The following is a 55,611-nucleotide window of genomic DNA, read 5'->3' as shown; positions in this document are numbered from 1 at the left end:
CCAGCCGGGCTGGCATGGAGCGAACCCGCATCGATATCATCGATGTTGCGGCCTTCGATGCAGCATCTTTGGTCGCGGCCCTTGAAGATGCTGCGGCACGCCAGCCCGCTGGCGTGGCCGTGGTGGCGGTGGATGCGCCTGACGTGGCTGCGGCTGTCGCGCGGTTGCGTAGCGCGGGCGTGCCGGTGGTGACGCTGGTCTCCGATCTCAGCGGTGCCGAGCGCGACCATTTTGTAGGCATAGACAACCGTGCCGCCGGGCGCACGGCAGCCAGCCTGCTTGGCCGGTTTACCGGCGGACGGCACGGGACCATTGCAATCGTCGCCGGATCGATGCTGGTGCGCGACCACCGCGACCGCTTCGAGGGATTTCGCGCTGTCATGGCTGCTGAATTTCCGCAATTGACCTTGCTGCCGGTGCTGGAAGGCCGTGACGATCCGTATCATGTCGAAACCCTGCTGCAGGATCTGTTTTCGCAATCGCCGGATATAACAGGCCTCTACAGTTTGGGTGCAGGCAATCGCGGTCTCATTGCCGCGCTGGAGCGGCTGGATGCCGACCGTCGCCCCCTGGTGGTCGCCCATGAATTGACGCCGGTGACGAGAGCGGCACTGGTATCCGGGCTGATCGATGCTGTGCTGAACCAGGACGCCGGCCATGAAGTGCGCAGCGTCATCCGAGTGCTGAAGGCCAAGGCCGATGGCGCGGCTGTGTTGGCTGCGCAGGAGCGTATTCGTCTCGACATATTTCTCAAAGACAATCTGCCAGAGCAAGAACAGCGATAACAGGCAGAATAGGGAGGCTTCTCATGTATCTCGGATTGGATCTCGGCACGTCGGGCGTCAAGGCGATGTTGATCGACGCGGACCAGACGGTGATTGGCTCAGCCAATGGCGCACTGACTGTCTCTCGCCCGCATTCCGGCTGGTCGGAACAGGCGCCGGCGGATTGGATCAGGGCAACCCAGGAGGCGATTGCCGGGCTGAAAGCGCAGTTTTCCCGCGAGCTTGCGGCCGTCAAAGGCATCGGTCTTTCCGGCCATATGCATGGGGCAACGCTGATCGATGCGCAAGGCGACGTCTTGCGGCCCTGCATTCTGTGGAACGATACCCGTTCCTATAAACAGGCGGCGGCGCTGGATGCCGATCCGCGTTTTCGCGCCCTGACCGGCAATATTGTCTTTCCCGGCTTTACGGCGCCGAAACTGGCCTGGGTGAAGGAGAATGAACCGGAGATTTTTAGCCGGGTGGCGAAGGTGCTATTGCCCAAGGACTATCTGCGGCTCTGGCTGACGGGTGAATATCTATCCGAGATGTCGGATTCGGCTGGCACCTCCTGGCTCGATACCGGCAAGCGCGCCTGGTCGAGCGAGCTGCTCGCCACCACCGATCTCGGCGAGCAGCACATGCCCGGCCTGGTCGAAGGCACGGCTGAGGCGGGCCGGTTGCGAGCCGAGCTGGCGGCGGATTGGGGCATGGCTGCCGGTGTCATCGTTGCCGGCGGGGCAGGCGACAATGCGGCCTCTGCCTGCGGCATGGGGACGGTGGCGGAAGGCCACGCCTTCGTGTCGCTTGGCACATCCGGGGTGTTGTTTGCTGCCAATGCTTCCTATCTGCCAAAGCCCGAAAGCGCCGTGCATGCCTTTTGCCACGCGCTTCCCAATACCTGGCACCAGATGGGCGTGATCCTGTCGGCGACCGACGCATTGAACTGGTATTCCGGTATCAGCGGCAAGCCTGCCGGAGACCTGACCAATGAGCTTGGCGAAGACCTCAAAGCCCCGACCGGCGTGACCTTCCTGCCTTATCTCTCGGGTGAGCGCACGCCCCATAACGATGCCGAAATTCGGGGTGCGTTCATTGGTCTCGGTCATGAATCCAGCCGCGCTGTTCTGACCCAATCCGTGCTGGAAGGGGTATCCTTTGCCATCCGTGACAGTCTTGAAGCGCTGAAATCGGCGGGAACGTCACTGTCACGGGTCACCGCGATTGGTGGCGGTTCGCGTTCGCGCTACTGGCTGGCGTCTATTGCCACCACGCTTGGCATCCCCGTCGATATTCCAGCCGATGGCGATTTTGGAGCTGCCTTTGGTGCGGCCCGTCTGGGGTTGATTGCTGCAACCGGTGCCGATCCGCTCGCCGTTTGCTCAGCTCCGCCGACGGAAGCAACCATTGAGCCGGTGATGGTTCTGCGCGACGGCTACGAGGACGCTTATCAGCGCTACCGCGCTCTATACCCGGCCATCAAGCAATTGGGTCCCACCAAGCTGGCCCAGTGAGAACAATAGCCAACACGAACACTTTTAACATCAGGAGGAAAACCCATGAGCACAGGCTTTTTCGGCGACATCACCAAGATCAAGTACGAGGGTGAAGGCAGCACCAATCCGCTGGCCTTCCGCCACTACAACCCCGATGAAGTGGTGATGGGCAAGCGGATGGAAGACCATCTGCGTTTTGCCGTTGCCTATTGGCACACATTTGTCTGGCCGGGCACGGACCCGTTCGGTGGCAATACGTTTGAACGTCCCTGGTTCAAGGATTCGATGGAGGCTGCCAAGCTGAAGGCCGATGTGGCCTTTGAATTCTTCCAGCTGCTCGGCACGCCTTATTATTGCTTCCACGATGCCGATGCGCGTCCTGAAGGCGCGTCCTTTGCGGAAAACACCAAAAACCTCAATGAGATTGTCGATTACTTTGCCCAGAAGCAGGCCGATACTGGCGTCAAGCTGCTGTGGGGCACGGCCAACATGTTCTCGCATCGCCGCTATATGTCGGGTGCAGCCACCAATCCCGACCCTGACGTCTTTGCCTTTGCCGCCGCAACCGTAAAAACCTGCCTGGATGCCACGCAAAAGCTGGGTGGCGAAAACTACGTGCTGTGGGGTGGTCGTGAAGGCTATGAAACCCTGCTCAACACCGACCTGAAGCAGGAACTCGACCATATGGGACGTTTCCTCAACATGGTGGTGGAATACAAGCACAAGATCGGCTTCAAGGGCGCGATCCTGATCGAGCCGAAGCCGCAGGAGCCTTCCAAGCATCAGTATGATTATGATGTCGCGACGGTCTACGGCTTCCTCAAGACATACGGTCTTGAGAAGGAGGTGAAGGTCAATATCGAGCAGGGCCATGCTATTCTGGCTGGTCATACGTTCGAGCATGAACTGGCACTGGCCAACGCGCTGGGCATTTTCGGTTCCATCGACATGAACCGCAACGACTATCAATCCGGCTGGGATACTGACCAGTTCCCCAACAACGTGCCGGAAATGGCGCTGGCCTATTATCAGGTTCTGCAGGCGGGTGGCTTTACCTCCGGCGGCACCAATTTCGATAGCAAGCTGCGCCGCCAGTCCATCGACCCAGCGGATCTGTTGATCGGCCATATCGGCGGTATGGATTGCTGCGCCCGTGGCCTTAAGGCAGCGGTTAAAATGGTGGAAGACAAGGCGTTGTCGGCACCGCTCGCCAACCGCTACGCAGGCTGGAACAGCGACGGCGCCAAGGCCATGCTGGCCAGCGGCACACTGGAAAGCATTGCTGCCCGGGTCGAAGCCGAAAACATCAATCCTCAGCCGGTGTCCGGTCAACAGGAACTGCTGGAAAATATTGTCAATCGTTACGTTTGATAACGTCAAGCACTGACCTTGCCGTGTGGACGGGGAAAAGGAGGTTTTTCCCGTCCACGTTGTTTGACGGCCACTTGAACGTGGTCGGTTTTCTTTTTCCCGCATTTCCGAACACAAAGCGCTTCACACTTTTGTTGGAAATGCTTAAACCTACTGCAACGTTTCAGTATCATTTTGGAGGAGATGCATATGAAGACGATCAAGGGCCCTGGTCTGTTTTTGGGCCAATTTGCCGGCGATGCTGCCCCTTTTAATTCCTGGGATGCGATTACCAAATGGGCCGCTGACAAAGGCTATATCGGCGTGCAGGTTCCCACCTGGGCAGGCCAGTTGATCGACCTGAAAAAAGCCGCCGAATCCAAGGATTATTGTGACGAACTGGCCGGTATCGCCCGCCAGAATGGCGTCGAGATCACCGAGCTGTCCACCCATTTGCAGGGTCAGCTGGTGGCGGTGCATCCAGCCTATGATGAAGCGTTTGATGGCTTCGCTGCCCCCGAAGTGCGCGGCAACCCGAAGGCCCGGCAGGAATGGGCCGTACAACAGGTGAAATACGCGCTGAAAGCCTCGCGTCACCTGGGGATCAAGGCGCATGCTACCTTTTCCGGCGCGCTGGCCTGGCCGTTTATCTACCCATGGCCGCAGCGTCCCGCAGGTCTGGTGGAAACCGCGTTTGACGAACTGGCCAAGCGCTGGCTGCCCATTCTCGACTATGCCGACGAGCAGGGCGTGGATATCGCTTACGAAATCCACCCCGGTGAAGACCTGCATGATGGCGTGACCTTTGAGATGTTTTTGGAGCGGGTGAAAAACCACCCCCGCGCCAACATGCTCTACGATCCCTCGCATTACGTGCTGCAATGCCTCGATTATCTTGACCATATCGACATCTACAAGGACCGGATCAAGATGTTTCACGTCAAAGATGCCGAGTTCAATCCGAATGGCCGTCAGGGCGTTTACGGCGGCTACCAATCCTGGGTCAACCGCGCCGGGCGCTTCCGCTCACCGGGCGACGGACAGGTGGATTTTGGCGCGATCTTCTCGAAAATGGCTGCCAATGATTTCGATGGCTGGGCCGTGGTGGAATGGGAATGTGCGCTGAAACACCCCGAAGATGGAGCCCGTGAAGGGGCAGAATTTGTCAAGGCGCATATTATCAGGGTGACGGAGCACGCCTTTGACGATTTCGCCGCCAGCGGCACCGATGATGCGGCTAATCGTCGGATGTTGGGGCTGTAAATATCATTTCTATTCGCGGCGATACCCCCCTCTGCCCTGCCGGGCATCTCCCCCTCAAGGGGGGAGATCGAGTGGTGAGATGTCGGCGACTTGATGATCAAAATAGCAAGGTTTGCGGCTAATCTCCCCCCTTGAGGGGGAGATGTCACGGGAGTGACAGAGGGGGGTGCCCCGCGTTCTACGAATCTTGAGGAGGAAATTCCAATGACCATCGAAGCAAGCAAATCCGAGCAACGCGCGTCCAAAATCCGCCTCGGCATGGTTGGCGGCGGGCAGGGCGCGTTTATCGGCGCTGTCCACCGCATGGCGGCAAGGTTGGACGACCATTATGATCTGGTGGCAGGGGCTTTATCCTCGACGCCGGAAAAATCCCTGGCCTCTGGCCGGGATCTGGGGCTCGATCCTACCCGCTGCTATGGATCGTTTGAAGAAATGGCAGAGAAAGAGGCCGCGCGCCCTGATGGGATTGAGGCGGTGTCTATCGTCACGCCCAATCACATGCATTACCCGGCGGCGAAAGCCTTTCTGGAACGCGGAATTCATGTGATCTGCGACAAGCCGCTGACCTCTAATCTGGAGGATGCGAAAAAGCTGAAAGAGGTCGCCGACAAGGCCAAGGCCCTGTTTATCCTCACCCACAATTATACCGGCTATCCCATGGTGCGTCATGCCCGTGAACTGGTGCAAAATGGCGAATTGGGAGAGATCCGGCTGGTACAGATGGAATATCCGCAGGATTGGCTGGCGGAACCCGTCGAGCAGACCGGCGCCAAACAAGCCGTCTGGCGCACCGATCCGGCCCAATCGGGCGTCGGCGGTTCGACCGGCGACATCGGCACCCACGCCTACAACCTCGGCAGCTTCATTTCCGGGCTGGAACTGGAGGAACTCGCCGCCGATGTGCATACCTTTGTCGAAGGCCGCAGGCTGGATGACAATGCCCATGTGATGCTGCGTTTCCAAGGCGGCGCCAAAGGCTTGCTGTGGTGCAGCCAGGTGGCAACCGGCAATGAAAACGGTCTGAAAGTGCGCATCTACGGCACCAAGGCCGGGATCGAGTGGACGCAAGCAGATCCCAACTATCTGTGGTACACCAAGCTTGGCGAGCCAAAACAGCTGATCACTCGCGGCGGTGCTGGGGCCGGTGGGGCAGCTGCCCGCGTCACCCGCATTCCCGGCGGCCATCCCGAAGGCTATCTCGAAGCTTTTGCGACCATCTATTCCGAAGCCGCCCAGGCTATTCTTGCCGCGCGAACGGGTGCGGCGGTTGATCCGGCGGTCGTTTATCCAACTGTTGATGATGGTGTAAAGGGCGTGGCCTTTGTGACGGCGTGTATTCAGTCGTCGAAGCAGAACGGGGCTTGGGTGAGGGTATGAATCGAATGCCAAGGGCCGTGGAAGCGGCCCCTGGCATTCTTCAATCCGTTGAAGTGCGGCGCAGCCGGGTCAACCTATTGGCATTTGTATTTGGACGTCCAAATCCATTTCACTTCGGAGGTTGAGCTTGGAATGGTTTGCTGGGTCATGCCTGTGCTGGCCGGTTTACTGTCGACGCAGAGCAACCAATAGGGTGTGCCCAGCTTGCCATCGGTGGTTGATGGCGTGGCCGGAAACGTGCCGGTGGCGAGAACCATCAGCAGGGAGTTGCCGCTATATTGATGCGACCATCCTGTGACGTAGTCAGGACCAGCCGTTTGCATGGCTTGTTCAACGGTCATGCCTGATGTCCAGTTAACGCTATAACTTATCGTGGTTTGGTTCTCGGTGTAGACGAGAGTGGCGCTGTTGGCGGTGACGGGTAGCGCCATGCTGATTGTCGCCGCGCAGAGAAAATGAATAAGAGCTGTTTTCATAAATGTATCCCCCAGTATCAATACACCCTTAAGTAGCATTTTTCATTTTATGGTACAACATAATTAGTTGGTATGATGTGTTATATTTCGTCCGTGGCGTTCCAGGCGCAACTGCGTTAAGACCTGAATACGTCTTGTTTATTCACGCTTAAGTGCCGAAAGGTTTCCAATGACAGACCCGAAAGCCCTTGCCGCCCGCTTCCTCGGCGATTTCCTGTTTGGTGTGGCTACTGCCGCCTACCAGATTGAAGGGGCCACCAAGGCGGATGGGCGCAAGCCCTGCATCTGGGATGCGTTTGCCAATATGCCGGGGCGGGTGTTCGAGCGGCATAACGGCGATATGGCCTGTGATCATTACAATCGCTGGGAACAGGATCTCGACCTGATCCAGGAGATGGGCGTTTCCGCCTATCGCTTTTCCATTGCCTGGCCGCGCATTATTCCTGAAGGCACGGGCCGGGTGAATGAGGCGGGGCTGGATTTTTACGACAAGCTGGTCGATGGGTTGAAGGATCGCGGCATCAAGGCCTACGCGACGCTCTATCATTGGGATCTGCCGCTGGCCCTGATGGGCGATGGCGGCTGGACGGCGCGCTCTACGGCCTATGCCTTCCAGCGCTATGCCAAGCTGGTGATGGCGCGGCTGGGCGACAGGCTGGATGCCGTGGCGACCTTCAATGAGCCGTGGTGCTCGGTCTGGCTTAGTCATCTTTACGGTGTGCATGCGCCGGGCGAGCGGAATATGGATGCGGCCCTGCATGCTCTGCACTATACCAATCTCGCCCATGGGCTTGGCATTGATGCCATCCGGCAGGTCGCACCCCAGGTGCCTGCGGGTCTGGTACTGAACGCCCATTCGGTCATCCCCGGCTCAGACAGTGCGGCTGATCAGGCCGCCGCTGAACGCGCCCATCAGTTTCACAATGGCGCTTTCTTCGATCCGGTCTTCAAGGGCGAATATCCGGCAGAATTCATGGCCTCGCTTGGCGACCGCATGCCTGTCATCGAGAACGGCGATCTGGAGATCATCTCCCAGAAACTCGACTGGTGGGGCCTGAATTATTACACGCCGATGCGGGTTGCCGACAATCCGGCTGAGGGGGCCGAGTTCCCCGCCACGATGGACGCGCCGCCAGTCTCGACCGTCAAGACCGATATCGGCTGGGAAGTCTATGCTCCTGCGTTGAAGTCCCTGGTGGAAGGGCTTTACGACCGTTACACGCTGCCGGTCTGCTACATCACTGAAAACGGTGCCTGCTATAATATGGAGTCGGTTGATGGTGAGGTGGATGACCAGCCCCGGCTGGATTATTACGCCGAACATCTGGGCGTGGTGGCCGACCTGATTGCCGAGGGCATCCCCATGAAGGGCTATTTCGCTTGGAGCCTGATGGACAATTTTGAATGGGCCGAAGGCTACCGTATGCGGTTTGGCCTCGTGCATGTCGATTACGACACGCAGGTTCGCACGCTGAAGAACAGCGGCAAGTGGTATAGCGCGCTGGCAGCCGAATTGCCGAAGGGTAACCACAGCGCCGAATGAGGCCATTCTGCCCCCTCGTTTCTGGCCCCGCGTTGTTGCGTGGCCGTGCTCTTGCTTATTGCGCCGCAACACGTCAAGCTTCCCTCTCAGGTTGCGGTTATCAAAAGGGGGAATGCATATGGGACGGGTACAGCTGCCGCTTTCAGGCAATGTCACGCAGGCGATCAATCCATGGACCTGGGTCTATAGTCCGACCCAGGTCGGGCAGGCCAGTCTGGTCACGTTCAATATTGATGTCGGCCCCTCGACCAATCCAGAGGCCGAGAAGGATATATTGATGAATGTGGCCAGCTACGGCAAGCAGCTTGGTCGCATTGAAGACGCGCTCCGCGTGGTGATCGAACAGCTTGAACCCCTGGTCTTGGATGAAAAACTTGCCGACAACGAGGCGATTATCGCCTTCCGGGCGTTAATGTACGAAATCGACACGATCAAGAAACAGCATCGGAAATAGCGTTTGGTGTCGCCGCGCCCTCATCCCTGCCGTATTTTCCGAGTTTTTTAGCTGAAGTGAATTTTTAAAAATTTCAGGATAGAACTGGGTCGAATTTTAAACGGGAGATTTGGATGACGTCATGTGCGGGTTGCCGAGACGGGGCGGCTTTCAGTGTTCCGTTTTCCATGGCATTTCAGCCAATTGTTGATGTCCGCACTAGCGCTGTGTTTGGGTATGAGGCGCTGGTGCGTGGCACGGACGGCGCTGGTGCGGCCACGGTTATGGCTGGTGTCAACACGGACAATCGCTATGCTTTTGATCAGAGCTGCCGGGTTAAGGCCATTGAACTGGCGGCGGCCTTGCTACCGGAGACCTCGACGGCAAAGCTGTCCATTAATTTTATGCCCGATGCCGTTTACGAGCCGCGCGCCTGTATTCGCCTGACGCTGAACACAGCGGAACGGGTCGGCTTTCCCCTGGATCGAATCCTGTTTGAATTTACCGAAAATGAGCGGATCGATACCGATCATTTGCTCAACATTCTGAAAACCTATCGCAGCATTGGCTTCAAGACAGCAATTGATGACTTTGGGGCTGGCCATGCCGGGCTGACGCTTCTGGCGAAATTTCAGCCCGATATCGTCAAGCTGGACATGGAGTTGGTGCGCGGTATCGATCAGGATCGGGCCAAGCGGATCGTGTTGCGCCATACGCTGGCGATGTTGACGGAGTTCGGCATTCTTCCTTTGTGTGAGGGGGTGGAAACCCAACAAGAGCTGGATGTGCTGAAGGATATGGGCGTACCCTATGTTCAGGGCTATCTTCTTGCCCGCCCCGCGTTTGAGCGGTTTGACCCACCGGATCTTGCCGTCTTGTCGTGACAGTCCTGAGACCCGGCTGGGGCCTGAGACCCGGGTGAGTGGGGGCGAGCGCCGCCTCACAGATCCCGGATCAGCCGCCGATATGCCGTTCGCCGCGTTGCTTGGCCAGCGCAATCTGCTTCTGGCGTTGTCGGTAGCGATCCCGGTCTTCTTCAGTGCGGGTCTCATAGCAATGGCTGCAGGACACGCCAGCCTCGTAATAGGGCGAGGTCAGTTCTTCCGGCGTGATCGGGTTGCGGCAGGCGTGGCAGAGCTGGTGGTCGCCCTCCTTCAATCCGTGGGTCACCGAAACGCGCTCGTCGAACACGAAACAGGCGCCGTCCCACAGGCTTTGTTCTTCCGGAACGTTTTCCAGATATTTCAGGATGCCGCCCTTCAGGTGGTAGACCTCTTCGAAGCCTTGTTGCTTCATGAAGGCCGTGGCCTTTTCGCAGCGAATGCCGCCGGTGCAATACATGGCGATTTTCGGCTTGTTGTGCAGGCCGGGATTGTTCTTCACCCAATCGGGAAATTCGCGGAACGTCTTGGTATTGGGATCGACCGCACCCCGGAAAATGCCGATCGCGGTCTCGTAATCGTTGCGGGTGTCGATGACGATGGTATCAGGATCGGAAATCAGCGCGTTCCAGTCCTTGGGATCGACATAGGTGCCGACGATCTTGTTGGGGTCGATATCCTCGACCCCCATGGTGACGATCTCTTTTTTCAGCTTCACCTTCATGCGCACGAACGGCATTTTCGACGCCCGGCTTTCCTTGTGCTCGAGGCTGGCAAATTCCGGCTGGGCGCGCAAATAGGCCAGCACCGTGGCAATGCCCGCATCCGTGCCGGCAATCGTGCCATTGATGCCCTCATGGGCCAGCAGCAAGGTGCCCTTGACGCCTTGCGCCTTGCAGAGCGCATCGAGCGGCTCGCGAAAGCTTTCGAACCGCGCGAAGGACGCAAAATGATAGAGCGCGGCCACACAGAATGCGCCGCCCTCTTCATGGCGAGGATTTTGAAGATCGTCTGTCATGGCCTGCGAAATACTGCCAATGCCGCCGGGAATCAACGAATTTCAGCAGGCGTATCGCGCTTTGAGTTTCGTCAAGTCATGCTGGTGGGTTGAAGACGCGGTCAAACTCGACATCTGCAAGCACTCGTGATGGAGAACGTCGCGAAGAAGCGGGAGGCGCGCGGAAAGGATCAACGAATGCAGCCTCATTGACAATGTCATTCGAATTTTGTACCTAACGGTACACATAAAACTCATAAGTACAGGAAGAGCGGCGTGCGGCATTATTTTCACAGGCATCAGCCGTTTTCCAGTTTCACCAAAGCGCTGTTGGCAGGCTTTGGTGGTTGCTTGGCGATTGGCATTCTCAGTTTTTTAACAACGCACACGGGTTATGCGCTTATGATGGCCCCGTTTGGCGCTAGTTGTGTGTTGCTGTTTTCTCTGCCAAACAGTCCATTGTCCCAGCCAATGAATGTATTTTTTGGCCATCTGGCTTCGGCCTTGGTTGGGTTGCTTTGCGCCACCTTGCTGCCCGATATCTGGTGGGCAGTGGCGTTAGCGGTGGGCGGCGCAATTTCCGTGATGGCGCTTTTACGGATTACCCATCCGCCGGCGGGGGCTGATCCGATAGTGGTCTTTGCAGCTCATGCGAGCTGGCAATTTCTGTTCATGCCGGTTGCGCTGGGATCGCTGTTGTTGATCGCTTGCGCCGTGCTGTTTCATCGCAGTCACGGGCAAGCTTATCCGATGCGCAAATCCGATTGAGGAAATCTTTATGAAAATCCAGCTAGAACGGGCCGATGTGGTGCCGATGATTGCGGAAGTGTTTCGTGACCACGGTTACGCCGGAACCAGTTTGTCCATCATCACAGCCTGCACTGGCGTCGGCAAAGGAAGTCTTTATCACTTCTTTCCTGGCGGAAAGGTGGAAATGGCCGAGGCGGTGCTCGCGCACATTTCCTGCTGGTTTGAAGAAAGAGTGTTTGCGCCGCTGGAGATGGCAGATGTTTCGTTTGTTGCCATTGAAGCGATGCTGGACACTGTCAATGCCTATTTCCAGTCTGGCCGTCGGGTGTGTCTTATCGGATTGATGGCACTTGATTCCAGTCGGGATGAATTTTCGGCGGCCATCAGCGGTTATTTTCGTCGCTGGAACAGCGTGTTGAGGGATGCCTTTGTCAAGACGGGCTTTACTGAGACAGAGGCGGGCCAACGCAGTCACGAAATCCTTGCCGGCATACAGGGCGGACTTGTCTTGGCGCGGGCGCTGAATGACCCTACTGTTTTTTCCATGAGGATTGAGAAACTACGATCAGATCTCGGTGTTCCGGCCCGATCTTATAACGAGGGTCATACTTGATTCTGGATGCTAGCCCGAAGCAACCACAGCGCCTCGATAACGGCTGGTTCCAGGTCGGGGCCGTCGGCAAACAGCGCATCTGCGGCCTCAAGTGCTTGCCGACGCAGGGCTTGCTGCTGGCGGATGATGATGGCGAGTAGATGAGAAAATGTCTCGCCGCCAGCAAACAGACGTGAGTCTTCATCCAGAACGGATGTCAGCACCGAGAGATCGTTTTCATGGCCCAGCAGATCGGCCAATTGTTTGGCGGCGGCGCGTTTCATCTCCATGGCGCTTGGCCAGAGATCGCGCAGCAAGGACAGATGCATCCAATAGGTTTGGGTGGCCTTGCGCAGTTCATGGTAGCTTTCCGCCTCGCTGGCATCGTGGCAGGCGGCCATGGCGGATTCAGCGCGTTTGAAAGTCCTGCTCCAGGCCCTGGCAAATATCCGGGCGACCTTGGCGGGCCGGTCATTGAACTCAATCCCCATGGCGACCTCTGCCGCCTCACGACAACCATCTGCCGCGTCGCGCATCAATGCGCTCTGGCTCGCCTCCAGATTGGCTGCCAGCCGTTCATGGCGGTCGGACAGGACGGACCACGCCTGTTGCAGGGCATGAGCTTCTTCATCGCTCAGGGTTGCTTCCTGAAGCGCCTCGACACTTTCAAGCAATGCGGCAGCATCGCGAAGCGGAGACAGACTGCGGGCAATGTCGCCCAACCGGCGGTTCTCCCGGAGACGCAGGTCGGAAATGGCCGGTGCGATCAACCGATAGAGGGCTCTGGCACGTTTCAGTTTGCGGCGCGCCACATGGACAGCGCGATCCCGTTCGGCGGGTGGGGCATCAGCGCCGCCGTCGAGATCGGTTGCGGCAGCCTGCAAAAGCGCGCCCAGCATCTCGGCAATGGCGGTGCCTGTCTTCAGGTCAGGCCTTAAGCGATAGGCCATTGCGCCTTTCCGTCGATGGTGTCGAACTCGCCAGCCATTGATTGGAATAGCGTCCGTCGCCGGTCACTTCCCGACCGACCCAAGGCGGCAGCGGCGGGTCCTCGCAGTCGTTTTCCAGCTCGACCTCGGCCACCACAAGCCCGTCATGGGCACCGGCGAAGACGTCGACTTCCCAGAGATAACCGCCATATTCGACGTTATAACGGGTTTTTTCGATGACGTTGCCCTGGGCTTTGTCGATCATTTCCAACCCGTCGGCGAGCGGGATTTCATATTCGAATTCATCGCGGCTGAGGCCAACATGACCAATCTTGATGGTCAGCAGCGCATCGGCCCCGTCGCGGATGCGGATACGCACGGAACGATCTGCTCCCGAGAGAATATAACCCTGCTGAAAACGGCTGGATTTGCTGACATGCTGACGCCAGGTGTCTGTGCGGACCAGGAATTTTCTTTCGATTTCCTTTGCCATGGCTGCTTTCCGTCACGTTAAAATCGATTTCACTCTATAGTATGGCGACGGTTTGACAATAGTTCCATCAATCCTTCCATTCCTGCTGCGCGCATTTGCCTCGACAGGGCGGTTTTCACGCGCTAATCAGGAATATCTAATCGTTTGAAAGGTATGTTCATGACTGCGAAGACGGACAGATTGTTGGCGGTGCTCAAGCTTCAGCCAGTTGTTCCCGTGCTGATCATCGACGATGTCGAAACCGCCGTGTCGCTGGCACGGGCGCTTGTCGCGGGCGGGCTGAAAGCCATCGAAATCACCATGCGCACGCCAGCCGCACTGGAAGCGATTTCCCGGGTGGCCGCCGAAGTCGAGGGTGCCGTGGCCGGTGCTGGCACCATTCTCAATCCCGCTCATTTCGAAGCTGCGCTGAAAGCCGGGTCGCAGTTTATCGTCAGCCCCGGCACCACGCCGGAATTGCTGGCGGCTGCCGCTGGTTCCGATGTGCCGCTGCTGCCGGGCGCGGCCACGGCCAGCGAAGTGATGACCCTGCGCGAAAAGGGCTATGAGGTTCTGAAATTCTTCCCCGCCGAACAGGCGGGTGGGGCGGCCTATCTGAAGTCGCTGTCTTCGCCGCTGGCCGGCACACTGTTTTGCCCGACAGGCGGCATTTCGCTGAAAAATGCCAGGGATTATCTGTCGCTGCCAAACGTGGTCTGCGTTGGCGGCTCCTGGGTAGCGCCGAAAGAACTGGTTGCTGCGGGCGATTGGGCAGGCATTACCAAGCTTGCCGTTGAGGCCTGCGCGCTGAAGGGTTAAGCTGCGAATAGCGGTATATGTCGTAATTTGACGCCTGCGCCTTGGGAAAGGGCGCGGGCGTTCCTATCTCTTGCTTACCTGAAATATTAGGGAGAAGAGAATGATCGACGCCAAAAAGCTCCTCACGCAGTTTCTGGGATCGCAGATCCCAGGTATCGGCGGCTCTGTTCGCAAGAGGGGTGATGACGCCGCAAGTTATGCTAAGTCCAATCCCTGGAAAACCGGTGCGCTTGTGTCCGTGCTGCTCGGCACCAAGACCGGACGGTCGCTGGCCGGAGGCGCGCTGAAAGTCGGCGGCCTGGCGCTGGTGGCCGGTCTCGGCTACCGCGCCTATCGCAATTACCAATCCGGCAAGGCCCCGGAAGAGCTGCGCGCCCTGCCGGAACTGCCCGCTCCACCGGAAAATTCCGGCTTTGATCCGGCAACCTCGCTCAGCAATGATTTCGCGCTCACCCTGATCAAGGCAATGATCGCAGCAGCGAAGGCCGATGGCCATATCGACGCAGGCGAGCGCGCCAATATCATGGAAAAACTGCATGTCGAGGATCTCGGCGATGAGGCGGAGGCCTTTATTCGCGCAGAGCTGGACAATCCGACCGATCTCGATGCGCTGGTGGCTGCCGCTCGCACCGAAGAACAGAAGGTCGAACTCTATACGGCCTCGCGGTTGACCATCGATCCCGATACCCGCGCCGAGCGTGGCTATCTCGACCTGCTGGCCGGACGCCTCGGCCTTGCTGATGGGTTGATCGACCATATCGAGGCGACGGTGGCTGCGGCCAAGGTCGAGACGTCGGCTGGCTGAGACCGGCGCTCAACAAAAGCAACGGCGGAAATCGCCGTTGCCTTCACGGGCCTGCTGGCATAATCCTGACGTGAGACGAACAGGGGGCATCATGCAGGATCTGAAGACCTATCGCGTTGCAGCACCAGCGCCAGTGCGGCTTGAAGGCCGGTATTTACTGGTCGAACCCTTTGTCCGTGACCAGCATCTGTCTGACCTGTGGACCGGACTTGGCGGCGGCGATGCCGTCAATCAGGCGCTGCGCTATTTTCCCAATGATGATTTTTCCGGTGTCGAGGTCTTCGGCGACTGGCTGGAGGACGCCAATGCCAGCGGCAGCCTGATCACCCATATTTTCCGCTCCAAGGCCGATGACATGATTGTCGGCATGGCCAGCCTGATGCGGCCCGATCCGAAAAACGGCGTGGTCGAGGTTGGCTCGGTTGCGCATGGCCCGGCAATGAAACGCTCTGCCCTATCGACCGAGGCGCATTATCTGCTGGCCAGACATGTGTTCGAGGATCTCGGCTACCGGCGCTACGAGTGGAAATGCCATAATGACAACGAGCCGAGCAAGATCACGGCGCGCCGCTACGGTTTCACCTTCGAGGGCGTGTTTCGCCAGCATATGATTTCCAAGGGTAAGAACCGCGATACCGCCTGGTTCTCGATCATCGATGCCGATTGGCCCCTCGTCAAAGCCGGGTTCGAGGCCTGGCTTGATCCTGACAATTTCGATGCTGACGGCCATCAGAAACAGCGGCTTGAGGATATTCGCGCCGCTCTGAGGAATGCGATATGAGCCCGCATGATAAAAATTCGGCTGTTGCCGCTGGTCTGATCATTCTCGGCTTCGGATTGGCCATGGTGTTCCTGCCCAATCTGGTCCTGTGGATCGGGCAGTTTTCGCCGCTTCTGGCGGCTGCCGTTGGCTCTTTGGTGCTACTGTCGTTCTTCCTGATCTTCTGGCTCCGGGCCCGCTATCAGCGGCGTCACCCGGATGACAGGTGATAGCCTTGCAAGGAGGCGGCCAGCAGCAGGCTTCCGACCAGGATGATGAACAAGGCGCCGCCGATCTCGATGGCAAGGCCGACGCGGTAAGCGGTATGGGAGCCCTGGCCTGCCAGCCGCACCGCGAGGCCCTTCGCGCCGACGGCAGCGATGGCAAGCGCCGAAACGGTGATTGCGGTTCCCGCCGCCATGGCAAAGACCGATAGAATGCCACCGAGATAGAGTTGGTTCAGCATCGCGAAGGTCATGACCAGCAGCGCGCCGGAACAGGGACGAAGGCCAACGGCGACAATCGCTGACCAGGCTTCCTTGACGCTGAAATGTTCGGCGCCGACCATGGCTGGCGACGGAAGATGGCTGCGGCCGCAATCCACGCAGATTTCACCCTCACGGGGTACATGACGGTCGCTATCGGCTGCATCGGCCTGGAAGCGCAGGCCAGTTGCTTTAAGAGGTGCGGATTTTGTGCCAGCTGGCTGCGGCGTATCGAACAGGCCCGCTGTCACGCCGTCCGATGGGATCTCGCCCGTACTCCCTCCAGAAAATGCCAGGACCGGCATAGGCTGGCGATGCCGGAAAATCTCGCTTAGCTTGCGCACCAGCAGCCAGACGCCGAAGGCGACGACCAGCGCGAAACTGGCGGCTTCCATGGCGTCGGTTGCCCGCGTCAGCGTGATGCCGCTGCCGCGCAGGGCGAGAAACATGACGCCGACCGTGACGATGGCGACGATGGCCTGCAAAATCGATGAGGCGATGGAAATGGCGATGCCGCGCTTCAGCTCCAGCTCGTTGGCGACCATATAGGACGAGATCACTGCCTTGCCGTGGCCGGGGCCTGCGGCATGAAACACGCCGTAAGCGAAGGACAGGCCGATCAATACCCAGAGCTGGTGGGGATCATCGCGCATGCCGCGCAGCGCCTCGGTCAGCGCTCGGTAGAAAGCCTGCTGATGGGTATTGATCCACAGCATCACCCCGGCCAGCGGCCCGTCCATCTGAAAGGACGGTTCGGCGGTGCCGATGCCAAGCGGCGAGCCTGCATGGGCCAGTGTGGCGGAGAATGTGGCGGGAAGCGCCACGGCAAGGGCGACGGCGATAAGGAGAGCGGTCCTTGAAACTCGTCGATGCGTCAGCATGCCAGATCGAGCCTTGTTGCAAACAGCTTGCCCATGTCGGTGCCGGTCGGATCGTTGAAAAAGGCTTCGGTCAGGCTAGCTTGATTCTGCTTGATCACGTCATCGGGATTGGGCCGGACTACGGTGCGCTTGCATTTCTTCAGCGCGTCGCCGGTCTCAACGATGTCGCTGTCCTGCTTGAAGTCGATGGCGGTATAAAGGGTCGGGTCGTGAACGCCGAAGCTGAGATTGCCTTTGATCGGCATGGGCTTTTCCGGCTTGACGATAAAGAACACCAGCAATTGATTGTCTTTATAGTCGGCGTTGAACACCTGCGGCTTGGCGACGTTGATGGTTGCGCCGCTGGCGCTGATGAAGGTGAAATAGCCATAGTCGCCCAGCGAACTGCGGATGGTGTTGGCGATATCCTGCAACTCGCTATGGTCGAGTTTCAGGTCGCCGTTCTTGTCGAAATCCAGCATGACGCTGGAGGAAAACACCTCGTCGAAGCGCCAGGTATTGCGCAATTCCTTGATGGTATTGTCCGCTCCCGCCACCACTTCCAGCCGGGCCTGGACGAAGACATGCGGATGGGCAAAGGCCGAGGGCGCCGAAAGGCCCAGAAACCCTGCGACAAGAAAACCGGCGAGAAGAAGAGGCCTTGCTATGTTCATCTGCGCCCTAACCGCTGCATATATTGAGTGCGACAGCGGGCCATGATGAAACCGATAGCGCACGCTGCATTGTCGGCGTCGCATGGACGCATGACGTCTATATTCATGGTCTGTGGTGGCCAAGCAATAGGACAGAAATAGGGCCGCTGACTTTTGCCTCGCAAAAGTGAAGAGGGCGGCGCTTTATGAAACTGGCGCCTGCCTGCCGTCACTCCGAAGGCGGCGTCCCTTGTTTGGGCTGGCATGTGCCGTTGCGTTTGAACCAATTGTGCATGAAGTCCACGAGCGCTCGGACCTTGGCGGGCAGGTAGCGGCGATGCGGGTAGACCGCATAGATCCCGCTGCCGGAGGGCATGTAATCCTCAAAGATCGAAATCAGTGCGCCGCTTTCGATATGTCTGCGGGCGACGAAATCCGGCAGGAGGGCGATGCCGAGACCCGAAAGCGCGCCGCGCAGCGTGGTCTGGGGACTATTGACCTCCAGCGGCCCGGAAATATTGACGGTAAAGGCCTCGCCATCCGGCTGGCGCAGGCGCAGGCTGTTGTGTCCCCGGGTATTGGTATCGATCAACACCGGCACCTTGGACAGATCCTGCGGATGGGTGAGGGGACCATATTTCTCCAGAAAAACCGGGCTGGCGCAGGCATAACTCCTGAAATCCGCCAGCTTGCGGGCAATCATCCCTGAATCCTCCAGTTTGGTGACGCGGATGGCTAAGTCGAAGCCTTCCTCGATCAGGTCAACGAACCGGTCTTCGGCAACGATCTCGATGGAAAGATCGGGATGTTGCAGGGCAAAATCGATCAGCGATTGGCCGACTTCGGCATCGGTGAAGCTGCGTGGCACGGTGATGCGAATCTTGCCGCTGATGCCGACATTGTTCTCGCGCACCAGATCGGCCAGATTGTCGATCTCTTTCAGAATGTCGGCGGCGCTGCGATAATAGGTGTGACCGGCCTCAGTCATGGAAAACTGCCGTGTGGTGCGATTGAGAAGCAGTGCCCCCAATTCGTCCTCCAGCTCGCGGACATATTTAGACAGCAGCGCCTTGGAGCGCCCGGTCTTGCGGGCGGCAGCAGAAAAGCCTTCCGCTTCAACGACATCGATGAAGGCGCGGATGCGGGTTAAGGTGTCCAAGAGAGCCTCTCAGGATTGTTTGTATGTGGGGTGAACAATAGTCCCACTTCGTTCAATAATAAAACACATAAAAAATGAAGCGGGCTTGCAAAAACCGCTTGATTATGACGGCGAGTTTTCTTATCTCCGTCTTGCCCAAAGTCGCACGTGCCTGTGGGTGTCCGCCGATCCTCGATGTGGTGAGGAAATCGGTAAGGTACCTGGAATTAACCCCTCCAGTCGTTATCCCGGCCAACCGGGAAATGCGAGGACACCTTGAAGCAACGACGGTGCGGGCCTTTCTAGTCTCTGCCGGCTTTCCATCAGCCGGGGTCACTGAAGAGGCACACCATCATTGCCGGAAGTGCGGTCGGGTTCCCCAACCAATCCATGGCAGACAAAGCGGATTGATGCTCTCAGGCAAGAGGGCGTTGATCCATCGCCCGCGTTAGAGTGTTTGTACGGTACCAGTGTCTCCACCGACTGGTTTCGAGCGAGGTCTCGGCGCACTTTGTCCATCCGGAACTCTTTGGGTTCCGGTAACCTTTGTACTATGGAAGGGATCGCCATGACCACCGCTCGCATCCTCGACTTCATCAACACCCAGCGTCCTGAAGGCCCTTGCCTCGTCGTGGATCTTGATGTCGTGCGCGATAATTATGGCGCATTCCGCCACGCCCTGCCAGACAGCGCCATCTACTATGCCGTCAAGGCAAACCCGGAGCCGGCAATCCTGTCGCTGCTCGCATCGCTCGGCTCCAACTTCGATTGCGCCTCCGTGGCCGAAATCGAAATGGCGCTTGCTGCCGGTGCGACCGCCCAGCGGATTTCGTTTGGCAATACCATCAAGAAGGAACGGGATATTGCCAAGGCGCACGCGCTCGGCATCAACCTGTTTGCCGTCGATAGCCATGAGGAAGTCGAAAAGATCGCCCGCGCCGCTCCCGGCGCTCGCGTATTCTGCCGCGTCCTGACCGATGGCGAAGGCGCCGAATGGCCTTTGTCGCGCAAGTTCGGCTGCGTGCCGCAGATGGCCGTCGACGTTCTGGTCTATGCCCACCAGCATGGCCTGGAAAGCTTCGGCGTGTCCTTCCATGTCGGCTCGCAGATGACCAAGGTCGATGCCTGGGATGCAGCGCTGGGCGATGCCAAGCGGGTGTTCGCACAGCTGGCCAAGCAGGGCATCTACCTGCAAATGGTCAACATGGGCGGTGGTTTTCCGACCAAGTACCTGCGCGACATTCCGTCTGCCGAAGCCTATGGCCAGGCCATCAACGCCTCGCTGAAGAAGCATTTCGGCAACAACATTCCGCAGACCATCATTGAGCCCGGTCGCGGCATGGTTGGTAATGCCGGTGTGATCAAGGCGGAAGTGGTGCTGATCTCGAAGAAGTCCGACAATGACGCCCATCGCTGGGTGTTCCTTGACATCGGCAAGTTCGGCGGTCTGGCGGAAACCATGGACGAAGCGATCCGTTACCCGATCCGCACGGCCCATGACGGCGACGAAATGGAGCCTTGCGTGTTGGCTGGCCCGACCTGCGATAGCGCTGATGTCATGTATGAAAAGAACATGTATCCGCTGCCGCTGTCGCTGACCATCGGCGATGATGTGCTGATTGAAGGTACCGGCGCCTATACCACCACCTATTCGGCGGTGGCCTTCAACGGTTTCGAACCGCTGAAAGCCTATGTGATCTGATCGTGCGCCTGCCGGCTGAATAGCCCGGCAGGATTGCTCTCTCACCATTTACGCTCTTTTGCACAGGAGGTCGCCATGACCGCTGTTATCAACACCGTGCGCGCTTTTTTTGCGCAGCCCGCTTTCAAGATCGATGCTGAAACCCCCGCCGATGTCGTGGCGCGCGAGGCGTTGCTGGACCGTGCCATGGGGCCGGATCGCCGCACGAAGTCGTCTGAAAAGATCCGCCGTGGCCGTGTGCCTGCCGAAGGGCTGGCGCTGGTGGCGCGTGACCGCAAGGGCCATGTAATCGGCACCGTGCGCTTGTGGAATATCGAGGCTGGCGTCAACGCTGAAGGCCAGGTTATCGATGCCCTGCTGCTCGGGCCGTTGGCCGTCGATGCCGCGCATGAAGGCAAGGGCGTTGGCTCGCAGCTGATGCGCGCCGCCCTGATGGAAGCCAAGACCCGTGGTCATGGTGCCGTGCTGCTGGTCGGCGATGCCGCTTATTACGAGCGCTTCGGCTTCTTTGCCGCGAAAACCATGCATCTTGTCATGCCGGGCCCCTTTGCCCGCGATCGTTTCCTCGGGCTGGAACTGATCCACGGCTGGCTGGACGGCGCTGTCGGCATGATCTCAGCTTCCGGACGCAAGCTGACCGCACCGGCCCGTCGCAAGGCGGCATAAGCAGTTTTTGAAATACGTCCTCGGTCCCAGTCAGACCGAGGATGGTGCGCAGCAATATAGAGCGGCGGCCTAGCGTTGCTGCGCACCCCATCCATCCGTCAGTGTTTTCAGAAAAGCCACGACATCGCCAATTTCGGTCTCGTTCAATGCGGGCGGTTGGCCGGGCTTGCGGTCCATGGGCGCATCGATCACATCGATATTGCCTCTATAGGCTTCCGGCATGTCGTTGAATTTGTCGATGCTGCCATCCGGATTTTTCGGATAGATGCTGGCCGGATCGGTGTCCCGGGCCACATAAAAGCGAGTGGCCTCCTCCAGTGTGCGATAAACGCCATTGTGGAAATAGACGCCGCGCTCAGCGACATTGCGCAGGGTGGGAGTCTTGAACAACCCGCAATTTTGCGGCTGGGCGGAAAATTCGTCATGGCGCATTGGCCCGCAAATGCCGAGATCGAAATAGAGCCGGTCGGCATTGGCGGGAATATCAGGATTGCGCGGCACGCCGAGCGCCTCGAATTCATAATCGGTAAAGGCTGGCATCTGCCCATCGCCGCCGCTCTTATCCAGGTGGCAGGAGGCGCAATTGCCCTTTTTCGGATCATCGAACAAGGCGAGCCCACGCTGTTCAGCCGGGGTGAGCTGCGCCTGTCCGCGCAGATAGGCATCGTATTTGCTGGAATAGGAATGGAAGGACGGCTCTTCCACCTGATAGCGGGCCAATGCAAAGCCGATTTCCGACAAGGCCATGGATTGGTCCTCGGTGATCTGTCTTCCGAACAGGGCCGTGAGCTTGGCGCCATATTCGGCTTTGATTTTGTCATAGAGTGCCTCCGCATCGCTATTGGCCATTTCAAACGGCGACAAAAGCGGCCCCAACGCCTGGTCTTCCAGACTGTCGGCGCGCCCATCCCAGAACATGCCACCCTGGGGAACGGCATTGTCGGCGGCGGCCACGGCTTTGACGAGAGGTTGGCCAGCGACCGGCCCGGCGATCATCGCAGTTTGCGCGGCAAGTGCCGTGCCGGAAGCTTCGGCCATCGGCGAGGCTTCCTGCGCTTCCTCGGCGGCATTTTCAGCTCCAACCGAGAAAGCAGGCGTGGCGATCTTGTAGGCAAGGCTCGGCACGGGGCGGATGCCCGGAAGGTTGAGATCGGGTCCGCCCATCTGCACCGCCTGCGTGTTGGCCGGAGCGTAATGATGGGCCGGATCATGGCACGTCGCACAGGACATTTTGCCGCTGCCTGACAGGCTCTGGTCGAAAAACAACGCCCTGCCCAATTGTGCCACGGCGCTGAGCTGGACGGGTGCGCCGGTTTGGCCCCGTGTGGGGTTTTCCGACAATGTCTGGGCCGCCCTGCCTAAGCCTGCAAAGCTCAGGCTCAACAGGGCGAGCGCCAGCAGCGGCAGGCGGGATTTTTCGTCAAACAATGCCATGAACTGCCGCTCTCGGTTTCCCACTTTTCGGCCCGATTCACTAGCTTTTCAGGCCGGTCTTCGGATCGACGATAAGCGTATCGCTGCGGGCATGGGACCAATCGAACATGCCATTCAGCGACCCGGCGATGGCATCGAAGGAGCCGCCGCCCAGCCTTTGCCCAGCCATCCAGTTATCCTCGATAAACCGCATGACCGAGGTCTGGTCAGTCAGGGTGTGGTCGACATAGTTTTGCTTGGCATAAGGCGAGATCACCAGCAATGGCTGGCGCGTGCCATAGCCGCAACGGCCCTGGACGGGCTGGCCATTGATGCCGGGTAAGGGCGTTCCGGTGCCGCAGGCCGTGCCGTTCAGCACGTCATAGCCTTTGACCGGAATGCTGGACGGATTGACGACGTTATGGGCGTGGTCGTACCAGCCGTCGGAATCGTCATAAAGCAATACGATAGCGGTATCTTTCCACTCCGGCGATTGCTGAAGTTTGTTGACGACATTGGCAACGAATTCCTGCTCGTCGAGCGGGTCGGAATAGCCGGCATGACCGTCCTGATAGGCGGGCGCCTTCAGGAAACTGACGGCGGGCAGAGTGCCGTTGCTCAACACCGCATAGAAATCATTGATGTCATACTGGTGGTTGGCGCCGCCGTCCTGGCTGGTGCCGATGGCGGCAACCGAACTCGGGCGGATATGCTGGGGATTGGCGGTCGAGGGATAATATTGGAAGGGTTGGTGGTGGGGAATGTAATCGACTTCATCGACCTTGGTGATTGCCGATGTCGTCGTGCGCTTGCATCCGGTCGTGCCATTGGGATTGTTGAGTGTCAGATCGAAGCCGCCCTCGAAAAAGCCCCAGGTCAGGCCCTTGTCGTTCAGGAGGTCGCCGATATTGCGTCCGGTCATCAGGGCTGTCTGGCCTTTCGAGCAGACATCACCGGTGGGGTCGAGATCGGAAATCATCGTCCAGCCGCCATTGCCATCAGGCACGACTTCGCCCTTGGCATAGGTGCCGTCCTTTTCCAGCGTGTAGCCGGGCGGCAGGGTCACGCCATTGGTCTGGCCGGACACGAGGTTGATGGCGCCGGGGGTGGAGGGGCCGAAATTGGTGGAGAATGACCGGTCGTTCAAGGCAAAATTCTGTGCGTAGTTCCACAGCGCCGTAACGGTATTGCCGTCATAATAGCCCATGACCTGGCCTTTGGTGCCAAAGGCGCCAGCCGCGCCCTTGGTGCCGCGCCCGGTATTGGCGGGAAACAGGTCCATGGCGAAATTGTCATAGGCGGCCTGTTCGGCGGTATAACCATGGTTCTGCGAATTGGTGGCGGCCTGGGTGCGATCGAGACGGAACGGGGCGGTGGCATCGGGGCCATTGCCCGGATTGGTCTTGTTGGGATTGTCCTCCAGCAGACCGGCATGGGCCAGCGTATCGATATCCGCAGGCGTCTGCGGCGCGGCGGTAAAGGCAGGCTCACCCTCGACATTGGCAGCTTGCGGATAGGTCGCGAAATAATGGTCGAAGGCGACGTTTTCCTGGAAGATCACCACCAGATGCTTGATCGGCGTTGCGGTGTTGACCTCAGCCGCCGCCGAGGCGGTGGGGGTGAGACAGAGAGACGCAGACATGAGAATTGAACCGGCACACATGTTTAGATGCCGAGGGTGAAGGGGCATGACCATATCCTTTACGAGGATCCGCGGAGGGGAAGCTAACATCGGCGGAGTGGCAAGACGATAGGAAGCGTTTTTAACAGTTCCGTGACGGAAAATGACGTGTCTCGCTCCAATTGCCGCCCGGCCACTCACAAGTGGGTGATAGGAGGCATCGATGAGAAATACCCCTTCCTATTCCGGTTGTGCGCGAGCACGTGAGCAACCTCTTTCGGCTTGGTCGAAGGATGGTCTTGCTCCAAAGGAAATTGATAGGAATCAAAAACATGATGCATGGAAGCCACACTCCATACTTGAATATCGGCGGTGTTTCGCAAGGTTGTGTTTTCTTGATTTGTCTCAAGGACGGTGATGCCCGGTCACCGATAATCGATTGCAATGCGGCAGGGGGACCTGCTGACCAATTGATAAAGGAGAGACGACATGTCAACGAACCGCACCCTTGGCTTGATAGCGCTTGCGCCCCTTGCTGTCGCATCGCTGTCTTTGGCAACGCCGATGGCCTCAGCGGCGGATTTGACGGCGGCGGCAAGCGCTCCGCAAGCCGAATCGCTGCTGACGCCCTACAGCCCCTGGCAGGTTCGTGCCCGTGCGCTGGCCGTAGTGCCCAATGATGGCGGCTCGGTGGATGGTATTGGCGGTTCCGACCTGTCCTATAGCAACAGCGTCACGCCGGAAGTGGATTTCAGTTATTTCTTCAATCGCAACATCGCTGCCGAACTCATTCTCGGCACGACTTCAGCGAACGTCAATGCCGGGGGCTCGATCGGTAGCTTGGGCAAGCTCGGCAAGGTCTGGATCCTGCCGCCAACGGTGACGCTGCAATATCACTTCACCGATTTCGGCAAGTTCCAGCCCTATATCGGCGCGGGCGTCAACTATACGATGTTCTACAATCAGTCGGCGACCGGCTCCGCCACCAAGCTCGATGTCAAGAACACCTTCGGTGCCGCAGTACAGGTCGGTTTCGACTACATGATCAACGACAAGTGGGGCGTTAACTTCGACGTCAAGAAATACTATCTGCGTCCGGATTTCGAAGCGACCGTTGGCGGCTCCAAGGTCAAGGGCACGGCCAAGCTTGATCCATGGCTGATCGGCGCCGGTGTGACGTACCGTTTCTGAACGACGGGCGAAGAGACTGGACAATGGCGACTCTCGTGGTCGCCATTGTCCGTTTCGATCTCTCATTTGGCTGCACTCACGCAAGAATGCGCGTTTTGCCCTCACGCTGCCCGAGCCACGGGCGTGGCCGGTAGCTGGAAGCGGTTGACGAGGGTTACAAGAGAGATGGCACCGTCGGCCAGTGTCTGGCTGATGGCATTGGTTTCTTCGACCATGGCGGCATTCTGCTGGGTCATATGGTCGAGGCTGTTAACCGAACTGCTGATCTGCTGGAGGCCGATTGCCTGTTCTTCGGCGGCCTTGGCGATCGCATCGATATTATCATCGATTTTGGTGACAAAGCCGCCAATCTGGGTCAGGGCATCGCCCGCAGTTCCCACCAGTTTCACGCCGCTTGCCACTTCCGTGCTGGAACGATCCACCAGCGATTTGATCTGCTTGGCAGCGCCCGCCGAGCGCTGGGCCAGTTCGCGCACTTCCTGGGCAACCACCGCAAAGCCCTTACCAGCTTCCCCGGCGCGAGCGGCTTCCACACCGGCGTTCAGCGCCAGGAGATTGGTCTGGAAGGCGATCTCATCGATCACCCCGATGATCGTGCCGATTTCACCGGAGACGGTTTCAATCCGCTGCATGGCGGTAATGGCATTGTTCACCACCACATTGGAGGCCGTCGTGCAGTCACGAGCATCTCTCACCAGGCTGCGGGTTTCGCGGGTTCTTGTGGTCGAGGCCTTCACGGTCGAGGCGACCTCTTCGAGAGCCGCGGCGGTTTCTTCAAGGGCGGCGGCCTGTTGCTCGGTGCGCTTGGCCAGGCTGTCGGCGGCGTCCCGCATCTCGCGGCTATTGGTTTGCAGATAACCGGTCTCGTCGAGAACCTGCTTCAGAGTGGTCTGAAGCGTCAGGATGGAGTCGTTGAAATCGCTGCGAAGCACGTCGAAACGGGCATCGAACGGTGTGTCGAGCGTGGTGCGCATGTTGCATTCGGCCAACCGATGCAGACCGTCGCCAAGTTCTTCGACCACGCGGCGCAGGGCTTGCGCCTCGGCGGCACGCTCGGCCTCGCGCTGCCGGCGCTGCTCTTCCGTGCTGGCGCGGCTGGCATCGGCCTCTTGCTCCAGGCGGCGTTTTTCCAGCCCGGCATCGCGAAAGATCGACAGGGCATGGGCGATCTCGCCGATTTCATCGGTGCGGGTGCCGTAGGGAGGAGGTGTATCGAGGTTGCCATGGGCCATGGCGGTCATGGCCGTGGTCATATGGCGCAGCGGTGACAGGGCGCGGCGTTGAACAATGACAATCGAGGCGAGGCTGAGGAGGATCAGCGCGCTTCCGAGCGCATAGCTGACGGTTTCGCGCGATGCGGTCTCCGTGGCGGCTTCGGTTTCCCGTAGCTTACCATAGGTATTTCCCATATCGACCAACTGATTAACGGCGGCCTCATGGATGTGAAACCGCTCCTTCAATTCATTGAGGGCGGCCGTCAGCTTGGCCGGATCAGTGCCGCTCAGGGCCGGAATGACCGCTTGATCCATTTGCGCCCAAAAGGCATCGCCCTTCACCAGAACATCCTGCTGCAACTTGCTGCGCAGAGCATCAGGCAGGGTTGTGCCTTTCCAATAGTCCCGGCGTTCCTGATACTGGCTTTTCAGCAGTTTCAGGCGCTCGACATTGATAGCGGCCATATCCGGCTGAAGGGCTGCCTCATTGGTCAGGGAATAAGCCTCGACCAGATACAGCGGCGGCGGCAGGATATCGGCGATCAGGTCCTTGCTGTCGACGATCTGCTGATAGATCGGTCCGTTGACCTTCAGCCGCTGGAGGGTCTGCATGGCGGTCGCGAGTGTGATGACGACTCCGACGGCAAGGATCACGCCGGAAATGATCACCGTGGAGGATATGCTGAGCTTCATAGTTGTCGTCCGCAGAAAGTGATATCGGGAGGAGCAGATCACGCGGACGAAAGCGTCGAGGTGATGTGGCCAGGTTATGGTCTAAAGTTGAACACATCGCTTATTTTTCAAGAGCGCTTTAAAAAGCATATTTATTTTAGTTTCCGGTTGGTTATGTTTTCCTTAAAATTTGAATCTATTGCATAATTCTTTAAATCGGCATCAGATAACGAGAAAATTATGCATTAAATATAATGATCTACAGGAACCTTTGCGCGTCATATATGGCGTGCGGCGCTGTAGTTGATTTCAATACTAAAAAACCAGGGCATTACCCCTGGTTTGCTCGTCGTAATTGTTTTTTACTTGAGATCAGCCGGCGATATCTATCACGCCGCAATCGCCAGCGTCAGATCCGAAGGCCAGCAGCTTGCCACTGGCGCTCCAGCCCAGGCTTGTGATCGCACCCTTGCCCGGACGGCGCAACAGCGCCTCCTTGCCATCGGCCAGGCGCACCGCCAGCACCATGCCGTCGATATAGCCAATGGCCAGCACCTCTTCCGCGGGATGGAAGGCGACCTGGGTGACCATGATATTGGCGCGTGTTCCGAGCTCCTGCGGGGCCTTGCCCATCGGGCCGTCCTTGGAGGCAAAGGGCCAGACGATCGCAGCAGGGGCACCTGACGAGGCGAGCCATTTGCCCTTGGCCGACCAGGAGATCGACTTCACCTTGGCGGGATAGCCGGTCATGCGCATATGGCGGGTATCGCTGCCGGCACCATCCAGCTTCCAGCCATGCAAGGCATTTTCCTGCATAGTGGTGACGACGAAACGGTTGTCGGGCGAAAAACTGACGCCGGTATGGGCGCCCTTCCATTCCAGATCGACCGGCTTGCCCTCGGCTGCGGCAAAGCGCAACGTCACGCCATTGTAGCGGGAAATGGCGATGCGCAAGCCCTTGGGGGCAAAAGCGAGACCCTCGACCGAGCGCTCCTCCTCATAGGTGTGCACAGCGCCGCTTGCCAACCGCACGAAGGCGGATTTGCCATAACCATAGGCGACCGCGCCTTGCGGTCCGGCAGCGACCACGGAAATCCACTTGCGCGGCGCGTGCGCCAGTTCCGTGACCGTGCCATCATGAGCGATGCGCAGCACTTTGCCGTCCTCGCCGCCGGTCAAAAGCGTCTGGTTATGGTCGTCCTTGATGGCGGTCAGCAGGCCCGACCCGGTTTCGGTGACCTGCTCGCCGCCATCCAGACGGTGAACGGCGCCAGCCGCCGTGACGAAAACCGGAATGTCTCCAAGGAAGGCCGCGGTCAGTACGTGGCCTTCCAGATCGAGCGGGGCAACAGTCGGCATCAGGCAGTCTTTCCGGTATGGTTGTCAGGGTTTGGCAGCAGGGAAGGGATAAGCTTCATGCCGCAGCCTCGCAGGCCTTGAAGCTGTTCTCCAGCTTCTCGCGGTCCAGTTCCCGGCCGATGAACACCAGACGGCTTTCATGCTTTTCGCCATCTTTCCATGGCCGCTGGTGGTCGCCCTCGATAATCATGTGAACGCCCTGCACCACATAGCGCTCGGCATCGCCCTTGAAAGCGATAATACCCTTTAGGCGCAGGATATTCGGACCATCGGTCTGGGTGATCTTCTGAATCCAGGGGAAGAAGCGGTCCGGGTTCATTTCGCCACCGCGCAGCGATATCGAGGTGACGGTCACATCATGAATAGGCGAGGGACCGTGGTCATGGTGGTGATGTCCATGGTCATGTCCATGATCGTGATGATGGTGGTCATGCCCGTGGTCGTGATGATGATGATCGTGTCCATGGTCATGGTCGCAATCGGGGCCGCAGACATGATCGTCGTCTTCATGGCTCAGGAAGTGCGGATCGTTTTCCAGCGCCCGTTCCAGGTTAAAGGCGCCCTGGTTCAGCACTTTCGTCAGGTCCACGCCAGAGCGGGTGGTGGTGTAGATCCGGGCCGAAGGATTGATGGCGCGAACGATATCCTCGATCCGGTGCAATTCCTCATGGGTGACGAGATCGGCCTTGTTGATGACAACGACATCGGCAAAGGCAATCTGGTCTTCGGCTTCGCGGCTGTCTTTCAGGCGCAATGGCAGGTGCTTGGCATCGACAAGGGCGACGACGGCATCCAGCTCGGTCTTGGCGCGCACATCGTCATCCATGAAGAAGGTCTGGGCGACCGGCACCGGATCGGCAAGGCCGGTGGTTTCGACAATGATACCGTCGAAACGGTCGGGACGGCGCATCAGGCCTTCAACGACCCGGATCAGATCGCCGCGCACCGTGCAGCAGACGCAGCCATTGTTCATCTCATAGATTTCTTCGTCCGATTCGACGATCAGATCATTGTCGATGCCGATTTCGCCGAATTCATTGACGATGACAGCGTATTTCTTGCCGTGGTTTTCCGACAGAATCCGGTTGAGAAGCGTGGTCTTGCCTGCGCCGAGATAGCCGGTCAGCACGGTAACGGGTGTGGGTTTTACGGCTGCTTCACTCATGGGAACCTCGATGATTGGAAGGCAGCATCGCGCCGCCCTGTAACTATATTACCCCATATAGGACGAGTGGGGTGGCAGTTCAAAGGCTTTCTCGATATCAAAGTCATGGATATCAGACAGGAGCTCCACAAGTCCGTGAACGGCATGGGAAAGCAGGTTTTCGCCTTTTTCTGCCGTTGCCACACTGGCATTTCCGGCCACGCCCAGCGGATTGAGGTCCGACATTTTCCAGCCAAAGGCATGAGGACCATAGGCGCGCAGATGGGTGAAGCGGGCGGCAAACTCGCTTTGCCGGGACGAGAAATTCTCAGCCTTGTCCATCGCCACCAGGTCTGGACGCAGTGCCAGCATGACCGAGGTTTCGATATCGCCGCCATGAATGTCGATGGCCTTATCTTGCGGCGCGATCAGGCCTTCCGGCTGGCCGAAGCGGGTCCAGCTGGTGGCAACCGCCAGCATGGAAAAGCGGATGCGCGCTTCGGTGGCGACAACGGTCATCAAGGGCGAATTGCCGCCATGGGCGTTGAGCATCATCAGCTTGCGAATGCCTTGGCGGCTGAGGCTTTCGGCGATGCCAAGCCAGCGCTCCACGGCTTCGCTGAAGGTCAGCGTGCGCGTACCGGCCACATCCATGTGCTCGACGGAATAGCCGACCGGCTCAACCGGCAGGAAAGTGACGGGCAGGGTGTTGGGCAAGGCTGAAATCAACCGGTCGATGACCCCCTGCGCTATGATCGTGTCTGTTTCAAAGGGCAGATGCGGGCCATGCTGTTCATGGGCGCCGAGCGGCAGGACGGCAATCCAATCTGCCCGGTCGGCGGGCGTGAGGGCAGGGTCGTTGCGCTCGAAATGCGGTTCTGGATGGGGCATCTGGTTTACTGGCCTGTTTTTGTCTATGCATCATATGCGTGACATGAGCGCCTGTGACAACAGCGCTTTCTTTCGACCGCGGGGGTAGCATGGCTAAAAAAGATAAGACCGAGAAAAAGAAGAAATCCGGCAAGTCCAAAGACGAGGGGAAGCAGGCGAAACTTGGCTTGAGTGGCGAGTTGGGCATGGCAATTACCCAGGCGTCACGCAGTTTTCGCACGGTGCAGACCCGGCTTTTGACCGGCAGCGGGCTCTATTCCGGTCAGGAGGGCGTGGTGCTGCTGCTGGCTGAGGAGGAAGGGTTGACGCCCGGTCTTCTGGCGCAGCGCCTTGGCGTCAAGGCGCCGACCATGACCCGCACCATCGGGCGCATGGAGGCGCAGGGCTTTGTCGAACGGCGCGGCTCGGATGCCGATGGCCGCCAGACAAAGGTTTTCCTGACGCCAATCGGTCGTGCCACGGTGGAAAAGATCGCCGATGCCAATGGGGCGGTGGAGCGCAAGGCAACCCGTGGCCTCAGCAGCAAGGACGTAAAAGTGCTGATGAAGCTGCTTGCCGCCATTGATGCCAACCTGCTTGCGCCCGCGGATGCGACGCGGCCCGACCTTGCCGAAGAACCCTTGGACGACTGATTGTCGGCGACCATTCTTCCGCCCTTGCCATGGCGCGTTCAACGTTTTAATTAAACTGTTTAAATGCGTTGAAGCCGGCCTGTTAAAGTTCGGCAGAGGGGGGAGCCGTGGCGCAAAAGATCAAGCTATCGACCATTGCCGAAAGTCTCGGCCTGTCTACCGCCACGGTGTCGCTCGCCTTGCGAGACAGTCCGCTGGTGGCGGCAGATACCCGCGAGAAGATCAAGGACCAGGCCCGGCTGCTTGGCTATATCTATAACCGCCGCGCCGCCAGCCTGCGCACCTCGCGCTCCGGCATTATCGGTGTCGTCGTCCATGACATCATGAACCCGTTTTACGGCGAAATTCTGAAAGCCATTGAAAGCGAGCTGGACCGCAGCCGCCAGACTTTCATTCTGTCCAACCATTACGATTCGGTGGAAAAGCAGCGGACCTTCATTGAAACGCTGCTGCAATTGGGCGGTGACGGCGTGATCATGTCGCCTGCCATCGGTTCGCCGCCGGAAGACATCATGCTGGCCGAAGACAACGGCATGCCGGCCATTCTGATTGCCCGCTCCATGGATGGGCTGGCCCTGCCGACCTATCGCGGCGATGACAGCTACGGCATTTCGCTGGCCACCAACCACCTGATTGGGCTTGGCCACCGCGTCATCGCCATGGTTGGCGGCACCGACCAGACCTCGACCGGGCGCGACCGTTACCAGGGCTATGTCAACGCCTTGCGTAAGGCGGGCATTGCGGTTGATCCCAATCTGCGCATTCCCGGACCGCGCACCAAGCAGGGCGGTTTCGAGGCGGCGGTGAACTTCCTGTCGCTGCCGCAAAAGCCGACAGCGGCGGTGTGCTGGAACGATCTGGTCGCTATCGGGTTGATGAATGGTGTTTCGCGCGCCGGGCTGGTGCCGGGCCGCGACATATCCGTCACTGGTTACGACGATCTGGAAGAAGCATCGATCGCTACACCGGCACTGACCACGGTGTCAAACGGACAGGCGGAAGTCGGCAGGCTTGCGGCGCGCGCGCTTCTGGATAAGCTGGCGGGCAGCCATGAGCCGGATGGTATTCACCTGATCAAGCCTGAAATGCGTATCCGCCAATCGACCGGCCCCATTAAACATCGAGACTGATAGAGATTTGATCCCATGACCGATAAGCCCGTTATTCTCATTCCCGGAAAGATCCATCCGCGCGTGCTGGAGCGTTTGCAGCCTGGTTTTGAACTGGTGCAGACCCCGCCCGGCCAGCCCGTGAGCTTAAGCGATGCTGACGCCGCTCGCGTGCGGGGCATTGCCATTGCCGGTGCCGTGCCGGGTGCCCTGATCGAAAGCCTGCCGAAGCTGGAAATCATTGCCAATTTCGGCGTCGGCTATGACGGGGTGGATGTGGCAAAAGCTGCGTCCAAAAATGTTATCGTTACCAACACGCCTGACGTGCTGGATGATGAAGTGGCCGATACGACGATTGCGCTGCTGCTCAACACGATCCGGCAATTTTATCAGGCGGAAAGCTATCTGCGGGCCGGGCGCTGGCAGAATGAGGGACCGTTTACGTTGTCACCGCTGTCGCTGCGGGGCCGCCATGTCGGGCTCTACGGATTGGGTCGGATCGGTGGTGAAATCGCCAGCCGATTACAGCCGTTCAAGGTCAAGATCAGTTACCACACCCGCAGCCCGAAGCCCGGTGTGCCCTATGATTATCATGCGTCGCTGACGGATCTGGCCCAGGCTGTCGATACGCTGATCTGCATCGTACCGAAAACGCCGGAAACCCATAAGGCGATCAATGCCGACGTGCTGAAGGCGCTGGGGCCGAACGGGGTGTTCATCAGCGTCGGGCGTGGCTGGAGCGTCGATGAACCGGCGCTGATCTCAGCCTTGAAGGACGGCACGATTGCCGCTGCCGGGATGGATGTGTTCTACGAGGAACCGAAAGTCCCGGCCGAATTCCTCGATCTGCCCAATGTGTCGCTGCTGCCGCATGTCGCCTCCGCCTCGGTGCCGACCCGTAACGCCATGGCCGATCTGGTGGCGGATAACCTGATCGGCTGGTTTGAAAACGGTGCAGTCAAGACACCGGTGCCAGAAACACCCGTCAAAAAGTAACCTCAGGCGGCGAGGGCTTTCGCCGCCGCATACTCCCTTGCCGCCGCCCCAAATGCTTCAAACAGGGCGCGGGACGGCGCATCGGTTTCGGCCCAATATTCCGGGTGCCACTGCACGCCGACGGCAAAACCCTTGGCATCGATGACAGACACCGCTTCGATGGTGCCGTCATCAGCCAGCGCTTCGGCCTGGAGCCTTGGGGCAAGATCGGAAATCGCCTGGCGATGCAGGGAGTTGATCTGGATCGTCCCTGCTGTGCCGAGATAGCGGGCGATGCAGGAGCCTTCGCGCACCTCCACCGGCTGGCGGATCGAATAGGCGAGGTCGCGATCTGATGTCGGTGGCTTGCGGTGATCCCAGGTGCCGGGCTGATCTTGGATTTCAGAGGCCAGCGTGCCGCCCAGCGCCACGTTCAACTCCTGAATACCCCGGCAGATCGCCAGCAGTGGAATCCCGCGCTCGATGGCGCGGCGGATCAGCGGCAGCGAGGTCGCATCACGGGCCAGGTCGAAGGGGCCGTCGCTGTCGCGGGCTTCGCGGCCATAGAGCGAGGGATGGACATTGCTGGGCGAACCGGAAATCACCACGCCATCTACCCGGTCAAGCACCGCCTCGATATCCGCGCCGGTTTCCAGAGCGGGAATAATAACCGGCATGGCTCCGGCCACGGTCAGGGTCGCCTTGACATATTGGTCCAGCACGCAATGCCAATTGGACCCTTCAATGGCACGGAAATCGGCGGGAATGGCGACAAGCGGCTTGGACATCGATGGCTCCAGAATAGCGGTTCTGAGCATCTGTTTTGCGCTGTTTGTTGTCCAAGTCAACGATAGGCCTCATCTGTCTTCAACTTTAGCCTAAACTGATAAGGCTGCCCGCTTGCCACCGTCCAAGCAACATGATTACCTTCGAATTGCCTTCCTGGAGGGGAATGGTAAGGGGAATCAGCATTCAATCGGGAGGACTCTATGGATCGTCGTGGATTTTTGAAGAAGGCCGGTGTCGCAGGGGCCGGCTCGCTCGGGGCTATTGCCTTGGCGGCACCCGCTATTGCCCAGCAGGCACCGAAAATCAATTGGCGACTGACCTCGTCCTTCCCCAAATCGCTGGACACGATTTATGGCGGCGCTGAGGATATCGCGGCGCGTGTGGCGGCGGCAACCGATGGCAATTTCACCATCCAGGTGTTTGCGGCAGGCGAAGTGGTGCCGGGCTTGCAGGCCGCCGACGCGGTTGGCGCTGGTACGGTGGAAATGTGCCATACCTGCTCCTATTACTATGTCGGCAAGGACCCGACCTTTGCAATTGGCACGGCCATTCCCTTCGGGTTGAATGCGCGGCTCACCAATGCCTGGTTCTATCAGGGCAATGGCAATACGCTGCTCAACGAATTCTACGCAAAGCACAATCTCTATGGCATGGTGGCTGGCAATACCGGCGCGCAGATGGGCGGCTGGTTCCGCCGCGAAATCAACACCGTCGATGACCTCAAGGGCGTAAAAATGCGCATTGCCGGCCTGGCGGGCAAGGTTCTCGAAAAGCTGGGCGGCGTGCCACAGCAGATTGCTGGCGGCGATATCTATCCGGCGCTGGAAAAAGGCACGATTGACGCCGCCGAATGGATCGGTCCCTATGACGACCACAAGCTCGGCTTCTACAAGGTGGCGAAATATTACTACTATCCCGCCTTCTGGGAGGGTGGCCCGGCCATTCACGCCTTCGTCAATCTCGCCAAATGGAGCGAACTGCCGAAAGCCTACCAGACCGTGCTTCAGGATGCCTGCGCCTTCGCCAATACCAATATGATGGCGAAATACGACCTGAAGAATCCGGTGGCGATCAAGCAGATCGTTTCGGAAGGCACGACGCTGAAACCTTTCAGCCAAGACATCCTCGACGCCTGCTTCAAAGCATCCATGGAAGTCTACGCCGAAATCTCCGCCAAGAACCCGGATTTCAAGAAAGTCTACGACGATCAGGTCGCCTTCAAGAAGGAAGCCTATCTGTGGATGCAGCTGGCGGAATATACCTATGATACGTTCATGATGATCCAGCAGCGCGGCGGCAAGTTGTAAGGGTTGTTGCGCTTGCTATAGTTTGAATATTAGCGTCTTTCCGTGGGGATATCCCCCCTCTGCCCTGTCGGACAGAGGGGGGAATCACGCGTAAAAACGCTTATGCCGTGTGCTGCCAATTCCAGTTTCTTGCACGGTCCCTAAAGCACACTTCGATCAGCGGCGGCTTTATACACGCCGGAACGATCCCGCCTGCCGACCGCCACTACGACAATGATGATGTCTTTATCGCGCACTTCATAAACCAGCCGATAGCCAGCGCCGCGTAGCTTGATCTTGTAACGATCCTTGGCGCCAGAGAGTTGTGCGGAGGGTAGGCGCGGGTTGGTGCAACGTTCGGCGAGCTTCTTCTTGAACTGCTCTCTGACGCTATGATCGAGCTTTCGCCATTCTTTCAGCGCGGCATCGACAAATGCCAGCTCATAGCTCATCCAGCGTGACCTTCACGACGCGATCATTCGCCCGCGCATCGGCAATGGCATTGAGTTCGAGATCGTCCAGCCGTTCGATCATGGCTTCATAGGCTGACGCTGGAACGCAATAGAAGGCTGGTTCGTTGCGATTGAGAATAGCCACCGCCGCCCCATCGCCTGCGGCGACCGTCCCCATCGGGTTCTTTTTCAGCTCAGACACGCTGGCCGTCACTTCGGCAAGGACAATGTGGGTCATGGTATTGTTCCGTGGTTCATTATGAGTGCTATTACTGGCACCGTTTTAAGTGTTTTTCAAGTTTTCAAAAAGCATTGTGACCGTCTGAACTTCTCAACTTTACCCTTCTGAAGCCTCCCGCCGTGACCCCGGCCTTGGCCGCAATGCATCCAGCGCGTCGGCATTATCGCGGCCCCAGGCGTAGAGCATCTCGACCGGCTCGATAAACCGGCTGCCGAGGGGTGTCAGCCGGTATTCGACGGCGGGTGGAATGGTGGCCTGGACGTGGCGGGAGATCAGGCCGCTGGCCTCCATGTCGCGCAGTGTCTGGGTCAGCATTTTCTTGGAAATACCGGGCAGGCTGCGCAGCAGCACGCCGGTGCGCGCCTCGCCCCCATGGCGGGCATGCAGGGTGTGCAGCACCATGCTGGTCCATTTGGTGGAAAACAGTTCGAGTACGCGGCGCGGGGCGCAATCTTCGCGCCACTCAGTTTCGGGCGTTCCTGGGTGCATGGTGGTTACCTCTTGGTGTCTAGGCCCGTAAATGGTGCCGTCTTTTTTAAAGGCAAGAGGCGCCTACATGTCTGCCTTCAGATAGAAGGAGCATGAAGATGGTTGGATCAGCATTGGTTGTCGGGGCAAGCGGGATTGTTGGCAGTGCGACGGTGGATCTCCTGTTGTCGAAGGGATGGACCGTGTACGGACTGGCCCGGTCACCGATTGCCAAAGACGGCGTGCAGCCCGTGTCCGCCGATCTTCAGGATCGTGAGGCGACGGCCCAGGCGCTTTCCTCGTTGAAGCCCGACGTGGTGTTCATCTCGACATGGGCGCGCCAGTCAAGCGAGGCGGAAAACATCCGGGTCAATGCGGCCATGGTGCGCAACGTGCTGGATGCGCTGCGTCCAGCCGGGTCCGTCGCTCATGTCGCCCTGGTCACGGGGCTTAAACACTATCTCGGTCCCTTCGAGGCTTATGGCAAAGGCACCCTGCCGCAGACGCCGTTTCGGGAGGATCAGGGCAGGCTGGATGTCGAGAATTTTTACTATGCGCAGGAAGATGAAGTCTTTGCCGCAGCCGGGCGAGACGGATTTTCCTGGAGCGTGCATCGCCCGCATACGGTGATCGGCAAGGCGGTTGGCAATGCCATGAACATGGGAACGACGCTTGCCGTCTATGCGACGCTCTGCCGCGAAACCGGGCGGCCCTTCCGTTTTCCCGGCTCTTCCGTTCAATGGAACGGCCTGACGGATATGACCGATGCTGGTGTTCTGGCCGAGCAATTGCTCTGGGCCGCAACGACCCCGCAATGCCGCAACCAGGCCTTCAATGTGGTTAATGGCGATATCTTCCGCTGGAGCTGGATGTGGGGCCGGATTGCCAACTGGTTTGGGCTGGAGCCAGCCCCGTTCGACGGAACAATCCTGCCGCTGGAACAGCAGATGGCAGAGGACGCCGCCATCTGGCGGGAGCTCGCCGAGCGCCATGGCCTGATCGAAAAAGACCTGTCGCGTCTGGCCTCACCTTGGCATACGGACGCCGATCTTGGGCGGCCAATTGAAGTGGTGACCGACATGAGCAAGAGCCGGGCAATGGGCTTTGACCGCTACCAGCCCACCGACGAGGCGTTTTTCAGCCTGTTTGCGCAATTGCGCAAGGAAAGGCTCATTCCCTGAGCCTGATCACGCCGCGTCCGCAGCCCCTTCCTGCAACATGCCGAAGGCATATTCGGCAAAGGACCGCCAGCATTCCACCCGAAAGGCGTCCTCACTTATCCGGTAGAGGACGATTTCGATCTTGCCGAACACGGTGCGGGTGACGGCGCCGAGGGGGAAAGTTTTCAGCGACAGGTCAAGCGGGCAGGCGGCGTTGAGGGTTTGAACAGCGCCGGGGCCGGAGACCAGGATGGCGGTGTTACGGTGGGAGACGTCGGTGGCGGAGTGAATGGTGCCGGAGGCGGCGCAGGCGGCTGTGAGGTCGGCGCCGTCTTCATCGATGACAAGCCATTCGTCTGGGCCAAGCCAGAAGGCAAGGCGAGGGCCAGCATGGGCAGAGGTTTTCGGCGCGGTCGGCAGTGTCAGGCCCAGGGCTGAGGAAAGACCGGAGACGGCATCCGCTCCGGCCCGCAGCGAGATGCGTGAAGCGGGGGCGGCTGGCGTCAGCGTCACATGGGCGGAGCCGCCATAGGCACCATCAAGCACCGATTTGCGGCTGGCGGACATCGCGCCGGAGGTGATTGGCTCAACCATGTATGCGGCTTCCTTCCTTGTCGTAAAAAACCATGTCGGTCACTTCCACAGCGATTGTCTTATCAGGCATCGGCACATAGAGCGTCTCGCCCATCCGCTCCCGGCCACCGGCCACCATTGCAATGGCAATCGATTGCCCAAGATTTTCCGACCAGTAGGACGAGGTGACATGGCCCAGCATGGTCATTGGTTTCGGCTGGTTGGGATTGGCGACAATCTGTGCGCCTTCTTCCAGCACCTCGTTCGGGTCTTTGGTCTTGAGGCCGACCAGCTGCTTGCGGCCTTCCTTCACCAGATCCGGGCGTTTGAGGCCGCGAATACCAACGAAATCGGTTTTTTTCTTCGAAACAGCCCAGCCGTAATTGGCATCATCGGGCGTCAGCGTGCCATCGGTATCCTGGCCGACGATGATATAGCCCTTTTCGGCGCGCAGCACGTGCATGGTTTCTGTACCATAGAGGCATGCGCCTAAGCTTTCCGCCCGCTTCCACACGGTCTCAAACACGGATGCGCCGTAATCGGCGGGCACGTTGATTTCAAAGCCCACTTCGCCCGTAAACGACACACGGAACAGCCGGGTTGGTACGCCGCAGAATGTGCCTTCCGCCACGCTCATATGTGGGAAGGCCTCGTTCGAAATATCAATGCCTTCAACGAAAGGTGCAATGATATCGCGGGCCTTTGGACCCTGCACGGCAATCACCGCCCATTGCTCTGAAGCAGAGGTGAGCCAGACGTTCAGTTCCGGGAATTCCGTTTGCAGATAGTCTTCCATGTGGTTCAGGACGCGGGCGGCACCGCCGGTGGTGGTGGTGACGTGGAAGCGATCTTCCGCCAACCGTCCGACCACGCCGTCGTCATAGATAAAGCCGTCGTCGCGGGTCATGATGCCATAGCGGCATTTGCCGGGTTTGAGGCTATCCCACGGGTTGGTGTAGAGCAGGTTGAGGAATTTGGCTGCATCCGGGCCAACCACCTCGATTTTGCCAAGCGTTGAGGCATTGAAGACGCCCGCAACCTCGCGCACGGTTTTGCACTCGCGGTTGACGGCTGCATGCATATCTTCGCCGGGCTTGGCGTAATACCAGGCACGTTTCCAATTGCCGACATCTTCAAAATCGGCACCCAGGGCGGTTTCCAGATCATGCATCGGGGTTTTGCGCGTTGGGTCAAACAATTCGCCACGCGAATGGTTGATCAGTGTGCCAAACGTCACTGGCGTGTATGGTGCGCGGAAGGTGGTGAGGCCCACCTGTGGGATTTCTTTGCCCAGCATTTCGGCGGCAATGGCCAGCCCATGCATGTTGGACAATTTGCCTTGGTCCGACGCCATGCCATTGGTGGTAAAGCGCTTGATATGCTCGATGGAATGCATGCCCTCGCGCACTGCCAAGCGAATATCTTTGGCGCAGACATCGTGCTGGAAGTCGATAAAGGCTTTCACCGCATCATCTGGGCCAGCGCCTTCGGCTGCGCCAATCATGCCGCCGGTCCAGGCAAAGGTGTTGGCACCACTTGGCGCGCTGCCGTTCTCGCCTTCTGCGCCAGCTTCTTTCGCCAGCGTTGCGCCTGCGGCATGGGCTTCCGCCAGCAGGTCGCTCAGATCGTCCGTGCCGTTGCAGGCCCCGATGCAGATGCCATCCTGCACATAAATATCTGGCAGGAAGCGCTGGGTGGCGGCGTCGAAACGCAGCTTGCCGCGCGATTGTGAGAAGAGATGCACGGATGGCGTCCAGCCGCCGCTCATCAGCAGCGCATCGACGGCCAGCTTGCGGCGGTCAAATCCGCCCTTGCTGGCGATGGTGATGGACTTCACCCGCAACCGTCCGGCGGTGTCGAGAACGCAATGTTCGGTCAAAACCTCAATGCCTGCCGCTTGAGCGTCAGCCATCACACCGGCCCCCGGATTGCGGCGGGTGTCGATGATGGCAACGATCTGGACACCCGCCTTTTTCAGGTCAATCGCGGCTTCATAGGCCGAATCATGGGCGGTGTAGACCGCAACTTTCGCGCCCACAGCGACGCCATAATGGTTGAGATAGGTGCGCGCAGCAGACGCCAGCATAATGCCGGGGCGGTCGTTGTTGGCAAACACCATGTGGCGTTCAATGGCACCCGTGGCCAACACCACCTTTTTCGCCCGCACTTGCCACAGCCGTTCGCGGGGAAGGCCCTTGGCGGGTTTGGCGATATGGTCGGTGATGCGCTCGGCCAAGCCGAGGAAATTGTGGTTGTAATAGCCGAATGCCGTGGTGCGGGTCAGCACCGTCACATTGTCCATGGCCTTTAGTTTTGCCACGGTGGCTTGCGCCCAGTCATAGCCATTCTGGCCGTCAATCACCGCACCCGTATCATAATGGAAGGCACCGCCCATTTCCGGCTGTTCATCACAGATAATCACCGAGGCACCAGTTTCAGCCGCCGCAAGGGCCGCGGTCAGACCGGCCACGCCGCCGCCCACCACCATCACGTCGCAATGGGCATAGCGGTTGGCGTAATGATCGGTATCGTCTTCGGTTGGGGCCACGCCAAGGCCTGCGGCACGGCGAATGATCGGCTCATAAATCTTGTGCCAAAAGCTCTTGGGCCACATGAAAGTCTTGTAGTAGAAGCCTGCGGCAAAGAAGGGCGAGAGCAGGTCGTTGACCGCGCCAATGTCCATGGAAAGAGACGGCCAGCGGTTTTGCGTCTGCACCCGCATGCCATCAAACACTTCCTGCACGGGGGCGCGCACGTTTGGCTGACGCCGGGCGCTATCGCGGGAAATGTCCAAAAGCGCGTTCGGCTCTTCCGGACCAGCCGTGAGAATGCCGCGTGGACGATGATATTTGAACGAGCGACCGACCAGATGAATGCCATTGGCCAGCAGGGCAGAGGCCACGCTATCACCTTCAATCGCGGTGAGAATGCGGCCATCCACGGTGAAACGGGCGGTTCTGGCAGGCGTCAGACGGCCCTTGCCGGGAATACGATTGGCACCGCTCATCTAGCAGCTCCCTTGTTGTCGATGAGGGCTTGCACAGCTGCATCATCCGGCTTGGCTTCACCTGCCTTATAGGTCAACAGAAATTTGTCGCTGATGGTATCGCGCACGGCATTGAAAAACCGCCCACAGCCATGCAGATGCCGCCAGCGCTCAAAGATGATTCCCTTTGGGTTATCCCGCAGGAAGAAGAAAGCCTCGAACTCTTCATCGGAAATCTCGGCAATATTGGCTGGCCGCACAATATGCGCCTCGCCTGCGCCGTGAAACTCCAGCTCAGCCCGCTCTTCTTGGCAATAGGGACATTTGATCAACAGCATCTCGAAATCCCTCTTTATTAGTGCGCTACGGCGGCAGCTGCCGCTTCATCAATCAACCGCCCGGTGCGGAACCGATCCAGCGTCAGGCCCTTGGCCAGCGCGTGCGGCTCGCCCTTGGCAATCAAATGAGCAAACAGGTTGGCCGAGCCGGGCGTGGCCTTGAAACCGCCCGTACCCCAGCCGCAATTGACAAACAGATTTGGCACCGGCGTCACACTCTGGATCGGCGAGCGGTCGGCGGTGTTGTCGGTAATCCCGCCCCATTGGCGCATCATCTTGACGCGGCGGAAGATGGGGAACAGTTCGCAAATCGCATCCAGCGTGTGGGTGATGATCTGCAAACCACCGGTCTGGGAATAGGAATTATACTGGTCGGTACCAGCGCCAATCACCAGCTCGCCCTTATCCGACTGCGAGATATAGGCATGCACGGTGTTGGACATCACCACACAAGGGAAAATCGGCTTGAGCGGCTCCGACACCAGCGCTTGCAAAGGCGTGGAATGGATGGGAAGGCGCACATCGGCCATGCCCATGACCATGGAATTGTGGCCAGAGGCCGAAACGCCGATTTTCTTCGCGCCAATAAAGCCCTTGGAGGTCTCAACCCCGGTGACTTCACCATTGGGTCCCCGGCGAATAGCTGTGACCTCGCAATTTTGAATGATATGCACACCGCGATCAGACGCAGCACGAGCATAGCCCCAAGCAACAGCATCATGGCGGGCCGTGCCGCCGCGTCGTTGCAGGGCGGCACCATTGATGGGGTAACGGGCAGTTTTGCCAATCTCCAGCGGCGGACAGAAGGCCTTGGCCTGTTCCGGTGTCAGCCACTCATTATCAATGCCATACAGCGTGTTGGCATGAACGTGGCGCTTGAAACTCTGCTTGTCATGCACATTATGCGACAGCATCATCACGCCACGGGCCGAATACATCACATTGTAATTCAGCTCCTGGCTCAAGCCCTCCCAGAGTTTCAAGGAGTGCTCGTAAATATCCATGCTCTCTTCATAGAGATAGTTGGAGCGAATAATGGTGGTGTTGCGGCCCGTGTTGCCGCCGCCAATCCAGCCTTTTTCAATCACGGCAACATTGGTGATGCCATGTTCCTTGGCCAGATAGTAAGCAGCCCCCAGACCATGACCACCGCCACCAATGATGATGACGTCATAGGATTTGCGCGGCTCTGGTGATGTCCATTGCGCGCTCCAACCGGTGTGGGCGCGAAGCGCCTCGCGGGCTACGGCAAAAACCGAATATTTGCGCATTCGCGTCATCTCCTTCAGGCGAGGTCTGGCAGGCGAGGTGGCTGCTTGCTCTACGACGGATCGCAGGGTTTAGATCCTGACTTATGTCAGAAACGGGAAGAAATTCCGACCGGCTTTCAATCCAGCGCATCAGCGCAGGTCTAAAAAGCTGTGACAGATCGATATGCGCGATGTCCCTTTCTTTGCGACACGCTTCTATCCGTCTTTCGACACATGGCCAATATCTTGCCACAGCGGATGGAGATGCGCATAGGGCTGATGTTTTGCAAGACGGTGCCGCTTGGCTGCGGATTTTTTCGGGCAGCGGCACTTGCCGTCTGGACTTCGAAAGTCCGATCTGTTATTGGCGCTCCCTAATCGCTGGTCCTGCGGGCCAGCGGAACACTCTTTTTTGGTCCGTGAAAGGCATGGTTCGGCAGAATTCGTGTCCCGGCGGAAAACGACCACCAAACCAAAGGAACGGGATTCGACGTGCAGGTACTTGTCCGCGATAACAACGTTGATCAGGCGCTTCGCGCCTTGAAGAAGAAGATGCAGCGCGAAGGCATCTTCCGTGAAATGAAAATGCGTGACTATTATGAAAAGCCGTCGCAAAAGCGCGCGCGCGAAAAGGCTGAAGCCGTTCGCCGCGTTCGCAAGCTGGCCCGCAAGAAGATGCAGCGCGAAGGCCTGATTGCCGCTCCGGCGCGTCCGGCATTTGGCAGCCGCTGATTGACGTTTCCCGCGTTTTTTCAAAGCGCGACATGATCCGATTGAGCGGCAGCGATCAGTTCGCGGCCGCTTTTTCGTGTGAAATTTTCTATGATGGGCGGATCGGCAGCCTGCATAACTGCATCGTGGCCGACTATAGCCTTATTTAGGACCATTGGTCTGGCCGCTGCCATAGAATTTTGTGTCGCATCGGATTTATCCCGAAACCGGTTTCTACTTTTCTGTGCGATGCTATAAAGGCCGCAAATTGCTGGAATGATGTGGTTTTTGCATTTGCGCGGTGGAAACTGACTTTATTCGGATGTAAGCCAAGTTTCGGGATAAACAGGTCTCGGGATAGACAAGTCTCCGGATAAAGTTTTGTTGAATGGACAGAACTTTAGGAACGCTGCGGCGTTTCCTCTCAAGTTTCGGCATAGTCCGACGTTTTGAACAGGTGGAACGGAAAGCATGACGCCAATGGTCGATAAGGTTTTCAATGCCGGCACAACAGCTGGTCGCCTGGGAGCTAACATGCGCGGCAAAGGCTGCCATATGCTGGCTCTTGGCCTCACCGCCATGCTGACGCTTTCGGGATGCCAATCCACCAATCAGTCAAGTGACATGATCAGCATCGACCGGGATCAGGGTTCGAAGGAAAATATTTCCTCACTGTCGTCGGTCATCGCCGCCAATCCGCGCGATCCAGGCGGCTATAACGTGCGTGGTTCCGCCTATGGCCGGGCCGGTGAATTCCAGAAGGCGCTGGCGGATTTCAACACCGCGCTGCAACTCAACCCGAATTTCTACCAGGCCTATGCCAACCGCGCCCTTGTCTACCGCAACATGGGCAAGCCGGTGGAAGCCGCCAATGATTATACCGCTGCCCTGAAAATCAACAGCAGCTATGATGTCGCCTATATCGGCCGAGGCAATATCTACCGCCAGGCGGGCCGGGTGGATGAGGCGTTTCAGGATTTCTCCAAGGCTATCGAGCTGGATACCACCGATGGTCGCGCTTATCACAATCGCGGTCTGATCTTCCAGTTGCGCGGCCAGCACGATAAGGCGATTGACGATTTTTCCAAGGCGCTCTCGCTGTCACCGAATGCGCCTGAGCCTTATAACGGCCGTGGCGTGAGCTATCTGGCGCTGAACGACGACGAAAACGCCTTTGCTGATTTCAACCATGCTATCGACATGAACCCGAAGCTGGCCGAATCCTGGGCCAATCAGGCGCTGGTCTACGAGCGGCGCGGCGACAAGGTCAAGGCGGCCAAGTCCTATGCTCATGCCTTGAGCCTGGATGGAAAATACACGCCCGCACGCGACGGTCTTGCCCGGACACGCGGCTCGACAAGCTGAAGCAGCTTCTACTCAGTTTCATACAAAAGGCCGGCATTGCCGGCCTTTTCAGTTCTGGAGATTGGTCAGTTCTGGAGATTGGCAATCGCGGCTTACCGCATCATGAAGACGCCGATGACGCTGAGGATCAGGAACACCAGAACGCCACCCAGGAATCCGGCCGTGGTGAAAAATCCGGCGGCCATGCCGATCATCAGCGCCACGAGAATGGCGGTGCCATATTTCGAGGCGGCTATGAAACTGTCATAGGTCCGTTCGTGGGCGGGATAATCCATCGAGGCGCCCGTTTCGACCGGGCCGGAATGGTCTTCGCTCATGCTCTTACTCCCCAAAAGCGTGTATTTCCCACAGGCTACCGCATAATTCTTAAAACCGAAACTGGTTTTCAAGAGAAAATTATGCAGCAAATTTAAAATGCTACAGCATCATTCGCGTGATGAAGCGGATAATGCTGTAGAACTTTAGGCGAACTTGACAGGCTTTCAAGGCCAAACTCCTGCTAATCCCGTGCATGGCAGGCCGCCGCCCGGTTGCGCATGCCCGTCCCTTGTTCTAAGCAAATAAGGGAGTTGGGAGGCTTATATGGGTGTTTTGCTGGCATGGGGGCGGGCTATCGATGCGCTAAGCGCAGTCGTTGGCCGGGTGGCGGAATATCTGGTCATGCTGTGCTGCCTGATCAGCGCCGGGAACGCGATTATTCGGTATCTGTTCAATATCAGTTCAAACGGCTGGCTGGAAATACAGTGGTATCTGTTTGCCTATGTCGTTGTGCTGGGGGCATCGCATACCTTGCGCAAGAACGGCCATGTCCGGGTCGATCTGATTTATGGATCGGTGTCGGAGCGCAAGCGGCTGTGGATCGACCTGATCGGTCTCGTGCTGTTTCTTTTACCGGTCTGCATTTTCCTGACCTGGCTGTGCTGGCCGTTTTTCTGGCTGTCCTATCAGCAGGGTGAAATGTCGGCCAATGCCGGTGGCTTGATCCGCTGGCCGGTCAAGCTGATCCTGGTGGCGGGTTTCGGGCTTTTGACCTTGCAGGGCCTGTCGGAACTGATCAAGCGCATTGCCGCTCTAACCGGTCGCATCGATATCGACGTCAGCTACGAAAAGCCGCTGCAATAATATCTGCCTGCCCGTCCCTTTGATGCCTTCCGGCGTCCGGGGACGACAGCAGAGCGGAAGGACATGCCTGAGGGGGACGTGTTATGTTTGATTTCGGAATTATTCCGCCCGCGATGTTTCTGGGCATGGTGCTGTTCATGCTGTTCGGCTTTCCGGTGGCGTTTTCGCTTGGCGCGGTCGGCATGTTCTTCGGCATCATCGGTATCGCCACCGGCCATTTCAGCGAAATGTTTCTCCAGGCCCTGCCGCTGCGGTTCTTCGGTATCGTCTCCAACGATCTGTTGTTGGCCATTCCCTTCTTCACCATGATGGGGTCCATTCTGGAGCGGTGCGGGCTGGCGGAAGATCTTCTGGAAGGAACGGGCAAACTGTTTGGCGCGGTGCCGGGTGGCATTGCCTATGCGGTGATTTTCGTTGGTGCCATTCTGGGCGCGATTACCGGCACCGTGGCGGCCTCGGTTATCACCATGGGCATGATCTCGCTGCCGGTCATGTTGCGCTATGGCTATAACCAGCGGATCGCCACGGGCGTCATTGCGGCCTCCGGCACGATGGCCCAGCTTATTCCGCCCTCGCTGGTGCTGGTCATTCTCTCAGACCAGTTGGGCAAGTCGGTGGGCGACATGTATATGGGCGCCATCGGCCCGGCTGGTATGCAGATCGCCATCTACATGCTGTTCATCCTGGCGATTTCGATTTTCCGGCCTTCGCTGGTGCCGCCTTTGCCGAAGGAAGTGCGCGGCGAACTGGATGGCCGGCTGATCGGCAAGGTTCTGGCTGGCATGTTGCCGTCCATCGTGCTGATTTTCCTGGTGCTGGGCACTATTTTCCTTGGCCTTGCCACGCCGACGGAAGCGGGCGCGCTCGGTGTCGTCGGTGCGCTGGTGCTGGCGGCGGTGCATCGGCGGTTGACCAGGGTGCTGGTGCGTCAGGCGATGGAATCGACCATGACCATCACCTCGATGGTGGTGATGATCCTGATCGGCTCCACCTGTTTCAGCCTGGTATTTCAGGGCATGGACGGTTCCCGTTGGATCGAGCATTTGCTGTCCGGCTTGCCGGGGGGACAGCTAGGCTTCCTGATCTTCGTCAATTTCTTTATCTTCTTCCTTGCGTTCTTCCTCGATTTCTTCGAAATCGCCTTCATCGTCATCCCGATGCTGGCACCGGTGGCGCAGCATCTGGGTATCGACCTGATCTGGTTTGGGGTGCTGATCTGCGTGAATATGCAGACCAGTTTCATGCACCCGCCCTTTGGTTTTGCACTGTTCTACCTGCGCAGCGTCGCACCGAAAAGCGTCAAGACCCGCGAAATCTACCTTGGCTCTATCCCGTGGATCTGCATGCAGCTGGTTATTGTCGGCGTGGTGATTTTCTGGCCGCAATCGGTGACCATGTGGGTGGAAAAGGCCAAGGATACCGATCTCGACAAGGTGAAGATCGAGGTGCCGGGCTTTGGGGCGGGTGGCGGAGGCATGAGCTTGCCGTCGTTTGGCGATGGGTCCGGCCTGAATTTCGGCACGCCCCCCGGCCTGGGTGGAGCCCCTGCGGCAAAGCCTGCCATGGATCTCAGCCAGCCGCCGGTGTTCAAATAATGCAGCGGGTGGGGTGTCGAAAGAAAGCAGCGTGGCGGTTCAGGCCTTCCAGCCCTGCCATTTGACCCATCGGCCATGGAAATCGGCGCGGCCGATCTCCTGGCGCTCACCGCTCGGCCAGATTTGCAGATTGAGGCTTGCGCCATCGTGTTGGCCATCCGCTTCCATTTGCAGGCGGGCGAACGGGGCCTACACCGTTGCTCGTTGACCGGCTTGCGCAATCAGCGCTTCGCCTTGGATTTTCAGCGTGTCGGGAAGATATTGCCAGGCGATGGAATGGTAGACGATATGCATCTGGCCCGGATGGGACGGAGCCAGCCGCTGCTCCAGCCAGTCGATCGCATCCATGCGATCTACGGAAAGATCGTTGCTTCGCGCCAGTGCCAGAGCTGCTTTGGTGCGCTCAAGCCGGTCGGCCTGATCGGCCCAGATATAGGAAAACAGCCGCTCGCAATCCTCAGGCGTGGCGGGATCGAGCGGGTTGAGATCGCAACCGGCCCGCTCCGCAACGGTGATCGTCGCAGATGGCGGCGGCGGGCCTTGCCAGTCGGGCGCCAGCAGAACCGGCGAACCGTCGCCCCAGCTCACTTCGCCCAGCCGATAGGCATAGCGGTTCCATTGCAGGTTCAGCCCGGCGCTGGCTCCGACCTCTGACAGACGCAACGGCAGGCCGAACAGCGAGGCAATGGTGAGGAAGCCCGGCAGAAGGGCTGCGGAACGACGGACCTCATTGGTTTGCGGAGCGGAATTCAGCCGCGCCTGCATGAAGGCCTCATGGTCGTGGAAGGTGGCTTCAACTGCGGCCCAGAGCGCGTCGTCCGTGGTGACATGAGGCGGATAGACGGCGGCCAGAGCAGGACTTTCCCTGCTCAACACCAGGGCATGCAGCGTACCCGCCAGCCGCAGCGGCACGGAATCACCCGCAGACGTGATGTCGCCCGGCCAATCGATCAGCCGCGTACCAATGGCGCTTACGGGTGTCAGCCGCTCGGCGGCAAGCCGGCACAGCCTTGCGGTGAAAGGTGAGCCAAGACTGTCACAGGACCGGGCCTGGTCGGTGAGGGCATGACGCAAGCTGTCAATCGTCATCTCAAACGCCTTCTGGCCGGTCCTCAGGGTCGAACTGGATAATGGTCTGCCAAATGGCGGTGAGTGCCGGTTTGCGCTCCTCCTCGATCTCGACACTGACATCATAGGTGGTCATCAGCATGCCTGCGCCGCGAAACCGGGCGCCAGCCAGCACGAAGCGGCCGCGCACCCGCTTTCCCGAGCGGACCGGCGCCATCAGCCGGATTTTCTCAAAGCCGTAATTGATCCCCATGGTCTGCTCGCGGATCACTGGCAGGCAATCGTAATTCATTGCCGATAGCAGCGAGATCGTCAGAAACCCATGGGCAATGGTGCCGCCATAGGGTGTTTCGGCCTTGGCGCGTTCAGGATCGGTATGGATGAATTGGTGATCGTCGGTGGCGGTGGCGAAGGCATCGATCATGGTTTGATCGACGGTGATCCATTTGGATATGCCCAGTTCCTCCCCGACCAGGGCGGGGACATCTGCGAGAGAAATTTGACGCTGCATACTCTACTCTCGTTGGTTTGGGGCTCTGGTGGGTGTCCAGATCAAGAGGAACCCTATCGCTATTTGTGGCGGCTGAAAATCACGCACTCGATGATTGGGTGAAACCATGTTCTGAATGCTCAGAATCAAGCGCAAAGAGTGAGAAAATCGTTAATTCCGGTGTGCCGGGGAAGGGTTTAAGGACGGTGTCTATAAAAATCATTCAATGGATGTAGACGTTTATCATGTCGTTTCTGCGTTCGGCTCCGGTGGAAACCATGAGGCCGGGCATTGGTGGTCAATGCACACCTTGTGCTCGCGGTCTCAACCCTCAACGAGAAACGTTACATGGCGTGGTTCCATCACCAGTTTTGAAGCAGCTGCACCCGAAAAGACCTCCCACCATCCCCCTGCCGTTGAGGCGGGTAGATTGACGCCACAGGCCTCACCCCGGTTGATCAGGATTGCCAACCGCGTGTCGCGCCCTGTGGTGCGATCCGGTGTGGCCACCAGCAGGCCTAAGAAGCGTGCTTGTGGATTTTGCCAGGCCTCGACGCTCATCGGCAGGCCAGAGGCATCAATCCAGCTGACATCGCCATGGCCGGTGAAAAAGGCTGGATCTGTGAGGGCCGAAAATCGCCGGCGAAGGGCGGCCAAGCGTCCGGTATGGGCAACCAGATCGGCATCGAGCGCCGACCAATCTAACCACGTAATGGCATTGTCCTGGCAATAGGCATTGTTATTGCCGCGCTGGCTGCGGCCGCCTTCGTCGCCAGCCGTCAGCATCACCCAGCTTTTCGAGGCAAACAGGGTTGAGAGCAATGCGGTACAATCACGCTTGCGGGCGGCAAGGATTGTGGGGTCGCTGGTTTCGCCCTCAGTGCCATTGTTCCAGCTGTGATTGTCACTATGGCCGTCTCTGTTATCCTCGCCATTCGCCTCATTATGCTTACCGGCATAGGACACCAGATCGTGCAGCGTGAAACCATCATGGGCGGCGATGAAATTAACGCTGCGGGTGTGGGTGCTGCCGTTGCGCGAAAAAATATCCGATGAACCCGCCAGCACCGTCGCCATCTCGCCGGTCAGCCCATCGTCGCCGCGCCAGAAGCGGCGCATGGTGTCGCGGGCGCGGTCGTTCCATTCCAGAAACGGTGCCGGGAAATCGCCAAGCTGATAGCCGCCGGGGCCGATGTCCCAAGGCTCGGCAATCACCACCCGGTCCTTTAAAATCGGGTCCTGAAGCATGGCGGTCAGCGTTTCGCCCTGCGCCTCAAAGCCTGTCGCAGTTCGCCCCAGCACCGGGGCAAGATCGAAGCGGAAGCCATCGACGCCCGCCGCCAGGACGAAATGGCGCAAAGTGTCGAGGATCAACTGGCGCACCACCGGTCTGTCGCAGGCAATGGTGTTGCCGCAGCCGGTATCGTTGACCAGCACGCCCGGTTGGTCTGGCAGGTGCCGGTAATAGCTCCTGTTGTCGAGGCCGCGCATCGACAACGTCGCGCCGAACCGGTCGCTTTCGCCGGAATGGTTGAAGACCAGATCGAGGATGACGCCGATGCCATTCTCATGCAGGCAGTCGACCGTGCGGCGCAATTCCGCCGCGCCGCCGGGGCAGAGGCGCGGGTCGAGCGCCATCAGGGCAATCGGGTTATAACCCCAGCTGTTGGAAAGGCCGAGCGGCGGCAGGTGACGTTCATCGATCCAGGCGGTGATCGGCAAAAGCTCCACCGCATCGATGCCGATTGCCTTCAGATGGGCGATGACGGAGGGATGGGCTAGGGCTGCGACCGTGCCACGCAGGTGTTCCGGCACATCAGGATGCAGCATGGTGAAGCCGCGCACCGGCAATTCATAGATAAAGCCGCCATCTGGCAGGCGAGGCGGCTCCAGCACAGCATGTCCGGGCGCGGTCAGGATGGCCTTGGGTACCAGATCGGCGGTGTCCTCGCCAAATTGGCTGAGGCGCGAATCGTGACGAAAGTGACGGTCGATTTCCAGCGCATAGGGATCGACCAACAGCTTGGCGGGATCAAACCACAGATCTTGGTCTGGATCATACGGCCCATGGGCGCGGTAGCCGTAACGGATACCGGCGACCAGTCCCTCAACGGTTAGCCGGTGCAGATCGTCTTCGCCGCGCTGCATAGGCAGGCGGCGAAGCTCGGTGTCTCCAGTCTCATCGAACAGGCAGAGTTCCAGACGCTCGGCATCGCGGGAATAGACCGCAAATTCCGCGCCTGTTGCTGTCAGACGAGCGCCAGCACCTGTCATAGGGCCATCCGCGATCAGGTGATCACGGTTGGGGCGTCGCGGCCGGTACGGGCCTTGATACCGGCCAGTTCCTCGGCAGCAACAATCAGGTCGGCGAGTGCCTCCTGGGTTTCGATACCGTGATTAGACGAGTTTGGCTCATAGCGCTCGATATAGACGCGCAGTGTTGCACCCGACGTGCCGGTGCCCGACAGGCGGAAGACCACGCGTGAGCCGCCCTCGAACATCACCCTGATGCCCTGCTTCTTGCTTTCGGAATGGTCGACCGGATCGTGATAGGCGAAGTCATCGGCCTTTTCGACCTTCAATTCGCCGATCATGGTGCCGGGCAGGGTGGGCAGTTTGGCGCGCAATGCATCCATCAACCCGTTTGCGGCATCCGAATCCACTTCCTCATAGTCATGGCGGGAATAGAAATTGCGGCCATAGGAGGCCCAATGCTGGCGCACTATGTCCTGGACGCTTTCGCCACGGCTTGCCAGCACGTTCAGCCAGAGCAGCACGGCCCACAGCCCGTCCTTTTCGCGCACATGGCTGGAGCCTGTTCCGGCACTTTCCTCGCCACAAATCGTCACCTTGCCGGCGTCGAGCAGGTTGCCGAAGAATTTCCAGCCGGTCGGGGTCTCGTACATGCCGATTTTCAGCCGTTCGGCGACGCGGTCAGCTGCGGCACTGGTCGGCATCGAGCGGGCAATACCGGCAATGCCGCCGGAATAGCCAGGCGCCAGATTGGCATTGGCAGCGAGAATTGCCAGGCTGTCTGACGGCGTGACGAAAATGCCCTTGCCGATGATCAGGTTGCGGTCGCCGTCGCCGTCGGAGGCTGCGCCGAAATCAGGCGCATCCGGTCCCATCATCTCGTCATAAAGCTCCTTCGCGTGAACGAGGTTCGGGTCGGGATGATGACCGCCGAAATCCGGTAGCGGAACGAAATTGCGCACCGTGCCCTCAGGCGCGCCGAGGCGATTTTCGAGAATTTCCTTGGCATAGGGTCCGGTAACCGCGCTCATCGCATCGAACACCATGCGGAAGCCCAGGCTGAACAGATTGCGGATGCCGGCAAAATCGAACAATGTCTCCATCAGCGCGGCATAATCGGCAACGGGGTCGAGGACTTCGACAGTCATTTCGCCGAGATCGAACGAGCCGATCCGGTCGAGATTGATGTCGGCTGCTTCAACCGTCTTATAGGCGGTGATGGTCTTGGTATTGGTGTAGATCGCGTCGGTGATCTTTTCGGGTGCAGGCCCGCCATTGCCGATATTGTATTTGATGCCGAAATCTTCGGTCGGGCCGCCGGGATTATGGCTGGCCGACAGCACGATGCCGCCGAAGGCCTTGTATTTGCGGATGATGTGGGAGGCCGCCGGTGTCGAGAGAATGCCGCCCTGACCGACCAGCACCCGGCCAAAGCCGTTGGCAGCCGCCATCTTGATGGCTTTCTGGATGACTTCACGGTTGTAAAACCGGCCATCGCCGCCAATCACCAGCGTCTTGCCTTTGAAATCCTCAAGCGAATCGAAAATCGACTGGATGAAGTTTTCGGCGTAATGCTCCTGCTGGAATTGGGGCACCTTCTTGCGCAGACCCGACGTGCCGGGTTTCTGGTCCGAATAGGGTTTGGTTGGAACCGTAATAATCATGCGTGTTTCAGCCTTTTCCGAGGAGGCGGTTATAAACATCGACGTAGCGCTGGGCGCTTGCTGTCCAGGATACGTCTGCTTTCATGCCCTGCTTCTGGATCTGATACCATAGTTTCTTGTCGTCGAAGAGGCGGATCGCCCGGCGTACCGCCTGTCGCAACCCTGCCACCGTGACCGGGGCGAACTGTATGCCGGTGGCAGCCTTTGCCGCAAGTGCTGCCGCATTGGCGTCAATGACCGTGTCATTCAAACCACCGGTGCGGCTCACCACCGGAACACAGCCGTAGCGCAGGCCGTAAAGCTGGGTCAAGCCGCAAGGTTCGAATCTTGACGGAATGAGGATGGCATCGGCACCCGCCTGGATCAGATGCGACAGCGGTTCGTTATAGCCCATCACCATGCCGATCCGGCCCGGATGACGGTGGGCGGCGGCCTGCAAAGCCTCTTCCAGGCCCGGATCGCCGGAGCCGAGAATGACCAGTTTGCCACCGGCTGCGACCAGATCGTCGGCGACCTCGGCCAGCACATCCATACCTTTTTGCCAGGTGAGGCGGGAAATCACGCAGAAAATCGGTGCCGCATCATCGTCAAGGCCGAAATGCCGGGTGAGGGCCTCGCGGTTGGCGACGCGCTTGCGCAGGGTAGCAGCGCTATAAGGCGAGGCGATCAGCCCGTCATCATCGGGGTTCCAGACGGCGGTATCGATGCCGTTGACGATGCCGAACAGGTCATGGGCGCGGCTGGCGATCAGTCCTTCCATGCCCATGCCGAAATGCGGATCGAGAATTTCCTCGGCGTAAGACGGGCTGACGGTGCTTATGGCATGGGCCGTGGCAATGCCGCCTTTCAGGAAAGCGATTGTGCCATAATATTCGAGCGCTTCCCACGGGGCGTGCTCTGGCAGGCCGAGAGCCGGAAGGGTGTCAGTGGAAAATTGCCCCTGAAAGGCGATGTTGTGGATGGTGATGAGGCTCGGAACTTCCGGCTTCTCATCGTAGCGCATATAAACCGGCACCAGAGCAGCCTGCCAGTCGTGGACATGGACGAGATCTGGCCGCCAACCATCCAGCGCACCTTGGGCAATGCGGGCGCCTGCAAGCGACAGCGCGGCAAACCGTTTCCAATTGTCGCCGTAGTCGCGGCCATTGCTATCCACATAAGGGCCGCCTGGCCTATTGTAGAGTGCTGGCGCATCGAGGATCAGCAGGTCCAGGCCCTCATGCCGGGCCGACAGCACCGTTGCCGTCTCGCCCAGGAGATCAGGCATGGACAACAGCTGTTGTGTCTCGCCAAGCTTGGCGAGGACTGCCGGATAGCCCGGCAGCAGGGTTCTGGTTTTTATGCCCAAGGGTTCGAGCGCCAGCGGCAGGGCACCCGCCACATCGGCAAGCCCCCCGGTCTTGATCAGGGGATAGACTTCCGAGGCGACCGACAGGATGTTCATGTGCTCTACAGCCCCAGCTTGTCAATCATTGCCTGGGTAATCAGGCAGATGCCGTTTTCACTGCGGCGGAAGCGTTTGGCGTCGATTTCCGGGTCTTCGCCGACGATCAGCCCTTCGGGAATGGTGACGCCATGATCGATCACCACATTGGTCAAGCGGGCATGGCGGCCGATCGTAACCTTGGGCAGAATGACGGCGCCTTCCAGCCTCGAATAGGAATTGGCGCGAACCCCGGTAAACAGCAGGCTGCGATAGAGCGTCGAGCCGGAAATGATGCAATCGCCCGAGACCAGGGAGGAAATCGCCGAACCCCGACGGCCTTCATCGTCGTGGACGAACTTTGCCGGCGGATTGATTTCGGCATAGGTCCAGATCGGCCAGGATTTATCGTAGATATCCAGTTCCGGCAGGATGTCGGTCAGGTCGACATTGGCCTGCCAATAGGCATCGATGGTGCCGACATCGCGCCAATAGGGGGTCTTTTCGAAATCCGAGCGCACGCAGGATGAGGCAAAGCGATGCGCCACGGCTTTGCCGTGCTCGACGATATAGGGAATGATGTCCTTGCCGAAATCCCGGCTGGAATTGGGGTCGGCGGCGTCGCGGCGCAGGCAATCCATCAGGAATTTGGTGTGGAACACATAAATGCCCATCGAGGCGAGCGCCATGGTCTCGTTGCCGGGAATGCCCGGTGGATCGGCGGGCTTTTCGACGAAGGCAATGATCTGGTCCTTGTCGTCGACATGCATGACACCGAAAGCCGAAGCTTCCATGCGCGGTACTTCCATGCAGCCAATCGTGACATCGGCACCGCTATCGACATGCTGCTGGAGCATGAATTCATAGTCCATCTTGTAGACATGGTCGCCCGCCAGGATCACCATATATTCCGGGCCATACGGCTCGATAATGTCGATGTTCTGG

The 55,611-nt window shown here is 58.7% G+C and carries 53 protein-coding genes and 1 pseudogene (2 of these 54 cut by a window edge); 26 read left to right on the top strand and 28 right to left on the bottom strand.

Annotated elements, in window-relative coordinates:
* The 5 genes from ASB66_RS16605 to ASB66_RS16580 all read left to right on the top strand — a co-directional run.
* Positions 1–785: the 3' portion of a LacI family DNA-binding transcriptional regulator gene (locus ASB66_RS16605; RefSeq protein ID WP_060718329.1), read on the top strand. Its footprint begins 256 nt before the window's first position; 785 of the gene's 1,041 nt are visible here — the last part of the coding sequence; its start codon lies off the left edge, out of view; the stop codon is at positions 783–785.
* 23 nt (positions 786–808) lie between these two features.
* Positions 809–2,278, top strand: coding sequence for a xylulokinase (xylB, locus tag ASB66_RS16600; RefSeq protein ID WP_060718328.1), 1,470 nt, complete (start codon positions 809–811; stop codon positions 2,276–2,278).
* A gap of 45 nt (positions 2,279–2,323) precedes the next feature.
* A complete protein-coding gene (gene xylA / locus ASB66_RS16595) occupies positions 2,324–3,631 on the top strand; it encodes a xylose isomerase (protein ID WP_060718327.1) in 1,308 nt (435 codons plus the stop codon).
* 189 nt (positions 3,632–3,820) lie between these two features.
* On the top strand, positions 3,821–4,873 hold the full coding sequence (locus tag ASB66_RS16590; RefSeq protein ID WP_060718326.1) for a sugar phosphate isomerase/epimerase family protein: 1,053 nt from the start codon (positions 3,821–3,823) through the stop codon (positions 4,871–4,873).
* A gap of 204 nt (positions 4,874–5,077) precedes the next feature.
* Positions 5,078–6,250 carry a Gfo/Idh/MocA family protein gene (locus ASB66_RS16580; protein WP_060718325.1) on the top strand — a complete coding sequence of 391 codons (1,173 nt, stop codon included), beginning with the start codon at positions 5,078–5,080 and terminating at the stop codon, positions 6,248–6,250.
* A 74-nt stretch (positions 6,251–6,324) separates the two neighbouring features.
* Here the strand turns inward: ASB66_RS16580 and ASB66_RS16575 are convergent, their stop codons facing one another.
* Complete coding sequence (locus ASB66_RS16575; protein WP_060718324.1) at positions 6,325–6,726, bottom strand: hypothetical protein; 402 nt, start codon at positions 6,724–6,726, stop codon at positions 6,325–6,327.
* A 169-nt stretch (positions 6,727–6,895) separates the two neighbouring features.
* On the opposite strand from ASB66_RS16575, the gene ASB66_RS16570 reads away from it, so the two are divergent.
* The 3 genes from ASB66_RS16570 (at position 6,896) to ASB66_RS16560 (ending at position 9,586) form a co-directional block, all read left to right on the top strand.
* The gene (locus tag ASB66_RS16570) at positions 6,896–8,269 is read left to right on the top strand and encodes a GH1 family beta-glucosidase (RefSeq protein WP_060718323.1); all 1,374 of its coding nucleotides are present in this window, start codon (positions 6,896–6,898) and stop codon (positions 8,267–8,269) included.
* Positions 8,270–8,387: 118 nt separating this feature from the next.
* The gene (locus ASB66_RS16565; protein ID WP_060718499.1) at positions 8,388–8,723 is read left to right on the top strand and encodes a hypothetical protein; all 336 of its coding nucleotides are present in this window, start codon (positions 8,388–8,390) and stop codon (positions 8,721–8,723) included.
* 113 nt (positions 8,724–8,836) lie between these two features.
* Positions 8,837–9,586 carry an EAL domain-containing protein gene (locus tag ASB66_RS16560; RefSeq protein ID WP_060718322.1) on the top strand — a complete coding sequence of 250 codons (750 nt, stop codon included), beginning with the start codon at positions 8,837–8,839 and terminating at the stop codon, positions 9,584–9,586.
* A gap of 70 nt (positions 9,587–9,656) precedes the next feature.
* On the opposite strand, the gene trhO is transcribed toward ASB66_RS16560, so the two are convergent.
* Complete coding sequence (trhO, locus tag ASB66_RS16555) at positions 9,657–10,601, bottom strand: oxygen-dependent tRNA uridine(34) hydroxylase TrhO (RefSeq protein WP_060718498.1); 945 nt, start codon at positions 10,599–10,601, stop codon at positions 9,657–9,659.
* 255 nt (positions 10,602–10,856) lie between these two features.
* Here trhO and ASB66_RS16545 point away from each other — a divergent pair, with 255 nt between their 5' ends.
* Positions 10,857–11,348 carry an HPP family protein gene (locus ASB66_RS16545; RefSeq protein WP_060718320.1) on the top strand — a complete coding sequence of 164 codons (492 nt, stop codon included), beginning with the start codon at positions 10,857–10,859 and terminating at the stop codon, positions 11,346–11,348.
* Between the two features lie 10 nt (positions 11,349–11,358).
* The gene (locus ASB66_RS16540; protein WP_060718319.1) at positions 11,359–11,943 is read left to right on the top strand and encodes a TetR/AcrR family transcriptional regulator; all 585 of its coding nucleotides are present in this window, start codon (positions 11,359–11,361) and stop codon (positions 11,941–11,943) included.
* On the opposite strand, the gene ASB66_RS16535 is transcribed toward ASB66_RS16540, so the two are convergent.
* Both ASB66_RS16535 and ASB66_RS16530 read right to left on the bottom strand, forming a co-directional pair.
* A complete protein-coding gene (locus ASB66_RS16535) occupies positions 11,934–12,872 on the bottom strand; it encodes a CHAD domain-containing protein (protein ID WP_114386735.1) in 939 nt (312 codons plus the stop codon). The two genes, ASB66_RS16540 and ASB66_RS16535, sit on opposite strands and share 10 nt — an antisense overlap.
* On the bottom strand, positions 12,850–13,344 hold the full coding sequence (locus ASB66_RS16530) for a CYTH domain-containing protein (RefSeq protein WP_060718317.1): 495 nt from the start codon (positions 13,342–13,344) through the stop codon (positions 12,850–12,852). The genes ASB66_RS16535 and ASB66_RS16530 overlap by 23 nt, the downstream gene beginning before the upstream one ends.
* A gap of 159 nt (positions 13,345–13,503) precedes the next feature.
* Between ASB66_RS16530 and ASB66_RS16525 the strand changes: the two genes are divergently transcribed.
* The 4 genes from ASB66_RS16525 to ASB66_RS16510 all read left to right on the top strand — a co-directional run bounded on the left by ASB66_RS16525 (position 13,504) and on the right by ASB66_RS16510 (position 15,937).
* Positions 13,504–14,142 carry a 2-dehydro-3-deoxy-phosphogluconate aldolase gene (locus ASB66_RS16525; protein ID WP_060718316.1) on the top strand — a complete coding sequence of 213 codons (639 nt, stop codon included), beginning with the start codon at positions 13,504–13,506 and terminating at the stop codon, positions 14,140–14,142.
* 100 nt (positions 14,143–14,242) lie between these two features.
* Complete coding sequence (locus ASB66_RS16520) at positions 14,243–14,947, top strand: tellurite resistance TerB family protein (protein ID WP_060718315.1); 705 nt, start codon at positions 14,243–14,245, stop codon at positions 14,945–14,947.
* Between the two features lie 91 nt (positions 14,948–15,038).
* Entirely contained in the window at positions 15,039–15,728 is a 690-nt protein-coding gene (locus ASB66_RS16515; RefSeq protein WP_060718314.1) for a GNAT family N-acetyltransferase, read from the top strand.
* Positions 15,725–15,937, top strand: a complete 213-nt coding sequence (locus ASB66_RS16510; RefSeq protein ID WP_060718313.1) for a hypothetical protein — start codon at positions 15,725–15,727, stop codon at positions 15,935–15,937. The genes ASB66_RS16515 and ASB66_RS16510 overlap by 4 nt, the downstream gene beginning before the upstream one ends.
* Here the strand turns inward: ASB66_RS16510 and ASB66_RS16505 are convergent.
* The 3 genes from ASB66_RS16505 to ASB66_RS16495 form a co-directional block, all read right to left on the bottom strand.
* Entirely contained in the window at positions 15,919–17,073 is a 1,155-nt protein-coding gene (locus ASB66_RS16505) for a nickel/cobalt transporter (RefSeq protein WP_060718312.1), read from the bottom strand. The genes ASB66_RS16510 and ASB66_RS16505 overlap by 19 nt on opposite strands.
* Positions 17,067–17,726 (bottom strand): DUF1007 family protein, encoded by a 660-nt coding sequence (locus ASB66_RS16500; protein ID WP_060718311.1) that lies wholly within the window; start codon positions 17,724–17,726, stop codon positions 17,067–17,069. Before ASB66_RS16500 ends, ASB66_RS16505 begins: the two co-directional genes overlap by 7 nt.
* Before the next feature lie 208 nt (positions 17,727–17,934).
* Positions 17,935–18,864, bottom strand: coding sequence for a LysR family transcriptional regulator (locus ASB66_RS16495; protein ID WP_015917153.1), 930 nt, complete (start codon positions 18,862–18,864; stop codon positions 17,935–17,937).
* Between the two features lie 547 nt (positions 18,865–19,411).
* Here ASB66_RS16495 and odc2 point away from each other — a divergent pair.
* The gene (gene odc2, locus ASB66_RS16490) at positions 19,412–20,545 is read left to right on the top strand and encodes an ornithine/lysine decarboxylase (RefSeq protein WP_015917152.1); all 1,134 of its coding nucleotides are present in this window, start codon (positions 19,412–19,414) and stop codon (positions 20,543–20,545) included.
* A gap of 75 nt (positions 20,546–20,620) precedes the next feature.
* Positions 20,621–21,211 (top strand): GNAT family N-acetyltransferase, encoded by a 591-nt coding sequence (locus ASB66_RS16485; protein ID WP_060718310.1) that lies wholly within the window; start codon positions 20,621–20,623, stop codon positions 21,209–21,211.
* 69 nt (positions 21,212–21,280) lie between these two features.
* Here ASB66_RS16485 and ASB66_RS16480 read toward each other — a convergent pair whose 3' ends face one another.
* Positions 21,281–22,645 (bottom strand): cytochrome-c peroxidase, encoded by a 1,365-nt coding sequence (locus tag ASB66_RS16480; RefSeq protein WP_060718309.1) that lies wholly within the window; start codon positions 22,643–22,645, stop codon positions 21,281–21,283.
* Between the two features lie 40 nt (positions 22,646–22,685).
* Positions 22,686–24,266, bottom strand: a complete 1,581-nt coding sequence (locus tag ASB66_RS16475; protein WP_234613010.1) for a phospholipase C — start codon at positions 24,264–24,266, stop codon at positions 22,686–22,688.
* 468 nt (positions 24,267–24,734) lie between these two features.
* Here ASB66_RS16475 and ASB66_RS16470 point away from each other — a divergent pair, with 468 nt between their 5' ends.
* Positions 24,735–25,436 carry an OmpW/AlkL family protein gene (locus ASB66_RS16470; RefSeq protein WP_060718307.1) on the top strand — a complete coding sequence of 234 codons (702 nt, stop codon included), beginning with the start codon at positions 24,735–24,737 and terminating at the stop codon, positions 25,434–25,436.
* A gap of 101 nt (positions 25,437–25,537) precedes the next feature.
* Here ASB66_RS16470 and ASB66_RS16465 read toward each other — a convergent pair whose 3' ends face one another.
* The 4 genes from ASB66_RS16465 to ASB66_RS16450 form a co-directional block, all read right to left on the bottom strand.
* The gene (locus tag ASB66_RS16465) at positions 25,538–27,343 is read right to left on the bottom strand and encodes a methyl-accepting chemotaxis protein (RefSeq protein WP_060718306.1); all 1,806 of its coding nucleotides are present in this window, start codon (positions 27,341–27,343) and stop codon (positions 25,538–25,540) included.
* 351 nt (positions 27,344–27,694) lie between these two features.
* Positions 27,695–28,681, bottom strand: coding sequence for a WD40 repeat domain-containing protein (locus ASB66_RS16460; RefSeq protein ID WP_060718305.1), 987 nt, complete (start codon positions 28,679–28,681; stop codon positions 27,695–27,697).
* A 55-nt stretch (positions 28,682–28,736) separates the two neighbouring features.
* Entirely contained in the window at positions 28,737–29,846 is a 1,110-nt protein-coding gene (locus ASB66_RS16455) for a CobW family GTP-binding protein (RefSeq protein ID WP_060718304.1), read from the bottom strand.
* A 48-nt stretch (positions 29,847–29,894) separates the two neighbouring features.
* Positions 29,895–30,716, bottom strand: a complete 822-nt coding sequence (locus ASB66_RS16450) for a creatininase family protein (RefSeq protein WP_060718303.1) — start codon at positions 30,714–30,716, stop codon at positions 29,895–29,897.
* Positions 30,717–30,805: 89 nt separating this feature from the next.
* Between ASB66_RS16450 and ASB66_RS16445 the strand changes: the two genes are divergently transcribed.
* The 3 genes from ASB66_RS16445 (at position 30,806) to ASB66_RS16435 (ending at position 33,453) form a co-directional block, all read left to right on the top strand.
* On the top strand, positions 30,806–31,348 hold the full coding sequence (locus ASB66_RS16445; RefSeq protein ID WP_060718302.1) for a MarR family winged helix-turn-helix transcriptional regulator: 543 nt from the start codon (positions 30,806–30,808) through the stop codon (positions 31,346–31,348).
* 107 nt (positions 31,349–31,455) lie between these two features.
* Positions 31,456–32,478, top strand: a complete 1,023-nt coding sequence (locus tag ASB66_RS16440) for a LacI family DNA-binding transcriptional regulator (RefSeq protein ID WP_060718301.1) — start codon at positions 31,456–31,458, stop codon at positions 32,476–32,478.
* Positions 32,479–32,493: 15 nt separating this feature from the next.
* Positions 32,494–33,453, top strand: coding sequence for a 2-hydroxyacid dehydrogenase (locus tag ASB66_RS16435; RefSeq protein WP_060718300.1), 960 nt, complete (start codon positions 32,494–32,496; stop codon positions 33,451–33,453).
* Positions 33,454–33,455: 2 nt separating this feature from the next.
* Here the strand turns inward: ASB66_RS16435 and ASB66_RS16430 are convergent, their stop codons facing one another.
* Positions 33,456–34,220 carry a gamma-glutamyl-gamma-aminobutyrate hydrolase family protein gene (locus ASB66_RS16430; RefSeq protein WP_060718497.1) on the bottom strand — a complete coding sequence of 255 codons (765 nt, stop codon included), beginning with the start codon at positions 34,218–34,220 and terminating at the stop codon, positions 33,456–33,458.
* A gap of 201 nt (positions 34,221–34,421) precedes the next feature.
* On the opposite strand from ASB66_RS16430, the gene ASB66_RS16425 reads away from it, so the two are divergent.
* A complete protein-coding gene (locus ASB66_RS16425) occupies positions 34,422–35,528 on the top strand; it encodes a TRAP transporter substrate-binding protein (RefSeq protein ID WP_060718299.1) in 1,107 nt (368 codons plus the stop codon).
* A gap of 140 nt (positions 35,529–35,668) precedes the next feature.
* Here the strand turns inward: ASB66_RS16425 and ASB66_RS16420 are convergent, their stop codons facing one another.
* The 3 genes from ASB66_RS16420 to ASB66_RS16410 form a co-directional block, all read right to left on the bottom strand.
* Positions 35,669–35,959 (bottom strand): type II toxin-antitoxin system RelE family toxin, encoded by a 291-nt coding sequence (locus tag ASB66_RS16420; protein WP_060718298.1) that lies wholly within the window; start codon positions 35,957–35,959, stop codon positions 35,669–35,671.
* Positions 35,949–36,197 (bottom strand): type II toxin-antitoxin system Phd/YefM family antitoxin, encoded by a 249-nt coding sequence (locus ASB66_RS16415; protein ID WP_015917134.1) that lies wholly within the window; start codon positions 36,195–36,197, stop codon positions 35,949–35,951. The genes ASB66_RS16420 and ASB66_RS16415 overlap by 11 nt, the downstream gene beginning before the upstream one ends.
* 99 nt (positions 36,198–36,296) lie before the next feature.
* Positions 36,297–36,689, bottom strand: a complete 393-nt coding sequence (locus ASB66_RS16410; protein WP_060718297.1) for a winged helix-turn-helix transcriptional regulator — start codon at positions 36,687–36,689, stop codon at positions 36,297–36,299.
* A 98-nt stretch (positions 36,690–36,787) separates the two neighbouring features.
* Here ASB66_RS16410 and ASB66_RS16405 point away from each other — a divergent pair, with 98 nt between their 5' ends.
* The gene (locus ASB66_RS16405) at positions 36,788–37,849 is read left to right on the top strand and encodes an SDR family oxidoreductase (protein ID WP_060718496.1); all 1,062 of its coding nucleotides are present in this window, start codon (positions 36,788–36,790) and stop codon (positions 37,847–37,849) included.
* Between the two features lie 6 nt (positions 37,850–37,855).
* Here the strand turns inward: ASB66_RS16405 and ASB66_RS16400 are convergent, their stop codons facing one another.
* From ASB66_RS16400 to ASB66_RS16385, 4 genes are read right to left on the bottom strand one after another with little or no spacing between them, the layout of a single operon-like run.
* A complete protein-coding gene (locus ASB66_RS16400) occupies positions 37,856–38,422 on the bottom strand; it encodes a sarcosine oxidase subunit gamma (RefSeq protein WP_060718296.1) in 567 nt (188 codons plus the stop codon).
* The gene (locus ASB66_RS16395; protein ID WP_060718295.1) at positions 38,415–41,408 is read right to left on the bottom strand and encodes a sarcosine oxidase subunit alpha; all 2,994 of its coding nucleotides are present in this window, start codon (positions 41,406–41,408) and stop codon (positions 38,415–38,417) included. The genes ASB66_RS16400 and ASB66_RS16395 overlap by 8 nt, the downstream gene beginning before the upstream one ends.
* Positions 41,405–41,725, bottom strand: a complete 321-nt coding sequence (locus ASB66_RS16390; RefSeq protein WP_060718294.1) for a sarcosine oxidase subunit delta — start codon at positions 41,723–41,725, stop codon at positions 41,405–41,407. The genes ASB66_RS16395 and ASB66_RS16390 overlap by 4 nt, the downstream gene beginning before the upstream one ends.
* A 17-nt stretch (positions 41,726–41,742) precedes the next feature.
* Complete coding sequence (locus ASB66_RS16385; protein ID WP_060718293.1) at positions 41,743–42,996, bottom strand: sarcosine oxidase subunit beta family protein; 1,254 nt, start codon at positions 42,994–42,996, stop codon at positions 41,743–41,745.
* A gap of 471 nt (positions 42,997–43,467) precedes the next feature.
* Between ASB66_RS16385 and rpsU the strand changes: the two genes are divergently transcribed.
* Together rpsU and ASB66_RS16375 are read left to right on the top strand one after the other, a co-directional pair.
* Entirely contained in the window at positions 43,468–43,707 is a 240-nt protein-coding gene (gene rpsU / locus ASB66_RS16380; protein WP_060718292.1) for a 30S ribosomal protein S21, read from the top strand.
* Between the two features lie 513 nt (positions 43,708–44,220).
* Positions 44,221–45,051 (top strand): tetratricopeptide repeat protein, encoded by an 831-nt coding sequence (locus ASB66_RS16375; RefSeq protein ID WP_060718495.1) that lies wholly within the window; start codon positions 44,221–44,223, stop codon positions 45,049–45,051.
* A gap of 92 nt (positions 45,052–45,143) precedes the next feature.
* Here ASB66_RS16375 and ASB66_RS16370 read toward each other — a convergent pair whose 3' ends face one another.
* Complete coding sequence (locus ASB66_RS16370; protein WP_060718291.1) at positions 45,144–45,368, bottom strand: aa3-type cytochrome c oxidase subunit IV; 225 nt, start codon at positions 45,366–45,368, stop codon at positions 45,144–45,146.
* Between the two features lie 265 nt (positions 45,369–45,633).
* Between ASB66_RS16370 and ASB66_RS16365 the strand changes: the two genes are divergently transcribed.
* Positions 45,634–46,173 (top strand): TRAP transporter small permease subunit, encoded by a 540-nt coding sequence (locus ASB66_RS16365; protein WP_060718290.1) that lies wholly within the window; start codon positions 45,634–45,636, stop codon positions 46,171–46,173.
* 83 nt (positions 46,174–46,256) lie between these two features.
* Entirely contained in the window at positions 46,257–47,768 is a 1,512-nt protein-coding gene (locus ASB66_RS16360) for a TRAP transporter large permease (RefSeq protein WP_060718289.1), read from the top strand.
* A 39-nt stretch (positions 47,769–47,807) separates the two neighbouring features.
* Here ASB66_RS16360 and ASB66_RS16355 read toward each other — a convergent pair.
* The 6 genes and pseudogenes from ASB66_RS16355 to glgC all read right to left on the bottom strand — a co-directional run.
* Positions 47,808–48,857, bottom strand: a pseudogene (locus ASB66_RS16355) (DUF2332 domain-containing protein).
* Position 48,858: 1 nt separating this feature from the next.
* A complete protein-coding gene (locus tag ASB66_RS16350) occupies positions 48,859–49,347 on the bottom strand; it encodes a MaoC family dehydratase (RefSeq protein WP_015917119.1) in 489 nt (162 codons plus the stop codon).
* 303 nt (positions 49,348–49,650) lie between these two features.
* Complete coding sequence (glgX, locus tag ASB66_RS16345; RefSeq protein WP_060718288.1) at positions 49,651–51,600, bottom strand: glycogen debranching protein GlgX; 1,950 nt, start codon at positions 51,598–51,600, stop codon at positions 49,651–49,653.
* 14 nt (positions 51,601–51,614) lie between these two features.
* Positions 51,615–53,243, bottom strand: a complete 1,629-nt coding sequence (locus tag ASB66_RS16340) for an alpha-D-glucose phosphate-specific phosphoglucomutase (protein ID WP_070153554.1) — start codon at positions 53,241–53,243, stop codon at positions 51,615–51,617.
* Positions 53,244–53,250: 7 nt separating this feature from the next.
* Positions 53,251–54,687 carry a glycogen synthase GlgA gene (gene glgA / locus ASB66_RS16335; protein ID WP_060718286.1) on the bottom strand — a complete coding sequence of 479 codons (1,437 nt, stop codon included), beginning with the start codon at positions 54,685–54,687 and terminating at the stop codon, positions 53,251–53,253.
* A gap of 5 nt (positions 54,688–54,692) precedes the next feature.
* Positions 54,693–55,611, bottom strand: partial view of a glucose-1-phosphate adenylyltransferase gene (glgC, locus tag ASB66_RS16330; protein WP_060718285.1) — the 3' portion only. The gene runs 347 nt beyond the window's last position; 919 of the gene's 1,266 nt are visible here — the last part of the coding sequence; its start codon lies beyond the right edge, outside the window; the stop codon is at positions 54,693–54,695.

Source organism: Gillisella vitis (genome assembly GCF_001541345.2).
GTDB lineage: Bacteria > Pseudomonadota > Alphaproteobacteria > Rhizobiales > Rhizobiaceae > Allorhizobium > Allorhizobium vitis.
The sequence above is the reverse complement of the archived record's forward strand: the minus strand, read 5'-3'. Positions and strand labels throughout refer to the sequence as shown.

What these genes read in the sequence shown, in the direction of transcription:
- xylB (WP_060718328.1), top strand. Translation starts at nt 809, where the DNA reads ATGTATCTCGGATTGGATCTCGGCACGTCGGGCGTCAAGGCGATGTTG.
- xylA (WP_060718327.1), top strand. Translation starts at nt 2,324, where the DNA reads ATGAGCACAGGCTTTTTCGGCGACATCACCAAGATCAAGTACGAGGGT.
- ASB66_RS16590 (WP_060718326.1), top strand. Translation starts at nt 3,821, where the DNA reads ATGAAGACGATCAAGGGCCCTGGTCTGTTTTTGGGCCAATTTGCCGGC.
- ASB66_RS16580 (WP_060718325.1), top strand. Translation starts at nt 5,078, where the DNA reads ATGACCATCGAAGCAAGCAAATCCGAGCAACGCGCGTCCAAAATCCGC.
- ASB66_RS16575 (WP_060718324.1), bottom strand. Translation starts at nt 6,726, where the DNA reads ATGAAAACAGCTCTTATTCATTTTCTCTGCGCGGCGACAATCAGCATG.
- ASB66_RS16570 (WP_060718323.1), top strand. Translation starts at nt 6,896, where the DNA reads ATGACAGACCCGAAAGCCCTTGCCGCCCGCTTCCTCGGCGATTTCCTG.
- ASB66_RS16565 (WP_060718499.1), top strand. Translation starts at nt 8,388, where the DNA reads ATGGGACGGGTACAGCTGCCGCTTTCAGGCAATGTCACGCAGGCGATC.
- ASB66_RS16560 (WP_060718322.1), top strand. Translation starts at nt 8,837, where the DNA reads ATGACGTCATGTGCGGGTTGCCGAGACGGGGCGGCTTTCAGTGTTCCG.
- trhO (WP_060718498.1), bottom strand. Translation starts at nt 10,601, where the DNA reads ATGACAGACGATCTTCAAAATCCTCGCCATGAAGAGGGCGGCGCATTC.
- ASB66_RS16540 (WP_060718319.1), top strand. Translation starts at nt 11,359, where the DNA reads ATGAAAATCCAGCTAGAACGGGCCGATGTGGTGCCGATGATTGCGGAA.
- ASB66_RS16535 (WP_114386735.1), bottom strand. Translation starts at nt 12,872, where the DNA reads ATGGCCTATCGCTTAAGGCCTGACCTGAAGACAGGCACCGCCATTGCC.
- ASB66_RS16530 (WP_060718317.1), bottom strand. Translation starts at nt 13,344, where the DNA reads ATGGCAAAGGAAATCGAAAGAAAATTCCTGGTCCGCACAGACACCTGG.
- ASB66_RS16525 (WP_060718316.1), top strand. Translation starts at nt 13,504, where the DNA reads ATGACTGCGAAGACGGACAGATTGTTGGCGGTGCTCAAGCTTCAGCCA.
- ASB66_RS16520 (WP_060718315.1), top strand. Translation starts at nt 14,243, where the DNA reads ATGATCGACGCCAAAAAGCTCCTCACGCAGTTTCTGGGATCGCAGATC.
- ASB66_RS16515 (WP_060718314.1), top strand. Translation starts at nt 15,039, where the DNA reads ATGCAGGATCTGAAGACCTATCGCGTTGCAGCACCAGCGCCAGTGCGG.
- ASB66_RS16510 (WP_060718313.1), top strand. Translation starts at nt 15,725, where the DNA reads ATGAGCCCGCATGATAAAAATTCGGCTGTTGCCGCTGGTCTGATCATT.
- ASB66_RS16505 (WP_060718312.1), bottom strand. Translation starts at nt 17,073, where the DNA reads ATGCTGACGCATCGACGAGTTTCAAGGACCGCTCTCCTTATCGCCGTC.
- ASB66_RS16500 (WP_060718311.1), bottom strand. Translation starts at nt 17,726, where the DNA reads ATGAACATAGCAAGGCCTCTTCTTCTCGCCGGTTTTCTTGTCGCAGGG.
- odc2 (WP_015917152.1), top strand. Translation starts at nt 19,412, where the DNA reads ATGACCACCGCTCGCATCCTCGACTTCATCAACACCCAGCGTCCTGAA.
- ASB66_RS16485 (WP_060718310.1), top strand. Translation starts at nt 20,621, where the DNA reads ATGACCGCTGTTATCAACACCGTGCGCGCTTTTTTTGCGCAGCCCGCT.
- ASB66_RS16480 (WP_060718309.1), bottom strand. Translation starts at nt 22,645, where the DNA reads ATGGCATTGTTTGACGAAAAATCCCGCCTGCCGCTGCTGGCGCTCGCC.
- ASB66_RS16475 (WP_234613010.1), bottom strand. Translation starts at nt 24,266, where the DNA reads ATGTCTGCGTCTCTCTGTCTCACCCCCACCGCCTCGGCGGCGGCTGAG.
- ASB66_RS16470 (WP_060718307.1), top strand. Translation starts at nt 24,735, where the DNA reads ATGTCAACGAACCGCACCCTTGGCTTGATAGCGCTTGCGCCCCTTGCT.
- ASB66_RS16465 (WP_060718306.1), bottom strand. Translation starts at nt 27,343, where the DNA reads ATGAAGCTCAGCATATCCTCCACGGTGATCATTTCCGGCGTGATCCTT.
- ASB66_RS16460 (WP_060718305.1), bottom strand. Translation starts at nt 28,681, where the DNA reads ATGCCGACTGTTGCCCCGCTCGATCTGGAAGGCCACGTACTGACCGCG.
- ASB66_RS16455 (WP_060718304.1), bottom strand. Translation starts at nt 29,846, where the DNA reads ATGAGTGAAGCAGCCGTAAAACCCACACCCGTTACCGTGCTGACCGGC.
- ASB66_RS16450 (WP_060718303.1), bottom strand. Translation starts at nt 30,716, where the DNA reads ATGCCCCATCCAGAACCGCATTTCGAGCGCAACGACCCTGCCCTCACG.
- ASB66_RS16445 (WP_060718302.1), top strand. Translation starts at nt 30,806, where the DNA reads ATGGCTAAAAAAGATAAGACCGAGAAAAAGAAGAAATCCGGCAAGTCC.
- ASB66_RS16435 (WP_060718300.1), top strand. Translation starts at nt 32,494, where the DNA reads ATGACCGATAAGCCCGTTATTCTCATTCCCGGAAAGATCCATCCGCGC.
- ASB66_RS16430 (WP_060718497.1), bottom strand. Translation starts at nt 34,220, where the DNA reads ATGTCCAAGCCGCTTGTCGCCATTCCCGCCGATTTCCGTGCCATTGAA.
- ASB66_RS16425 (WP_060718299.1), top strand. Translation starts at nt 34,422, where the DNA reads ATGGATCGTCGTGGATTTTTGAAGAAGGCCGGTGTCGCAGGGGCCGGC.
- ASB66_RS16420 (WP_060718298.1), bottom strand. Translation starts at nt 35,959, where the DNA reads ATGAGCTATGAGCTGGCATTTGTCGATGCCGCGCTGAAAGAATGGCGA.
- ASB66_RS16415 (WP_015917134.1), bottom strand. Translation starts at nt 36,197, where the DNA reads ATGACCCACATTGTCCTTGCCGAAGTGACGGCCAGCGTGTCTGAGCTG.
- ASB66_RS16410 (WP_060718297.1), bottom strand. Translation starts at nt 36,689, where the DNA reads ATGCACCCAGGAACGCCCGAAACTGAGTGGCGCGAAGATTGCGCCCCG.
- ASB66_RS16405 (WP_060718496.1), top strand. Translation starts at nt 36,788, where the DNA reads ATGGTTGGATCAGCATTGGTTGTCGGGGCAAGCGGGATTGTTGGCAGT.
- ASB66_RS16400 (WP_060718296.1), bottom strand. Translation starts at nt 38,422, where the DNA reads ATGGTTGAGCCAATCACCTCCGGCGCGATGTCCGCCAGCCGCAAATCG.
- ASB66_RS16395 (WP_060718295.1), bottom strand. Translation starts at nt 41,408, where the DNA reads ATGAGCGGTGCCAATCGTATTCCCGGCAAGGGCCGTCTGACGCCTGCC.
- ASB66_RS16390 (WP_060718294.1), bottom strand. Translation starts at nt 41,725, where the DNA reads ATGCTGTTGATCAAATGTCCCTATTGCCAAGAAGAGCGGGCTGAGCTG.
- ASB66_RS16385 (WP_060718293.1), bottom strand. Translation starts at nt 42,996, where the DNA reads ATGCGCAAATATTCGGTTTTTGCCGTAGCCCGCGAGGCGCTTCGCGCC.
- ASB66_RS16375 (WP_060718495.1), top strand. Translation starts at nt 44,221, where the DNA reads ATGCGCGGCAAAGGCTGCCATATGCTGGCTCTTGGCCTCACCGCCATG.
- ASB66_RS16370 (WP_060718291.1), bottom strand. Translation starts at nt 45,368, where the DNA reads ATGAGCGAAGACCATTCCGGCCCGGTCGAAACGGGCGCCTCGATGGAT.
- ASB66_RS16365 (WP_060718290.1), top strand. Translation starts at nt 45,634, where the DNA reads ATGGGTGTTTTGCTGGCATGGGGGCGGGCTATCGATGCGCTAAGCGCA.
- ASB66_RS16360 (WP_060718289.1), top strand. Translation starts at nt 46,257, where the DNA reads ATGTTTGATTTCGGAATTATTCCGCCCGCGATGTTTCTGGGCATGGTG.
- ASB66_RS16350 (WP_015917119.1), bottom strand. Translation starts at nt 49,347, where the DNA reads ATGCAGCGTCAAATTTCTCTCGCAGATGTCCCCGCCCTGGTCGGGGAG.
- glgX (WP_060718288.1), bottom strand. Translation starts at nt 51,600, where the DNA reads ATGACAGGTGCTGGCGCTCGTCTGACAGCAACAGGCGCGGAATTTGCG.
- ASB66_RS16340 (WP_070153554.1), bottom strand. Translation starts at nt 53,243, where the DNA reads ATGATTATTACGGTTCCAACCAAACCCTATTCGGACCAGAAACCCGGC.
- glgA (WP_060718286.1), bottom strand. Translation starts at nt 54,687, where the DNA reads ATGAACATCCTGTCGGTCGCCTCGGAAGTCTATCCCCTGATCAAGACC.